Raw genomic sequence first — 50029 nt, 5'->3', positions numbered from 1 at the left:
GCGCCCTTGGCCGCCGCACACGCTCGCCAGGCCTTGCTCAGCCGCACAAACGGCCCTCACACCGCTCCCGCTGCGCATCGGCTCCCGCCTCCTCGCGCCACTGCGGCAATCAGCAGCCACGCGCTCCCCACGGTCGATCGGCGGTTCGTTCACGGCTTGTCAGCCCTCGTCGGCCAGCGTCCGCAGCACGTCGGCCAGCACGCGTGCGCCGTGGGCCAGATCGGCCGGCGCGGTGTGCTCGCGCGGGTTGTGGCTGAGGCCGGCCGCGCTCGGCACGAAGATCATGGCCGCCGGTGCGATGCGGGCGATCATCTGCGCGTCGTGGCCGGCGCCCGAGGTCATGCGGCACACCGACAGGCCGCGCGCCCGCGCCCGGTCCTCGATCAGCTCGACCAGCCGGGCGTCGAAGCGCACCGGCGGGCTGTCGGCCAGCGCGCGGCAGCCGATGCGCAGGCCGTGCCCGGCGGCCAGGGCCTGCAGCCAGGCGTCCAGCTCGGCCAGGGCGCTGTCCAGCACGGCGGCGTCGGTGTGGCGCAGATCGACCGTCAGCGTCGCGCGGCCGGGCACCACGTTGACCAGGCCCGGATGCAGCGCCAGCTGGCCGACGGTGGCCACCATGCCGCCGCCGGTGCGCTCGGCCAGCGCGTGCAGCCAGACGGTCAGGCGCGCCGCGGCCAGGCCGGCGTCGCGGCGCAGGTCCAGCGGCGTGGTGCCGGCATGGTTGGACTGGCCCTCGATCGTCACCTCGCGCCAGGCGATGCCCTGCAGGTCCTGCACGGCACCGATGGTCACGCCCTCGGCCTCCAGCCGCGGGCCCTGCTCGATGTGCAGCTCGACATAGGCGGACGGCCGGATCGTGCCCACCGGCAGCGCGCCGTCGGCGCCGATGCGCCGCAGTTCGTCGCCCAGGCGCAGGCCGTCGCGGTCGCGGGCGTCGAGCGCCTGCTGAAGCGGCAGATCACCGGCATGCACCAGCGAGCCCATCATGTCGGGCTGCCAGCGCACGCCTTCCTCGTTGGTGAAGGCGGCCAGCGTGATCGGGCGCCGGGTGCGGATGCCGTGGGCGTCCATCCAGCGCAGCACCTCCAGGCCGGCGATCACGCCATAACTGCCGTCATAGCGGCCCCCGGTGGCCACGCTGTCGATGTGCGAGCCGGTCATCACCGGTGCGGCATCGGCCCCGTCCGCGCTGGCGGTGCCGGCGCGGGTGCCGAAGAGGTTGCCGATGGCGTCGACCTGCACTGTCAGGCCGGCTTCGCGCATCCAGGCCATCAGCTGGGCGCGGGCGTCGCGGTCGGCATCGGTCAGGGCCAGGCGGCAGACGCCGCCCTCGGGCGTGGCGCCGATGGCCGCCAGGTCCTGCAGGCGCTGCATCAGCGCGGCCTCGGTCGGGCCGTGGGCGGCCAGCCAGGTGGCCTGGGCGGCGTGCACGTCGGCGGCGCGGCGGCCTGCCAGTTCATCCCACAGCGCGGGCGCGGTGGCGCCTTCGGTGCCGATCAGCAGCACGTGCGCGTCGGCGTCCAGGCCGAGTGCGGCGCGGCCGGCCGCGTCACCCGCCAGGCGCTGCAGCGCGGCCAGGCCGGCGACGCCGGATTCGCCGATGACCAGCGGCACGTCGCCGTGCGGTGCCTCGGCCAGCGTGCGCAGGGCCTGCACGGCCGCGTCGTCGTCGAGGGTCATGAAGGCGTCGATGGCCGGCTGCAGCACACGCCAGGCCAGGGGCGAGGTCTCGCCGCAGGCCAGGCCGGCCATCACCGAATCCACGCTGCCGGTGGCGCGTGCCGGCGCACCGCGGAGCGCGCTCTGCAGCAGGCAGTCGGCCTGCGCCGGCTCGACGACGATGAGCTTGGGCCGCTGCGCGCCATAACGGTCCCACAACGGGGCCGCGATGCCGGCGGCCATGCCGCCGACGCCACCCTGCAGGATGACGTGGGTCCACGGGCAGGGGCCGTCGGCCGGTGCCAGTGCGAGCAGCTCGTCGACGATCACGCCGTAGCCCTCCATCACGTCGCCGGGCACGGCCTCGTAGCCGGGCCAGGAGGTGTCGGAGATGACCTGCCAGCCGTGGGCCTCGGCCAGGCGCGCGGCCTCGGCCACCGAGGCGTCGTAGTCGCCGCGGATGCGGAGGATGGTCGCGCCGTGGGCGGCGATGGCCGCCTCGCGCTCGGCGCTGACCTCGGCATGCAGCACGATCTCGCAGCGGCAGCCGATGCTGGCGGCGGCGGCGGCCAGCGCGCGGCCGTGGTTGCCGTCGGTGGCGCTGATGACGGTCCAGCCGGCGAGCTCGGCCTGGTGCTGGCCGGCGAACAGGCTGTGGCCGGTCCAGCCGCGGTCCGGCCAGCGGCGCAGGATCTCCTTGACCAGCGCGTTGGGTGCGCCCAGCGCCTTGAAGCTGCCGAGCGGGCTGCGCCGCGATTCATCCTTCAGCGTCAGCGCGCCCAGGCCGAGGGCGTGCGCCAGGCCGGGCAGCGACCAGGACGGCGTGGGCGCCGGGGCGATGCCGTGCCAGCCCGACAGGCGGGCGCGGGCGGTGCGCGCGCGGTCCAGGCTCAGCACGTCGCGCAGCGCGTCGGGGTAGGCGCCGGGGCGCACGTGGGGGTTCAGCAGCAGGGTCATGGTGGGGGCTCCGTGCGGGGGCAGGGCGGGTGCAGGCGGGTGCAGGTGGGTGCAGGTGGGTGTGTGGGGCGCCGGACGGTCACGGACCGTCCGTCAGGACAGGGGCCGGACGGCGGGGGCGGGGGCCGTGGTGGCCGGCCCGGTGGCGGGTCGGCCGATGCGGATACGGGGCTCAGCGTTCAGCCGCCCGCGAGCCGACCCGCGGGCAGCCGCAGCCGCGCCAGCTCGGCGAACCAGCGTGCGCCCAGCGGCACGATGGCGTCGTTGAAGTCGTAGCCGGGGTTGTGCAGCGGCACGCTGCCCGGGCCGCCACCGTCGCCGTTGCCGATGAAGACGAAGGCGCCCGGCACCACCTGCAGGAAGCGGCCGAAGTCCTCCGAGATCATCATCGGCGGCGTGTCGGCCTCGACCGCCGCCGCGCCGGCCACCGCCTGCGCGGCGCGCACCGCCCAGGCGGTGCAGTCGCGGTCGTTGACGGTGGGCGCGAAGTCGTGCGTGTAGTCGACCGTGCAGCGCGCGCCGTGGGCGGCGCCGATGCCGGCGGCGATCTCGCGGATGCGGCGCTCCAGCAGGGCCTGCACCACCGGATCGTCGCTGCGGGTGTCGCCCTCGATCACGGCGCGGCCGGCGATCGCGTTGCGGATGCCGTCGGTGTGGAACCGGGTGCAGGAGACCACCGCGGCCGCCCGCGGATCGACGCTGCGCGCCACCACCGTCTGCAGCGCCAGCACGATCTCGGCGCCGATCAGCAGCGCGTCGACCGTCTGCTGCGGCCGCGCGGCATGGCCGCCGCGGCCCTCGACGGTGATGCGGAAGTTGTCCTCGCTGGCCATCAGGCCGCCGACGCGGGTGGCGATGTGGCCGGTGGGCAGGCCGGGGATGTTGTGCGCGCCGTAGATCTCGTCGATCGGAAAGCGCGCCAGCAGGCCGTCGGCCAGCATGGCGGCCGCGCCGCGGCCGTGTTCCTCGGCCGGCTGGAAGATCAGGCGCACCGTGCCGTCGAAATCGCGCCGCCGGGCCAGCAACTCGGCCGCGCCCAGCAGCATGGCCATGTGGCCGTCGTGGCCGCAGGCGTGCATGCAGCCGTCGTGGGCCGAGGCCCAGGCGCGGCCCGGGGCCTGCTCCTGCATCGCCAGCGCGTCCATGTCGGCGCGCAGGCCGAGGGTGCGCGGGCTCGTGCCCACCGTCAGGCTGGCCACCACGCCGGTGCCGCCGATGCCCTCGGCCACCGTCCAGCCCAGCGCCTGCAGCAGGCCCGAGACGCGCGCGGCCGTGCGCTGCTCGGCGAAACCGGTCTCGGGGAAGCGGTGGAACTCGTGGCGCCAGCGCACCCAGCCGTCGTGCAGGGCCTGCTCGGTCCGGGCGTCGGTTTCGGTGGGATCGGCGGGCTGGGCGCCCGGGGCCTGGGTGGTGTCCATGGGCTGGATTCTTGGCCCCGGTCGGCGGGTGGATTCATCACGAAGCCGTGCATTCATGAGCTGAAAACCCGCCGATCGGCCGCATCATGGCGCATCCCGCACCCGATCGCTCCTGTCATGACCGCCGAACTCGATGCCCTCGACGCCCTGGACCGGGCCCTGCTCGACCGCCTGCAGCGCGACGCCGCGCAACCGATCCGCGCGCTGGCCGACCAGCTCGGCAGCTCGCCGACCACCTGCCAGCGCCGCATCGCCGCGCTGCGCGAGCGCGGCCTGCTGCAGCGCCAGGTGGCGCTGGTCGACCGCGTGCGGCTGGGCCGGCCGCTGACGGTCTTCGTCTCGGTCGAGCTGGCGCAGCAGAACGCCGCGCTGCTGACCCAGTTCGAGCAGCGCATGGCCGCCGAGGAGGCGGTGATGGCCTGCTACGAGGTCTCGGGCGAGTTCGATTTCCTGCTCATCGTCCATGCCGCGTCGATGGCGGATTACCACGCGTTCACGCGCGAGGTCTTCGCCTCCCACCTGAACATCCGCAACTTCAAGAGCATGTTCGCGATGAACTGTTCGAAGTTCGAGACCCGCATCCCGCTGCCGCCGGCACCCGCCGCGGCCGGCGCGGCCGACGCAAGCGCGCCGCCGGGCGCAGAGCCTTCCGCGGCCGCCCGTCGGCGCCGATCCCGCTGAAGATGAATTTGGCTATCGGTTGTATTTGATGGATTGATTGGATTGATGCGGGGCCGATTCCTAGACTGCCTGCACGTTCCCACCCCCCCTTCCGGAGACCGACCGCATGACCACCGAAGCCCGCTGCCCCTTCCCCCACGGCGCCACCCCGATCAAGGCCCGCGCCGGTGTGCGCGGCAACCGCGACTGGTGGCCGCAGCAGCTGGATCTCGGCGTGCTGCACCAGCGCGCGCCGGCCTCCGACCCGATGGGGCCGGACTTCGACTACGCGGCCGCCTTCGCCACGCTGGACCTCGACGCCGTGCAGCGCGACCTGCACGCGCTGATGACCGATTCCCAGGACTGGTGGCCGGCCGACTACGGCCACTACGGCCCGCTGTTCATCCGCATGGCCTGGCATTCGGCCGGCACCTACCGCGTGGCCGATGGCCGCGGCGGCGCGGGCAACGGCACGCAGCGCTTCGCACCGCTCAACAGCTGGCCCGACAACGGCAACCTGGACAAGGCCCGCCGCCTGCTGTGGCCGGTCAAGCGCACATATGGCCGCGCCCTGTCCTGGGCCGACCTGATGATCCTGGCCGGCAACGTCGCGCTCGAATCGATGGGCTTCAGGACCTTCGGCTTCGCCGGTGGCCGCGTCGATGTCTGGGAGCCCGAGGCCGACATCCACTGGGGCGACGAGGCGCAGTGGCTGGCCACCAGCGACCAGCCCGGCAGCCGCTACAGCGGCGAGCGCGAGCTGGCCCATCCGCTGGCCGCCGTGCAGATGGGCCTGATCTACGTGAACCCGGAAGGCCCGGACGGCCGGCCCGATCCGCTGGCCTCGGCGCGCGACATCCGCGAGACCTTCGCCCGCATGGCGATGGACGACGAGGAGACGGTGGCCCTGATCGCCGGCGGCCACACCTTCGGCAAGGCCCACGGCGCCGGCCCGGCCCACCATGTCGGGCCCGAGCCCGAAGCCGCGCCGATCGAGGCCCAGGGCCTGGGCTGGGCCAGCCGCCACGGCAGCGGTGTCGGCGCCCACGCCATCACCAGCGGCATCGAGGGCGCCTGGAAGCCCCATCCCACGCGCTGGGACATGGGCTATCTGCAGACCCTGTTCGGCCACGAATGGGAACTGACGAAGAGCCCGGCCGGCGCCCACCAGTGGAAGCCGGTCGGCGAGGCCGGCGCCGGCAGCGTGGTCGATGCCCACGACCCGACCCGCTTCCATCAGCCGATGATGACCACCGCCGACCTGGCGCTGCGCGCCGATCCGGCCTACGAGGCGATCGCCCGTCGCTTCCTGGCCGAGCCCGAGCGCTTCGCCGATGCCTTCGCCCGCGCCTGGTTCAAGCTGACCCACCGCGACATGGGCCCGCGCGCCCGCTACCTCGGCCCGCAGGTGCCGGCCGAGACCCTGCTGTGGCAGGACCCGCTGCCGGCGGTCGACCACCCGCTGGTGTCGGAGGCCGACATCGCCGCGCTCAAGTCGCGCCTGCTGGCCTGCGGGCTGAGCCCGGCGCAGCTGGTGCGCGCGGCCTGGGCCTCGGCCTCGACCTTCCGTGGCAGCGACCGCCGCGGCGGCGCCAACGGCGCGCGCATCCGGTTGGCGCCGCAGCGCGACTGGGCGGTCAACGATCCGGCCGAGCTGGCCTCGGTGCTGGCCACGCTCGAAGGCATCCAGGCCCGCTTCAACGCGACGGCCAGCGGCGGCGTGCGCATCTCGCTGGCCGACCTGATCGTGCTGGCCGGTGGCGCCGGCATCGAGGCGGCGGCGCGCGCCGGTGGCCAGACGGTGGTCGTGCCCTTCACCCCGGGGCGCACCGATGCCACGGCCGAGCAGACCGACGCCGCTTCCTTCGCCGTGCTGGAGCCGGCGGCCGACGGCTTCCGCAACTGGGCGCGGCCCGAGCTGCGCGCCCAGGCCGGCGCCACGCTGCTGGCCGAGATGCTGGTCGACAAGGCGCAGCTGCTGGGCCTGTCGGCGCCCGAGATGACGGTGCTGGTCGGCGGCCTGCGGGTCATCGGCGCGAACACCGGCGGCGCCACGCACGGCCAGTTCACCGAGCGCCCGGGCGTGCTCGGCCACGACTTCTTCGTCCACCTGCTGGACATGGCCACCACCTGGGCCCGCTCGCCGGCCCTGCCCGGCGTGCTGGAGGGCCGCGACCGCCGCAGTGGCGCGCTGCGGTGGACGGCCACGCCGGTGGACCTGGTCTTCGGCTCCAACGCCCAGCTGCGCGCGATCGCCGAGGTCTATGCCAGCGACGACGCCCGGGCGACCTTCGTGCAGGACTTCGTCGCCGCCTGGGTCAAGGTGATGGAGGCCGACCGCTTCGACCTGCGCTGACGGCGGGCCCGGGGGCATCCCCCCGGGGAATCCCTGATCCTGGCCGATGATCGGATGACCATGTCCGATCATCGGACAGGGGAACGGCGTCAGCCGTTCCCGGCCCCGGGCGGGCTGCCTACAGTCCGCCCCATGCCGATTGCTCTCCGATCCACCGCTGCCGCCACCGCCCACCATCCGATCACCGGCCGGACCCGTGTCTTCATGGTCGTCGGTGATCCGGTGGTCCAGGTCCAGGCGCCGCAGATCTTCAACCGCGTGTTCCAGCGCCATGGCGTGGACGCGGTGCTGGTGCCGGTGCAGGTGGCCGTGGCCGATCTGCCGGCCTTCGCGCGGGCCGTGCTGCGGGCCGGCGAGGCCTGCGGCGACGGCCTGGATGGGCGTGCGGACGCACGGTCGGCCGGCCCGCTGGGCGCCCCGGTCGGCGGCCTGTGGCTGACCATTCCGCACAAGACCACGCTGGTGCCGCAGCTCGCCGGCATGGATGCCGCGGCGCGTCTGGCGCAGTCGGTCAACGCGGTGCGGCGTGCGGCGGACGGCGGCCTGCACGGCGGCCTGTTCGATGGCAGCGGTCTCGTCGGCGCGCTGCACCACTTCGGCATCGACACCCGCGGCGCGCGGGTGCTGCTGGTGGGCACCGGCGGCGCCGGCGCGGCCATCGCCGCCGCGCTGCGGGCCGAGCCCCTGGCCGAGCTCGCGCTGCACGATCTGGGCTGCCGCGCCGCCGATCTGGCCCGGCGGCTGGACGACCCGCGCGTGCGCACCCCCGGCACGGCCGATCCGGCCGGCTTCGACCTCGTCATCCATGCCACGCCGCTGGGCCTGCGCGCCGACGATCCGCTGCCCTTCGATGTCGCGCGCCTGTCGCCGCATGCCCGTGTCGTCGACATCCTGATGAAGCGTGAGCCCACACCGCTGCTGCGCGCCTGTGCCCGGCGCGGCATCACCGCCCATCCCGGCTTCGAGATGCTGGTCCATCAGGTACCCGATTACCTGAGGTTCTTCGGCCTCGACGAGGTGGCCGCCGCCGTGCGCGACGACCTGCAGGACGTGCGCGAGCACCTGCTCCGCTGCTGATCCATTCCGGGCTGGCCGGCCCGATCCACCGTGCCGTTTCTTCATCCATCCACCCCCACAGAGGAGACTTGTCCATGAACATCCTGCGTCGCACCTTCCAGCTCGGCGCGCTGGCCGCCGCCCTCGGCACCTGCGGCCTGGCCGCGGCCAACGACATCGAGACGCGCACCATCAAGTTCCCGTCGGCCAGCAACAAGGGCCATCCGCAGGTCGTCGGCGTCGAGAAGTTCGCCGAGCTGGTCGCGCAGAAGACCGGCGGCAAGATCACCGTCAAGCCCTTTCCGGGCGGCACGCTGGGCCCGGACCTGCAGACCGTCTCCGCGATGCAGGGCGGCACCGTCGAGATGACGGTGATGAACGCCAGCCTGCTGGCCGGCAACGTCAAGGAGATGGCGGTCTTCGACTTCCCCTTCCTCTTCAACAACACCCGTGAGGCCGACGCCGTGGCCGACGGTCCGGTCGGCCGCAAGCTGCTGGACAAGCTGCAGGAGCGCGGTCTGGTCGGTCTGGCCTACTGGGATCTGGGCTTCCGCCAGGTGCACACCGCGAAGAAGCCGATCGCCAAGGCCGATGACTTCCAGGGCCTGAAGATGCGCGTCATCCCGACGCCGCTGTACGTGGATTTCATGAAGTCGCTCGGCGCCTCGCCGGTGCCCATGCCCTTCACCGAGACCTACACCGCGCTGGAGCAGGGGGCCATCGACGGCATGACCAATCCGCTGCTCAACATCCTCGACGGCAAGTACAACGAGGTCAGCAGGCACCTGACGATCACCAACCACATGTACACGCCGCAGGCGGTCATCGTCAGCAAGAAGTTCTGGGACAAGCTCGGCCCGGTCGAGCAGAAGATCCTGCGCGATGCGGCCCAGGAAACGGCGGTGTTCCAGCGCAAGGTCGCGCGCGACGAGGCGGCCCGCGAGCTGGCCGACATCCGCAAGAAGGGCATGACCGTGCACGAGCTGCCGCCCGAGGAGATCGCCAAGCTGCGCGAGCGCTCGAAGCCGGTGGCCGAGAAGTACACCAAGGAGCTCGGCCCGATCGTCGGCGAGATGATGGCCGCCGTCGAGAAGGCGCGCGCCGCCAAGTGACGCGGCCCTGAAGCGGCCGCGATGTGGCCACGACGATGACCGTTGGCGCGGTGCGCACGCATGCCGAGCATGCGCACCGCCGCCTCTGCAGGAGACGGACGATGACCCGGTGGTTGGATGGCTGGTGCCGTCTGCTGGAAAGACTGATGGTGGCGATGCTGGCGGCGATGGTGCTGCTGGTGGCCGCCAATGTGCTGATGCGCTATGCGTTCAACTCGGGCATCACCGTGTCCGAGGAGCTGGCGCGCTGGCTGTTCGTGTGGTTGACCTTCCTGGGGGCCGCGGTCGCGGTGCACCGCCAGGCCCATCTGGGCACCGACATGCTGACCTCCCGCCTGGGGCCCGGCGGCCGTCGGGTGTGCCGGGTGGTGGGCCAGTTGCTGATGCTGTGGGCGACCGTGCTGCTGCTGCGCGGCGCCTGGCAGCAGGCGGTGATCAACCTGGATGTTGCCGCACCGGTCACCGGCCTGCCGGTGGCGGTGTTCTATGCCGCGGGCGTGGTGTTCGCGGCCACCACCGGCGTGATGCTGGCCCATGACCTGTGGCGCACGCTCAGCGGCCGCCTCGGTGACGACGCGCTGGCCATGGTGCAGGAATCCGAGGATCTGGCCCAGATCCACGAGCTGCAGCTCGACCGCAGCCAGACCTTCAAACCGCACGGATGAGGCCCTGACCATGACCGTCATCGTCTTCCTCGGCTCGCTGCTGGCCGTGATGGCCCTCGGCGTGCCGATCGCCTATGCGCTGCTGCTGTCGGGCGTCGCCCTGATGGCCCAGCTGGACATGACCGATGCGCAGATCCTGGCGCAGAACGTCATCAACGGCGCCGACAGCTTTCCGCTGCTGGCGATTCCCTTCTTCATGCTGGCCGGCGAGATCATGAACGTCGGCGGCCTGAGCCGGCGCATCGTGCATCTGGCCCTGACCCTGGTCGGCCATGTGAGGGGCGGGCTCGGCTTCGTCGCCATCGTCGCGGCCTGCCTGCTGGCCGCGCTGTCGGGCTCGGCCGTGGCCGACACGGCCGCGCTCGCCGCGCTGCTGCTGCCGATGATGAAGCGCGCCGGCCACGACCCGGCCAAGTCAGCCGGCCTGATCGCCTCGGCCGGCATCATCGCGCCGGTGATCCCGCCGTCGATCGGCTTCGTGATCTTCGGCGTGGCGGCCAATCTGTCGATCAGCAAGCTGTTCCTGGCCGGCATCGTGCCGGGTCTGCTGATGGGCGTGTCCATCGCCATCGCCTGGTGGTGGGTGGCCAAGAGGGAGGCCATCACCCCGCCGCCCAAGGCCAGCCTGGCCGAGCGCTTGAGGGCCCTGCGCGAGGCCGGCTGGGCGCTGGTGCTGCCGGTCATCGTCATCGTGGGCCTGAAGATGGGTGTTTTCACGCCGACCGAGGCGGCGGTGGTGGCCGCCGTCTACGCGCTGCTGGTCTCCACGCTGGTCTACCGCGAACTGGGCTGGCACCAGCTGCATGAGGTGTTCCTGAGCGCGGCGCGCACCACGGCCGTCATCATGTTCCTGGTGGCCGCGGCCATGGTCAGCGCCTGGCTGATCACGGTGGCCGACATCCCCGGCCAGATGATCGCCTTGCTGGAGCCCTTCATGGGCAACCAGACCCTGCTGCTGATCGCCATCATGCTGCTGGTGATGGCGGTGGGCACGGCGATGGACATGACGCCGACCATCCTGATCATGACGCCCGTCCTGATGCCGGTGGTCAAGGCGGCCGGCATCGATCCGATCTACTTCGGCGTGCTGTTCATCATCAACAACGCGATCGGCCTGATCACGCCGCCGGTGGGCACCGTGCTCAACGTGGTGGCCGGCGTCGGCAAGATGAAGATGGACCAGGTCACCCGCGGTGTGCTGCCCTTCATGACGGCGCAGTTCATCGTCATGTTCCTGATGGTGATCTTTCCGCAGATCGTCACCGTGCCGGCGCAGTGGTTCGCCACGCGCTGAACGCGCCGGATCTGCAGCCGGGCCGGGATCGCCTGCACGAGGGCACGCGGCCGCGGCGTGCCGTCGCCGCCGGCGCTGGCCACAATCGGCCGATGACCCACCCCATCGAACAGGCCAGCGCTGCGCTGCTGGACGCCCGCCGCCATCGCCGTACCGTCGCCGTCACCGCGGCCCTGGCCGACGAGGCCGCGGCCTATGCCGTCCAGGATCAGGTGCTGCACGGCCTGGCCGGCGCGGCCGTCACCCATTGGAAGTCCGGCGGCCGCAGCGTCGCCGAGCAGACCCATGCGCCGCTGCCGGCCGCCGGCGTACGCGCGGCACCGGCCGATCTGCGCGACTTTCCCTTCCTGAGCTTCCGCGGCATCGAGGCCGAGGTCGCGCTGCGCCTGGCGCGCGACGTCACGCCCGAGGAGGCTGCCGCACTGACCGTCGACGCCGCCCGCGCGCTGGTCGACGCCATGGCCGTCACCATCGAGGTCTGCGACAGCCGCTGGACCGAGGCGCGCGAGGCCGCCGCGCTGGCCAAGCTGGCCGATCTGCAGTCGCATGGCGCACTGGTCGTCGGCGCCTGGCAGCCGTTCGACGCCGGGCGTGACTGGTCATCGCAACGCTGCAGCGTGTGCATCGGCGCTCAGGACGAGCGCGTGTTCACCGGCACCCACACGCTGGCCGATCCGGTGGCCGTGCTGCCGCGCTGGCTGCAGCACCTGAGCCGTGACGGCCGCACCGTGCCGGCCGGCACCGTCGTCACCACCGGCTCCTGGTGCGGCATGCTGCCGGCGGCCGCAGGCGACCGCGTGCAGGTGCGCTTCGACGCTCTGGGTGAGGTGACGGTGCAGCTCTGAGGCCGTCACTGAGGCCGTCAACGGCGTCGGCCCCCATCCACGCTCAAGCGCCTGCCGCGTCCGCATCACGCCAGGCCTGCAGCCGCTGCTGCCAGGCGCGCAGCGCCGGCGGCGGATGGGCCTCGGCGATGGCGGCCAGCCGCTCCAGCAGCGCCTGCTGCTCGGCATCCAGCGTCGGTGCGAACACCGGCGTGACCGTGACGACCAGATCGCCTCGGGCCGCGTCGGCGCCGCGCGCCTGCGGCAGCCCCTGGCCCGGCAGGCGGTAGACCAGGCGCCCGCGGCGCAGCCGCATCTGCAGCGCCCCGGTGGGTGAGGGCACCTCGACCCAGCGCTCGGCCAGCCAGGCGCAGCCGTCGACCGGCAGCTCGCTGCGCAGCAGGCCCTCGGCATCGACGCGCAGCAGCGGGTGCGGCGTCCAGCGCACCTCGAGGGCCAGCCGGCCATCGAAACCGCCGCGGTGCCCGCCACCGCCGTCGGCGCTCAGCCGGTCGCCGTCGCGCAGGCCGGGCGGCAGGCGGACCGTGCAGCGGTAGTGCCGCGTCAGGGCGCCCGCGCCTTCGCAGACCGGGCAGGGCTGCTGCCGCAGGCCGGTGCCGCCACAGTCCTCGCAGGGCGTGGACCTGGGCGGCCAGGCCACCCACCAGTCCGAGCGGCGCTGGCCGCTGCCCCGGCAGCTGGCGCAGCCCAGGGGCTCGCCGGCGTGGCCACTGCCGGCACAGGCGCCGCACTGCTCGCGCAGCCGGCCGCGCAGGCTGCGCGTCGCGCCCCGCACGGCCTCTTCGAGCGACAGGCGCACCCGGCGCCGGACGACACGCGGCGGGCCGTCGGCATCGGCATCGGCGCTGCCAGCGCCACCCGCTTCACCCGATTCACCCGCGCCTCCCGCGCCCGTGCCGGACGCCGCCCGGGGACCGGCACCGCCGCCGGCCGCCCCGGCGTGGGCCTCGCGGGCCTGCGGGCGCGCGCCGGAGGCCGGCTCACGCGGCGCGTCGCCGCCCGGCGGGCCGTCGTCTGCGCCGGCCTCGCGCACCGTGGCCAGCCGGATGCGGTCGTAGGCGGCGTTGATGCGCTGCATCAGGGCCGCGGCCTCGGCCGCCGGGTTGCGGTCCGGGTGCCAGTGCGAGACCAGCCGGCGCCAGGCGGCCTTGACCGCGGCGGCGCTGGCGCCCGGCCGCAGCCCGAGTTCGGAGTAGGCGTCGTCGATGTCCAAACCGGTTCCCGTTGACGGCGATGGCGTCGATTGTGGCTGCAGGCCGGCGGCCGGCGTGCGCTGGCGGCCGCATCCCGACGCCCGGCTTCGCGGGATGGACCTGCCGTCTCGGCGGGGCCGCGGCCCGGAGCGGCCCGCTTCAGTCCATGCGCTCGAGGCTGCTGCGCGGGCCCGCGGCGGCACCGCGCTGGATCCGGGGCATGCGGGCCCCGGCTGGCCGCAGGGGCCGGCATGACGTAGGCTGTCGCCCGCCGATGCGCACGAGGGGTGCGTCGCCGGCCGGAGACCTCGCGGCGTGCGCCACCTCGACCTTCATCTGCTCCACACCTTCAACACCATCGTCGAGTGCAACAGCCTGTCGCTGGCGGCGCGGCGGCTCCACAAGACGCAGGCGGCGGTCAGCATCCAGCTCAAGAAGCTGGAGGAACTGGTCGGCCGGCGTCTGCTCGACCGGGGTCACCAGGGCGCCGCCTTGACGCCGGATGGCGAGCGTCTGCTGCAGTACGCCCGCCGGCTGCTGGCCGTCAGTGAGGAGGCGCTGGGCCTGTTCCGCAGCGAGGAGCTCGGCGGCGTGGTGCGTTTCGGCATCCCGGACGACTACGCCAGCGCCTTCCTGAGGCCCGTTCTGCAGCGTTTCCGCGAACGTCACCCGGCCGTGCAACTGCGCATCCGCAACGACATCAGCCACCATCTGTTCACCGCCCTCGACGAGGGTGAACTCGACCTTGCGCTGCTCACCCAACGGAATGGCGAGGCTGGTGCCGAGCTGCTGCGCGGCGAGCCCCTGCACTGGGTGGCCGCGCCTGGCTTCACGTTGCCGGGATCGGGCCCGCTGCCGCTGGCTCTGTATCCCCATGGTTGCAGTTATCGCCAGCAGATGCTGCAGGCGCTCACGCTGGCGCAGCGCGACTACGAGATCGCCTGCGAGTGCACCGGTGTGACCGGTGTGAACCTGGCCGTCGACAGTGGCCTGGCGCTGACGGCGACCATCGAGTGCCTGATCGATCCGGCCTGGCGCCGGCTCGATGCCCAGGCCTGCGGCCTGCCGCCGCTGGGCCTGGTGATGATCGAGCTGCGGCGGGCCCGGCACGCTGTCTCACCCGCGGTCGAGGGCTTCGCGGATGAGCTGCGACGGGTCGTCCGTCAGCGGTAGCGCCAACGGTTGACCACCGGGGCATGGATGTCCCAGCGCCCGGTCGCACCGGGCTCGATGGTCACGCAGTCGCCAGTGCGTACGGTCACCGGGGTGTGCTCGCCGAGGTGGATCTCGGCCTCGCCCTGCTGGACGATGAACTGCACGCCGCGGTCATAGACGTGCTCGTAATGGGCGGCCGTGCCGGTGTCCCACAGGTCCCAGTCGGCACATGACGACTGTTCCTGCGGGGTGGCGGGGCGGACGGTGATCGATGACATGGTGGTGTTCCTTGTGAGCGGTCGGATGCGGCGCCTCAGGCGCGCAGGCGGCGGTCGGCGTGACGGGGGCTGTCGGCATGGCGCGGGCTGTGGCGGTTCGCGCCACAGCCGCCCTGTTCATGCCAGGGCAGAGGCTCGGGTGGCAGCGGCGGCTGGCCGAGCACCAGGTCGCAGGCCTTTTCGGCCAGCATGATGGTCGCGGCGTTGATGTTGGCGCTGGGCACCGAAGGGAAGACCGAGGCGTCGATGACCCGCAGGCCGTCGATGCCGCGGACCCTCAGGTCCGGGCCCACCACGGCCATCGGATCGTGCGCCGGTCCCATGCGGCAGGTGCCGCAGGGGTGGTAGGCGCTGGCTGCATCCTCACGGATGAAGTCGTCGAGTGCCCGGCCCTGGCGGATCTGCGGCCCGGGCGTGTCCTCGCGGTGCAGGAATCGCCGCAGCGCTGGCTGGTGCGCGACGTCCAGACCCAGACGCAGGGCTTCGCGCATCACGCGCCAGTCCTCGTCCGTGGCCATGTAGTTCGGATCGATGCGCAGCGCGTCGGTGACGTCGCGACTGCGCAGGCGCACCCGGCCGCGGCTGGTCGGCCGCATCGGTCCCACCCCGATTCGGTAGCCGTAGGTGGTGGGCACCGGGATCCACTGCTTGTCGAAGAAGACCGGGAAGAAATGGAACTGGATGTCGGGATGGGCGATGTCCGGCGCGCTGTTGAGAAAGGCGCCGACATGGCACTGGTTGACCGCCGCCACACCCTTCTTGAAGCCGAACCACTGGATGCCGGCCCACAGCATGCGGTGGGGCTGCAGTTCGCGGTTGAGCGAGACCGGCTCCCGCGTCTCGATCTGGATGTGGCATTCCAGATGATCCTGCAGGTTCTCGCCGACGCCGGGCAGATCGGCCTGGCAGGGGATGCCGTGCTCGCGCAGATGGGTGGCGGGACCGATGCCCGAGAGCATCAGCAGCTGCGGCGAGCCGAAGACGCCGCAGGCCAGGATCATCTCGCGCCTGGCCCGCACCTCCACCATCCGGCCCTTGTGGCGCACCTGCAGGCCGGTGGCGCGGCCGCCTTGCAGCCGGATCCGTTGCACCTCGCAGTGCAACCAGATCGTCAGTTGTGCGTCGCGCGGACGGTCGTGCAGATAGCCGTAGGCGCTGCTGTTGCGCACGCCGTCGCGCACGCTCATCTCGAAGCGCGAGACACCTTCCTGCCGCAGGCCGTTGACGTCGTCGGTCAGCGCGAAGCCAGCCTGCTGGCCGGCCTCCAGGAAGGCCGCGTTGAGCACGCCCAGCGTCTCCTGCCGCTGGGCATGGATGGGCCCGTGCGCACCGCGGTGGCGGCTGTCGATGCGTCGGGTCTCGATCTTCTTGAAGTAGGGCGCGCAGTCGGCCCAGCCCCAGCCGGTGGCCCCCTCGGCTTCCCAGCGTTCGTAGTCCAGCGCATGGCCACGCAGCCAGGTCATGCCGTTGATCGAGGAAGAGCCACCGAGCACCCGTCCGCGCGGCTGCTGGATGCGGCGCCCGCCCAGGTGGGCCTGCGGCTCGGTCTCGAACCACCAGTTGTACCTGGAGGTCGGCTTGAAGGCCGAACGCAGCCCGGCCGGCATGCGGATGATCCACGAACGGTCCGATCCACCTACTTCCAGCAGCAGCACCGCATGTCCGGCGTCAGCCAGGCGGCGTGCGAGCACGCAGCCGGCTGAGCCGGCCCCGGCGATCACGTAGTCGAATTCTGTGTCCAAGACAGGCTCCGCGCAGCAGTCCGTGGTCGTGGCGTCAGCGCAGCCATGCGTCGACCGTCGTGCGATTGGCGTCGATCCAGGCACGGGCGCCCTTGGCTGGCGTGGACTGACCCTGGGCGATGATCTCGGCCATCAGGCTGCCGAGCGAGGCATCGTCCATGCGGAAGTTGCGCAGCCAACGGTCGACCTCGGCATGTTCACCGCGGAAGGTCTTCGACGAGATCGCGTGGATGGCGTCGGTCTTGCCGTACAGGCCCTTCGGATCCTTCAGGTAGCGCAGCTTGTACCTGGACCACACCCAGTGCGGCTTCCACAGCGTCACCACGATGGGCTGCTTGCGCTGGATGGCCCGTTCCAGCGTGATCAGCATGCCGGACTCGGAGGAGGCCAGCACGTTGAACTCCAGACCGTACTGCACCTTGGCCTTGTCCGTCGCACCCATCAGGCTGCTGCCGGCCTCGATGCCGTAGACCGTGGGCGTGCCGCCGCCTGTGAACTCGGTCTTGCGGGCATTGAGCTGATCGATGCTGTCGACGGTGACGTAGTCGGGCACGGCCAGACCCATGTTCGCTTCCAGGAACCAGGGGCCGATCAGCTCGACGTTGTCGCGCACCTTGGAGAAGGCGGGTTCGTCCAGGTGGGGCAGCCAGACTTCGAAGGTGAGGTCGATCTGGCCCTTGGCGACGCCGCCGTAGAGCATGGCCTTGTCCGCGTTCTGCAGCTTGACCTGGCGGCCCTTGCCTTCAAGCAGCAGTTTCCAGAGGTTGGCCACCGCGATGTTCTCGGCCCAGTTGTTGACGCCGATGGTGATGGCCTTCTCGGCCGCGCTCGATGCGCCGCCGGCCAGCAGGGCCAGCGACAGGGTCGCGGCCTTCAGGAGACTTCTCAGGAGTTTCATGTCCTCACTCGCGTGATGTCGATGGGGTGGGAATCAGGGCCGGCCGGCGAGGGCAGTATGGGTCGGCCGACCGGTCTGCGGGTGGTCTGGCGGGCATTGAAGTTTTGCAAGCCCTCCATAAACGATCGTCATGCGTGCTCAGGCCAGCAGCGCGTCCTCGAAAGGAAAACGGGACAGCAGCCGGGTGCCGGTGTCGGTGACCAGCAACTGCTGTTCGAGCTTCACGCCCTCGCGGCCACCGGCCTCGCCGATGTAGCTTTCCACGCACAGCGTCATGCCCGGGCGGATCTCGCCGTCGTAGCCTGAAGCCGGGAAGTCCGCGTGGTGGTACAGATAGGGGTACTCACCGGTCATGCCGCAGCCGTGGGCCGACAGGTAGTAGCGGTTCGCGTGGTAGCGCGCCGGGATGTTCCAGGCCCGCTCGCTGTACTCGCGGAAGGACAAGCCTGGCCGGATGACGTCCATGTTGTGGTGCACCTGCTCGTGGGCCAGCTGGTAGAGCGTGCGTTGCGCGGCTGTCGGGCGGTTCGGCCCGGCATGGAAGGTGCGCGAGAAGTCCGAGTAGTAGCCGTGGCAGCCGACCACGTCGGTGTCCAGCGCGATCAGCTCGTCGGCCTCGATCACGCGGCTGGATGTCTCCTGAAACCAGGGGTTGGCACGCGGCCCCGAGCTGAGCAGGCGGGTCTCCACATAATCGCCATCCTGGGCGATCACCGACTGGTGCAGGATCGACCACAGCGCGTTCTCGGTGATGCCCGGGCGGATGGCCTCACGCAGGCGACCGACGGCCCGCTCGGTGGCCCGCAGCGAGGCCTCGATGCATTGCACCTCCGCGGCCGACTTGATGGCCCGGGCCATCTCGATGGGCTCCTGCGCATCGACGATGCGCAGACCACAGCCCGACAGGGCGATCGCCACCCCGGCATTCAGCCGCTCCAGGCCCAGGCAGGCCTGCGGCCCGACACGCTCGCGCACGGTGTCGGCCATCTCGGCCGCCCAGGCCCGCTCGCGCTGCACGATCTGCGGACCCGCGGCGACGAAGCTGGCCGTGCTCGACGCGCGCACCTCGCTGATCGTTTCCAGCCCGGCGGCCAGGTGCTCGCAGCCGGTGAACTCGTGGAGGATGGATTCGGTCGGCGTCAGCAGCAGATAGCGCGAGGGTGCGTTGCGCGCGCAGAAGATCTGCATGTTCCGCGCGCCCGTCGCATACCGGATGTTGACCGGATCGCTGATCAGCAGGGCGTCGATGCCGCGCGTCTGCATCTCGGCGCGCACGCGCGCCAGCCGGTAGCGGCGGACGGCCGCCAGATCGATGTCGGGCGGCGGGGACACCTCGGTGCCGTCCCGCCCCCAACCGGCAGGATCAGTGTCGTCGGCCTGGGCGCCGTGCCAGTCCAGGATCGTCATGGAAGTGCTCCTCGGGTTTTGAATCCGGATTCACTTTACGAATGCCCTTCTGGCGTGTACACAGCTGGATATTCATCGTCATCGATAACCTGAAGTCATGAAGAGCCTGCGCCACCGGTTGCCTTCGCTGACCAGCCTGGTGGTCTTCGAGGCCGCGGCCCGCACCCTGAACTTCACCCGTGCGGCGGCGGAGCTGCATGTCTCGCAGGCGGCCGTCAGCAAGCAGATCCGTCTGCTGGAGGACTTCGTCGGCGCCCAGCTGTTCGAGCGTGAAGGCCGGCGCGTTCGTCTGTCGGCGCGTGGTCAGCAGCTGCAGGCCAAGGCCAGCGCCTCCTTCCACTTCCTGGCCGAGGCGGTGGAGGAGATTCGCGGGCAGCCGACCACGACGACCATCACGGTGGCCGCCAACACCGCGGTCTCGCACGGCTGGCTGGGCGAGGTGATGCGGCATTTCCGTGAGCGCCATCCCGGCTTTGCCGGCTGCATCCGTACCGTCACCTCCGATCGCACGCAGGACCTGTTCGACGAGGCGGTCGATATCGCGCTGGCCTACGACGTGCCGGCGCGCGCGGGTTGGACGGCTCGCCCGTTGTTCGAGGAGGAGCTGTTTCCGGTGGCCAGCCCCGACTACATCCGCCGCCATCCGCAGCCCTGCGACAGCCCGCAGGCGCTGCTCTCGCACGTGTTGCTGGACTACGAGCGGCTGGAGCCCAACTGGATCAACTGGGCGGCCTGGTTCGGGGCGCTGGGCGTCGAGGCTGCGCGCCTGCGGCCGATGGAGTACGGCAACAGCCACGGCGTGCAGCTCGATGCGGCGCGGCGCGGCCGTGGCGTGACGCTGGGCACCCGTCATCTCGTCGACGAGGACCTGGCCAACGGGAGGCTGCAGCGGCTGTCGCCGTTCAGCGTGCGCTCGGGGCGCTCGTATCACCTGCTGGTCAATGGCACCCGGTCGTCTCGCCCGCAGCTCGGCGAGCTGGTCGACTGGCTCTCCCGGCATGGCGAGGCGGCGCGGCTGGCCACGGCTGGCTGAACGCTGCTGGAAGAGCGCGGCTGGCGCTGCCTTGCCAAGCCGCGTCGCTCCCGTTCAAGTCCTCGCAGGTCCGGCCTGCCAGAGTCCGCGCCAGGACCACCCGCGAGACGGCGGTGGGGTGGTCTCCTGTCGCCCGCCGCGGGCGGCCGACGGTCAACCTACCGCCGCGAGACCCACAAGAGGAGACTGCCATGTCAAGCAACCGGGGCGTGGTCTATCTGGGCCAGGGCCATGTCGAGGTCCAGTCCATCGCCTTTCCCGAGCTGGTCAATCCGTCCGGGCGCGTCGCCCAGCACGGCGTGATCCTGAAGGTGCTGACGACCAACATCTGCGGCTCGGACCAGCACATGGTGCGCGGCCGCACCACCGCGCCGGCCGGCCTGGTGCTGGGCCACGAGATCACCGGCGAAGTGCTGGAGGCCGGCCGTGACGTCGAGACGCTGCGCAAGGGCGACATCGTCTCGGTGCCGTTCAACGTGGCCTGCGGCCGGTGCCGCACCTGCAAGGAGCAGCACACCGGCGTGTGCCTGAGCGTCAACCCGTCGCGTGCCGGCGGCGCCTATGGCTATGTCGACATGGGCGGCTGGATCGGCGGCCAGGCCGAGTACGTGATGGTGCCGTACGCCGACTTCAACCTGCTGAAGTTCCCCGACCGGGCACAGGCGATCGAGAAGATCCGCGACCTGACCTGCCTGTCCGACATCCTGCCCACCGGCTACCACGGCGCGGTGACGGCCGGGGTGGGCACCGGCAGCACGGTCTACGTGGCGGGGGCCGGGCCGGTGGGGCTCGCGGCCGCCGCCTCAGCCCGACTGTTGGGTGCCGCGGTGGTCATCATCGGCGACATCAACCCGGCGCGGCTGGTCCATGCACGGGCCGTCGGCTTCGAGACGGTGGACCTGTCGCAGGACGCCAGCCTGGGCGAGCAGATCGCGCAGATCCTGGGCACGAACGAGGTCGATTGCGCGATCGACGCCGTGGGCTTCGAGGCGCGCGGCCACGGCCACGCCGGCTCGCAGCAGGAGGCGCCGGCGGCCGTGCTCAACTCGCTGATGGAGATCACGCGCGCGGCCGGCAAGATCGGCATCCCCGGCCTGTACGTGACCGAGGATCCGGGCGCCACCGACAAGGCCGCCAAGCAGGGCTCGCTGAGCCTGCGTCTGGGTCTGGGCTGGGCCAAGTCGCACAGCCTGCATACCGGCCAGACACCGGTGATGAAGTACAACCGTGGTCTGATGCAGGCCATCCTCTGGGACCGCATCCGCATCGCCGACATCGTCGGCGTGCAGCTGATCGGCCTCGACGAAGCGCCCGAGGCCTATGCCGCATTCGACGCGGGTGCACCGAAGAAGTTCGTCATCGATCCGCACGCGCAGATCGCGCGGCAGGCCGTGGCGGCCTGAGCGCCGCCCCGCCTGAGGCCTGCGGCCTCAGGCCGCCGGGCGGGCGTCCGACCGGGCCTCCGGGCCGTCGTCGGTCGACAGCGCCTGCGGGCAGTGCCAGGGCGTCACCAGACGCCCGGCGTCATCGGCCAGTGCCTCGATCGTGATGCGCGGGGGCTGGCTGATGACGCCGCCGAAGATGGTGGCGAAGGCCACGTCGGCCGCGTCGCGTCCGGTGCCCAGGCGCACGAAGCCCATCGGGATCGCCGTGCCCGAGGGGTCGAACAGGTACCAGCGTCCGCCCAGATAGACCTCCACGTAGGCATGGAAGTCGGTCGGGCCCAGGGCCGGATCGGCGCCGTAGTCGATGCCGGTGGCGAAGCGCGCCGGGATGCTCAGGGCCCGGCACAGCGTGATCATCAGGTGCGCGAAGTCGCGGCAGACGCCGACCGTCGACAGCAGCGTGTCGAGTGCCGAGGTGCTGCTGTCCGACGCGTTGTTCTGGAAGGTGATGCGCCCGTGCACCCAGTCGCGCACCGCCTGCACGCGGGCATGGCCCGGGGCCATCGCGCCGAACTCGCGCAGGGCCAGCTTCATCAGCCGGTCCGACGGGCAGTAGCGGCTGGGGTAGATGTACTGCAGCACCGCGGTGGGCAGCTGCGAGACCGGCACCTCGGCCAGCGACGAGGGCGCGGCCATGTGGTGGATCAGGTCCACCGTGGACGTGTAGGACACGTGCAAGGGGCCGGCGGCCGCGTGCACCCGAAGCAGGCGGTTGTGGCTGACCGGTTCGGTGTCGATGCGGGTGACCGGTGAGGGGCTGACCGCCAGCTGTTCGTGCAGCAGCCGCTGGCGCGCGGTGCGCGCCGCGTGGATGTTGAAGACGAAGTCCGCGTGCGGCGAGGTGACGAGGTAGTCGAGGTCGAGCGAGAGTCGCAGACGGGTCACGCGCAGGACCCCGCACGGGCACGGCAATGGGGCGGACGAAGGGACGACATGGTGCATGCCGGACCGGCCGGCGGTCCGTGGGAACGACGATGACCGAGTACAGCACGGATCGGGCCATGCGGGGGCCCTGCGCCGGCCAGCGTGCCCTCGCATGGCGCGTTGGACGGCCTGAAGTGTCCGCTCTCGCCCCGGACACGGGATGCGTCGATCCGGTGCGCTGTCTATCCTCGGATGAAGCCACTTTCGACATCCGGAGGATTCTTGTTCACGCATCCCATCGTCGGCCTGCTCAGCGCACTGGCCGCACTGTCCATCGGCACCGCACACGCCACCACGATCTACACGCAGGCCACCGGCACCGGTGCCATCGCGTCGCCCGGCAGCTTCGAGGTCCAGTTCGCCGGCAACGGGGCCACCACGGCCACGCTGGCCTTCACGCTCGAGGGCTATGGGTCGCTGGACGGCAACCACAGCGTCTACGGTGACGTCTTCCACCTCACCATCAACGGCACCGAGGTCTACACCGGCAGCTTCGCCATGGGCGGGCTGGGTGCCAATGCCGTCTCTCTCGATCTGCTGGGGGCCACCGTCGACACAAGCGCGACGGGCGGCGGGCTGAACTGGTCGGGTGGCCATGTCGGCTTCTCGGTCGACTTCGCGCTGCAGTCGGGCATCAACACCGTGACCTTCGGCTACACCGGCTTCGGCCAGACCGTGGGTGACGAGGCCTGGGGCATCCGTGATGGGGTCGTCAACGCGGTGTCCACCGCGTCCACGGTGCCGGAGCCGGCGTCGCTCGCGCTGATGCTGGCCGGCCTGGGCGTGGTCGGCGCCGGGGCCGGAGCTGGTGCTGGCCGACGCCGGACCTGAGGAGACGGCCCGGCCGTGCGGCCGGGCCACGGAGCGGTCGACAATGGGCGCGGACCGCGACCGGATCGCGCCGGCACCTCCGGCCGGCCGGGCGGTGCATCAACCGCCACCGGATGCCGACCCGATGACCGCTCCTCCTGTTGCCGCAGCCCCTGCATCCGCCGTCCCTGCATCCGCCGTCCCGATGGCGCGTCAGGATCTCACCGGTCTGATCCTGGCCGGCGGCCGCGGCAGCCGCATGGGTGGTGTCGACAAGGGCCTGCAGCCGCACCGTGGCCAGCCGCTGGCCTGGCACGCGCTGCAGCGCCTGCGGCCACAGGTCGGCGCGCTGATGATCAATGCCAACCGCAATCTGGACCGTTATGCGGCACTCGGTGAGCCGGTCTGGCCCGATGTGCTGCCCGATCAGCCGGGCCCGCTGGCCGGCTTCCTGGCCGGGCTGGCCCATTGCACGACGCCGTGGCTGCTGACCGTGCCTTGCGACACGCCGTTCTTCCCCCTGGATCTGGCGGCCCGCCTGATCGCCGCGGTGCAGGCCGAGGGTGCCGAGCTGGCGATCGCCGCCACCCGCGAGCTGCCGGACGAGGGCGCGCGCGCCGCCGGCCGGCGGCCTGAGGCCGATGGCCGTGTGCTGCAGCCGCAGCCGGTGTTCTGCCTGCTGCCGCTGACCTTGCGCGACAGCCTGACCGACTTCGTCGCCAGCGGCCGCCGCAGCATCGACCGCTGGACGGCGCAGCACCGCTGCGCCACCGTGGTCTTCGACGATGCCGCGGCCTTCGCCAATGCCAACACGCCCGAGGAGCTGGCGCGCTTGCAGGGCTGAGGCGGGCGGGCGGAGGGATGGACGGGTGCCGGCGCTGTGCCTGCACCGCGCTTCAGATGCACTTCAGGTTCGCGGCCTTCAATGCATCCGTCGGTCAACACCGGCCGATGACCACCTCCTGAGGATGCCCATGATGAAGACGACCGTTGCCGCCATCGCCCTGACCGTCACCGCCGGTACCGCCTTCGCCGGCCCCGCCTGCAACGTGCCCGAGGCCCAGTGGCTGAAGCAGGACGATGCCAAGGCCAAGCTGACGGCCCAGGGCTACGAGATCAAGACCTTCAAGGTCAGCAAGGGCAAGTGCTACGAGATCTACGGCAAGGACAAGGCCGGCAAGAAGGTCGAGATCTATTTCGACCCGGCCACGCTGGCCATCGTCAAGCAGGAATCCTGAGCGGCCTCGGCGTCGGAGCCCGCGCATGACGTCCACCGACAAGCCCGCTGTCGCCATCCGGGTCTGGGACCCGTTCGTGCGCATCTTCCACTGGACGCTGGTGGCCTGCGTGCTCCTCAACTTCGGTGTCGTCGAGGAGGGCGAGGACCTGCACCAGTGGCTGGGTTGGCTGGCCTCGGGCCTGGTCGCCGCGCGGGTGGTCTGGGGCTTCGTCGGCACGCGCCATGCGCGCTTTGCCGACTTCTTCCCGACGCCGCAGCGCATCCGTCTGCACCTGCAGGCGATGCGGCGGCGTGAGCCCGACGCCCATCCCGGCCACAACCCGCTGGGCGCCCTCATGATGCTCGTGCTGATGGCCCTGGTGGCCGCGCTCGGCCTGACCGGCTGGATGCAGACCACCGACCGCTGGTTCGGCGAGGAATGGCTGATGGAGCTGCACGAGGCGCTGGCCAACGGCCTGATGGTGCTGGCCGGCGTGCATGCGGCCGCGGCCATCGTGATGGGCCGGCTGCAGCGGGTGAATCTGGTCAAGGCCATGATCACCGGCGTCAAGCGCTGGTCTTGAGGCGCGATGCCCGGCCGGTCCGGCCGGGCCGCCCTTCAGCCCCGCGGCTGCCAGACGATGATCGCCATGCCGGCCAGCGCCACCGCGGCGCCGGCCAGATCCCAGGGCGTGGGCCGGATGCCGTCGACCGCCCACAGCCACACCAGCGCCACGCCGATGTAGACCCCGCCATAGGCCGCATAGACCCGGCCCGAGGCGCCCGGGTGCAGCGTCAGCAGCCAGGCGAACAGTGCCAGGCTGGCGGCGGCCGGCAGCAGCAGCCAGGCCGGCCGGCCCTGCTTCAGCCAGAGCCAGGGCAGCCAGCAGCCGACGATCTCGGCCAGGGCGGTGAGGGCATACAAGAGCAGGGTGCGCATCTGCGGGATTCTGCTCAGGGTCGGGCCCGGTGGGCTCCTGTGCAGGCCTTAGCATCGCGCCCATGTCGCTGTCGATCCATGAAAGCCCGCTGCTGCCGGTGGCCCGGCCCTGGCGCCTGGCCGCGCGCGGCCTGTTCGCCGCGCTGCTGGGCGTGATCAGCTTCCTTGCGCTGTATCCGGACCCGCCGCGGATGGCCGATACCGGCTGGGACAAGGCCAACCACGCGCTGGCCTTCGCGGCGCTGGCGGCCGTCTGGCTGGCGGCCTGGGCCGTCAGCCGGCGGCGGCTGTGGCAGCCGGTGGCGGCGCTGATGGGCTATGGCCTGCTGATCGAACTGCTGCAGGCCGGCATTCCCGGGCGCAGCGCCGATGGGGCGGATCTGGTCGGCGATGCGACCGGGCTGGCGCTGGGGCTGGCCTTCGCGGCCGGTGTCGGCGGGTGGCTGCGCCGCCGGCAGGCGCGGCGCGTGCGCGCGGCCGTGCTCAGCGCAGCAGCCAGTCGTTGAAGGCGCGGGCCGCGTCGCTGGCCTGCTCCATCGGCGCCATGTGACCGGCGCGTGGCACCACCACCAGGCGGCCGACGCCCTCGGGCATCAGCAGGCGCATCGCCTCGTGCGGGGCCGGCGGTGACCAGCCATCTTCCTCGCCCGACAGCAGCAGCGTCGGTGCGGTGATGGTGGGCAGCACCGGGCGGGCGTCCGGCCGGTTCAGCAGCGCGTGCTGCTGGCATTCGAAATGGGCCGGCGTCTTGCGCGCCAGCATCGCGACGATGCGCTCGACCAGCGCCGGATCGCCATGCAGCCGGGCCGGCGCCACCATCGCCTGCACCCACTGGCGGGCCATCACCGCCACGCCCTCGGTCTGGGCGATGGCCAGCAGGCCCAGTCGCTGGGTGCGTTCGCGCTCGCCGGCCTCGCCGTGGGCCAGGGGCACGGCGCCGGTGTTCAGCAGCGCCAGGTGGCTGATGCGGTCGGGTGCCAGGCGCCAGACCTCCAGCGCCACCCGTCCACCCATCGAATGGCCGGCGAGCGCGAAGCGCGGCGGCGCATCGGCCAGGATCTGCTCGGCCATGCCGGCCAGGGTGTCGGCCATGCCGTGGTCGATCACCCGCACCTGGCGGGTCTGGCCCAGCGGGTCCAGCGTCCGCAGGGCCTGGCGCAGGTCGGCCCAGCAGTCGTCATCACACATCAGGCCGGGGACCAGCAGCAGCGGGGTGGGTGTCATGCGCGCGATTGTGGGTCGGTCGCCGTGCGCTGCCCATCGGGATAGCGCAGGGGTGACGCGGCCGCGCGGAGCGTTGGACAGGGTCATCCATGCAATGAGAACGATTCTCATTTAATATGAGGGCATGTGTGATCTGCTGCGCAAGACCGAGGCTGGCGGTCCGTCCTCCTACCAGCCCTTCCGCCCGGTGCCGGGCCTCTGTCGCCATGCCGTGGCGCAGGCCATCGGATCGGTGCTGGGTGCGGTGCCACCGGCCTGGTCGGCCGATGCGCCGGAGCCGGTCGGCCAGCCCGGGTCCGGGTCCGGGCCTGCCGGCTTGCCCGAGCGCGCGGGGATCGGGCCCGCATCCGGCACGCCGGCCCTCGCCCCGATGGCCGTGGCGGCGCCCGCCCGTCCGCCCAGCCAGGCCCGGCGGCGGCTGTGGCAGCTGGGTGCCCATGCCGGCTGCCCCGTCATCGGCGTGTGCCTGCCGCTCGACGCCGCGCGGGCGCTGGCCCGCCGGGTGCTGATGCTCGACGCCAGCGACGACGACTACACGATCCACAACCAGCTCGTCGGCCACTGTCGGCCGCGCGGCCCCGTGGCCGAGGCCCTGCAGGACGCGCTGGATGCGCGCTATGCCGCTGAGGTCCAGACCGCCCGCGCCATCAAGACCCGCGTCGCGCTGCGCGAGGCCTGGCAGGCCGCCCTGCATGGCGACGGCGTGGCCGGTGCCCTGTGGTCCACGCTGACCCATCCCGCCTGCGACAGCTCGCTCGAAGACGAGGTGCTGCGCGATGTCCATCTGCTGCAGCACCAGTGGGGCGCCAGCGAGCGGGCGGACCGCCGTGCGCTGCGCCAGCTGCGCGAGACCCACGCCGAGCTGCAGCAGCAACTGCTCGACCAGCAGTCCCGCGCACGCCTGCAGGCCGCCGAGCAGACCCGCCGCATCGAGCAGCAACAGGCCGAGCTGGTGCGCCTGCGGGCCGAGCTGATCCAGCGCGACACCCGCCTGGCCCATCTGCAGCAGGATCTGGAGGACGTGCGCGCCGGACTGCCCGATCTGCCCGCCCGCCAGCGCCTGCAGCAGCAGGTGCACGCGATGCAGCAGCGCATGCAGGGCATGGCGCTGGCGCTGCGCCAGGTGCGCGCTTCGCTGCACCGCACCGAGTCGGCGGCGGCCGGCGCGGCCGGCAGTGCCGGTCTGCTGCCGGTCGACGGTGAGCTTGCCCCGTCCACCGCCGGTGTGCGGGCGGGCGGCCGGGCGGCCCAGGCCTCGCCGCCGTTGCCGTCTGATCCGGTGCCGGCCGATGACACGATCTGCGCGCCGGCGGCGGCGCCGCGCGCCGTGCTGTGCGTGGGCGGCCTGTCCGGCGCGGTGCCGGTCTACCGCGACGTGGTGGAGCATGCCGGCAGCCGCTTCCTGCACCACGACGGCGGCCTGGAGCACCATGCCAGCCTGCTGGAGGCCAGCCTGGCCGCCGCCGATCTGGTGATCTGCCAGACCGGCTGCATCAGCCATGACGCCTACTGGCGGGTGAAGGCGCACTGCAAGCGCACCGGCACACCCTGCGTCTTCGTCGACAAGCCCAGCCGCAGCAGCCTGGAGCGGGCGCTGGCCGGCTGGCAGCCGCTGCGGTTCAGCCGCCAGCCGGCCTGAGGGGCCACCTCCGGCCGGCGGCCGCGTCAGTCGGTCGGCAGCAAGGTCGTCCAGGCCAGCACCGCCGAGGCCTCGGGCGTGCCGTCGCCGTTGGTGTCGATGTCACGCCGCGCCTGGGTCGCGTTCAGCGCGGTGATCGTCATCCGCCCGCCGTTGGCGCCAGTCAGCTGGATCTGGCCGGAAGACGGGTAGTCCTCGGTCGACAGCGAGCGCAGCGTCACCGGCGTGGTCAGCATCACGGTGCGGCCGCCGAGCAGATCCGAGCTGATCAGGCTCGACAGGTCCGAGGTCGACGTGCCGACGCTGTTGGTGGCCATCGTCCAGTTCAGCTGCTCGAAGCTGCGCGAACTGTTCGTGACGCCGTTGACCCGCAGCACGGCCGAGAAGCTGGAGGCCGAGACCGTGTCCTCCCCCGCCGTCGACGAGGTGTAGCGTGAGACGACCTTCAGGTCACCGTTCAGCTCGACGGCCCGGGCGGACGACAGCTCGGTGACCGTCAGCTGCGTGAAGCGGCTGGTGGCATCCATCGAGAAGGCGCCGGTGCTGGCGTTGTGGGTGGTCGTGCCGTTGTAGCTCACCACCAGGGTGCCGTTCACACGCGTGTCCGCGCTGATGTTGCAGGTATTGAAGGTGATCGTCGCGCTGTCGCCGCCATCGACGACCAGGTTGTTGTTCTGGTCGGCGAAGTTGACCGTGATGCTGCCACCCCAGCCGCAGGCCGCGGTGGATGTGGAGGTGGCCGCGATGCGGCGCGATGCACGGGCGACGCGCTTGACCTGAGGGTCCTTCAGCCAGACCTGCAAGGCCGAGACGCGGCCGTGGTGCCCTGCGCTGGTCGCATCGACATCGGCGATGGTCGTGGCCATGTCGAAGCCCAGCGAGTAGGCCGCGTCCATCACGTCGATGCTGGCGCCCAGATCGTTGGTCAGCGTGGTGGCCGAGGCCGTGGTGATGGCGTAGCTGCCTGAGCTCGGCAGTGCATCGCCGCTGTCCGAGCCGCCGCCGCCGCAGGCGCTCAGTGCGGCGGTGGTGATGGCCAGCAGCGCGGTGCGCAGCGGACCGGTCATGTCGTTCTTCATCATGTGCATCCCTGAAACCGGTGGAATCACCGGGCGGCGGGAATGCTAGGGCCGTCTTTACGTTGCGGAAACATGCGGCACCCCTGAAACATGGGGGGGCGCCGCGGCGCGGCCGGTCGGCCCGTACCGCGCACGGGGCCGGCCTCAGGCGTCCGGAATCCGCGCCCAGTCCGCCAGCCACACCGCCGATTCGCCGTCGCCCGGCGCACGCCAGTCGCCGCGCGGCGACAGCGAGCCACCGGAACCCACCTTCGGCCCGTTGGGCACGCAGCTGCGCTTCCACTGGCTGGTCTGGAAGAAGCGCCAGAGGAAGGTGCGCAGGTGGCGCTTGATCACCGGCAGCTCGCGCCCGGGCACGCCGTCGAAGGCGTGGCGCGTCAGGAAGGCCACCTTGGCCGGGCTGAAACCCGAGCGGATCGTGTGGTACAGGCTGAAATCGTGCAGTTCGTAGGGGCCGAGCGTGTCCTCGGTGCTCTGCGCGGGGGCGTTGCCGCCGGCGCCATCGGTGGCGGGCACCAGCTCGGGGCTGATCTCGGTGGCGGCGATGTCGAACAGCACCTGGGCCAGCGCGCGGCCGGCCGCGTCGTCGGCCTGTTGGGTGCCGACCCAGTGCACCAGGTGGCGGATCAGCGTCTTGGGCACGCTGGCGTTCACGTTGTAGTGCGACATGTGGTCGCCCACGCCGTAGGTGCACCAGCCCAGCGCCAGCTCGCTCAGATCCCCCGTGCCCAGCACGAAGCCGTTGCGGTGGTTGGCCAGACGGAACAGGTGGCTGGTGCGCTCGCCCGCCTGCACGTTCTCGAAGGTGATGTCGTACTGTGGCGTGCCGTCGGCCGCCGGGTGGCCGATGTCGGCCAGCATCTGGCGGCAGGACGGGCGGATGTCGATCTCCATCGCCGTGCAGCCCACGGCCGTCATCAGGCGCCGCGCCTGGTCCAGCGTGCGGCTGGAGGTGGCGAAGCCGGGCATGGTGACGGCCAGGATGTCGCTGCGCGGGCGGCCCAGACGGTCCATCGCACGGGCGGCCACCAGCAGGGCCTGGGTGCTGTCCAGCCCGCCGGAGATGCCGATGACGATGCAGCCGATGCCGCTGGCGGTCAGCCGTTGCGCCAGGCCCTGTACCTGGATGTCGTAGACCTCGTGGCAGCGGGCGTCGCGCTCGGGGCCGTCGGCCGGCACGTAGGGGTGGCGGGCGATCGGGCGCTGCAGCGGCAGCGCGCCGTCGGGCAGATCCAGCGTGAAGACGATGCGGCGGAAGCGGCCGGTCTCGGCGCGGTGGCGCGCGGCGCACTGGGCGAAGCTGGTCTGGCGCATGCGCTCGTGCTGCAGGCGCTCCAGGTCGATGTCGGCCTGGATCCAGTGCGAGTCGGCGCGGAACCGTGCCGATTCGGCGACCAGGCCGCCGTTCTCGTAGGCCAGGGCCTGGCCGTCCCAGGCCAGATCGGTGGTCGATTCACCGAAGCCGGCCGAGGCGTACAGATAGGCCGCCACGCAACGCGCCGACTGCGCGGCCGCCAGGTCGTGGCGGTAGGCGGACTTGCCCACGGTGATGTTGGAGGCCGACAGGTTCAGCAGCACCGTGGCGCCGGCCATCGCGGCGAAGGACGAGGGCGGCACCGGCGTCCACACGTCCTCGCAGATCTCGGCATGCAGCACCAGGGCCGGCAGGTTCAGCGCCTGGAACAGCAGGTCGGTGCCGAAGGGCACGCGGCCGAAGCCGTCGAGCTCGATGTGGTCGACCAGCGCATCGCCGGCCGGGTGGAACTGGCGGGCCTCGTAGAACTCACCGTAGTTCGGCAGGTAGGACTTGGGCAGCACGCCCAGCAGGCGGCCGCCGTGCGCCACCGCAGCCACGTTGTACAGCGCGCCGTCGACCCGCAGCGGCAGGCCGACGACGGCCAGCGCCGGGCAGTCGGCCGTGGCCTGCACCACCTGCGCCAGCGCGGCCTCGGCGGCGTCCAGCAGCGCGTGCTGGTGGAACAGGTCCTCGCAGCTGTAGGCGCTCAGGCCCAGCTCGGGGAAGACCACCACCCGGGCGCCACCGGCCGCCGCCTCGCGCAGCAGCGCGATCGTGGCGGCCGCGTTGTGGGCCGGATCGGCCACCTTGCAGCGCGGCACCACCACGGCCGTGCGCACGAAGCCGTGGCGGTAGAGGTTGTCGAAGGGGAGGTGGGCGGGTCGGGTCACGCGCGGTTCCGGGCTGGCTGGACGGGGGGCGCCGGGGTCCCGGCCGGGGGACTCGCGGGGGACTCGAGGGGAGACGGCGGACGGACCCGGGCGCTGGCGGATTCTAGGCAGCGGGCCGGCCGCCGCTGCGCAGCCGGCGCCAGGCCGCCAGCATCGGCCGCAGGTCGTCGCACAGCGCCTGCGCCTCGTCCAGCGGCAGGCTGTCGGGCAGGCGCAGGCGGCCGGGCGCATGGCGGTTGAACGCGCGGCCGCGCCAGGCGAAGGCGATGCGGTTGCTCTCGTCCACGCCATCGACCCACAGCAGCCCGCCGTCCTCGGCGCAGGCATGGCCGAAGGCGCGCGCCAGCCGGTCCATCACCTGCGGCAGCGTGGGCTCGTCCAGCGGCAGGTTCATCGCCAGCACGCCGCCATCGGCCAGCGCGGCGGCCGCATCGTCGAAGAAGGCCTGGGCGCCGAGCGCCGGCGGCAGGCCCTCGGGGTCGAAGCCGTCGACCAGCAGCACGTCGGTGTCCTCGGGCAGGGTGCGCACCCAGGCGGTGGCGTCGGCCAGATCGACCTGCAGGCGTGCGTCATCGGGTGGCACGTGGAAGGTCTCGCGCAGGGCCAGCACATGCGGATTGATCTCGGCCACCGAGAGCCTGGCCGGCGCCAGATGCCGGTGGCAGAACTTCACCAGCGTGCCGCCGCCCAGGCCCACCATCGCGATGCGGCGCGGCTGCGGCACGCACAACAGCACGCCCATCATCGTGCGCGTGTAGGCCAGCGCCAGCGCATCCGGCGCGTCCAGCCGCATCACGCTCTGCACCGCGTCGTGGCTGGTGTGCAGCGCGCGCAGGCCGAGGGCTTCGACGATCCAGGGGCGGACGTGGGGGGCGTCGTCGCCGGTCGGGCCGGCGGGACCGGAGGGTGACGGCGCGGCGGTGCCGGTGGGCATCGTCGGAGGCGTGGACGGGGACATGGGGCGGCCGCAGCGGTGGGTGAGGTCGGCGGCTTCAGCGGTGGGTGGGACCGTCCGCGACCGAGGCCGGCGGGGGCGGTGGGCCGCATTCTGTCCTGCGTCCGGGCGACGATGCCGGCTGACGGGACGGCGCCGATGCGCCGGTGTGCCGATGTGCCGGTGCCGGTGCCGGTGCCGGTGCCGGTGCGCCGGCCGCACGGGACACATGCCCCACGCGCCGGATTGCCGCTAACCTCGGACGCCATGTCGTCTTCGCCCCCGACCCTGCCGCCGCCGCTGCCGTCCTCCGCACCGGCGCGCCCACCCGCCCGCCGCACCCCGCTCAAGCCCCACCCCACGCGCGAGGAGATCGACGCCCTGCCGGCCTGGGAGCCGCTGCCCCGCGCGCGCATCCATCTCGTGGAAACGCCGGCCCAGGCCGCGGCCGCGCTGGCCGCCATCACCGCCGCCGGCGTGGTCGGGCTGGACACCGAGAGCCGCCCCGTCTTCCGCAAGGACGAGGTGTCCGACGGCCCGCACCTGGTGCAGCTGGCCACGCCCGACGAGGTCTTCCTGGTGCCGGTCGGCGCGCAGCCGCCGGTCGACTTCCTGCGCACCGTGCTGGAGGCGCCGGAGCTGCCCAAGGTGGGCTTCGGCCTGCGCTCGGACCAGTCGCCGCTGCAGCGCAAGCTGGGCATCGCGCTGCAGGGCGCGGTGGATCTGGCGCCGCTGGTGCGCCGCCTCGGCTACCGGCAGGACGTGGGGCTGAAGGCCGCGGTGGCCATCGTGCTGGGCCTGCGGCTGGCCAAGAGCAAGAAGGCGTCGACGTCCAACTGGGCGCAGTGGCCGCTCAGCGAGGGCCAGATCCGCTATGCCGCCGATGATGCCCACGCGGGGCTGGCGGTGTATCTGGCGATGGGGTGTCCGCAGGCGGGGGATGGCAAGGCCAACCCTCGTCCGCGCCCCTCACGTCGAGGCTGAGGCGCCCGCGGGAGGCGGCGCGCGGAGGTGCGCGCGCTTGCCTCTAGACTCGACCGGGAACGGTGTCCTCCCATGACCGGCCCCCTCTACAACCTCGCCCGCTTCGACTTCGTCTCGATCCGCCTGGCCGTCGACTGCGCCCGCACCGGCAGCTTGACGGCTGCGGCCCAGGCCTCGAATCTGGTCCTGCCAGCGGCCAGTCGCCGCCTCAAGGAGCTGGAGCGTGCGCTCGACACGCCGCTGTTCGAGCGGCATTCGCGGGGGCTGACGCCCACGGCCGCGGGGCGGGTGTTCCTCGCGCGCGGCCTGTCGCTGCTGCGCGAGCTGGATCTGCTGGTCGAGGAGCTGGCCGACGCCCAGGAGGGCGTGGTGCGCCATGTGCACCTGTGCGCCAGCTCGGCGGCCATCACGCAGTTCCTGTCGCCGCTGCTGGCGGCCTACGCGGCGCTGCACCCGGAGGTTCAGGTGGATCTGGAGGAGCAGATGTCCGAGCAGGTTGTCGCCGCGCTGCGGGAGGGGCGTGCCGAGGTCGCCGTCTTCGTCGCCGGCCCGGACCTGCGCGGCCTGGACGTGCGCGGCTTCCGGCGCGACGAGCTGGTGCTGGTGGTGCCGAAAGGGCATCGACTGGCCGGGCGCACGCCCATCGCCTTCGCCGACACGCTGGACGAACCGTGGATCAGCCTGAACGCCGGTGCCGCCGTGCTGCAGGCCCAGCAGCAGGCGGCCTTGGCCGCCGGCCGGCGCTTCCGCCTGCGCACCCAGGTGCGCAGCTTCGACGCGATGGCCCACATGGTGGCCTCGGGCCTCGGCATCGCGGCGATGCCCAAGGGCACGGCCCGGCCGCTGCTGGCGTCGATGGGGCTGCAGTGCCGGCCACTGGCCGATGACTGGGCCCGCCGCGAGATCCAGGTGGCCATCCGTACGGATGCCGACGCCACGGCCACCGCGCTGCGGGATTTCCTGGTGTCGACTTCACGGAACGCGAAGTCAGGCGACGCGAGCTTCAAATAGACGGACCGTTCCACGGGGCTGGACACTGGCCTCATGGACACGCCTCTTCCGACCTCCACGGCCGCCCTGGCCGGACTGAAGGTGCTCGAACTCGGCCAGCTGATCGCCGGCCCTTTTGCCGCCAAGACCCTCGCCGACTTCGGTGCCGACGTCATCAAGATCGAGGCGCCACACAGCGGCGATCCGCTGCGCAAGTGGCGGCTGCTGAAGGACGGCACCTCGATCTGGTGGCAGGTGCAATCGCGCAACAAACGCTCCGTCGCGCTGGATCTGCGCCAGCCCGAAGGCCAGGCCATCGTGCGACAGCTGGCGACCGAAGCCGACGTGCTGATCGAGAACTTCCGCCCCGGGGCGATGGAGGGCTGGGGGCTGGACCCCGATCAGTTGCTGACGCTCAATCCCAGGCTCATCGTCCTGCGGATCAGCGGCTATGGACAGACCGGCCCGTACCGCGGCCGTCCCGGCTTCGGCGTCGTGGCCGAAGCCATGGGCGGGCTGCGCCACCTGACGGCCGAGCCCGGTCGCGTGCCGGTGCGTGTGGGCGTGAGCCTGGGCGACACGCTGGCTGCCCTGCACGGCGTGATCGGCATCCTGCTGGCGCTGCAGCACCGCCAGGCCAGCGGCCAGGGCCAGGTGATCGACGTGGCCTTGTACGAGGCGGTCTTCAACTGCATGGAAAGCCTGCTGCCGGAGTACAGCGCCTTCGGCGCGGTGCGCGGGCCGGCCGGCAGCGCTCTGCCAGGCATCGCGCCGACCAATGCCTACCTCTGTCGCGACGGGGGCTACGCGCTCATCGCCGGCAACGGCGACAGCATCTTCCGCCGGCTGATGCTGCTGATCGGGCGGCCCGACCTGGCGGCCGACCCGAACCTGGCCGACAACGCCGGGCGCGTGGCGCGGGTCGCCGAGCTGGACGAGGCCATCGGCGTGTGGACGGCCGAGCGCAGCGTCGACGAGGTCCTGGCCGCGCTGGAGGACGTGTCGGTGCCGGCCGGCCGCATCTACACCGTGGCCGACATCGCGGCCGATCCGCACTACGCGGCACGCGGGATGCTGCAGCAGATGGTGCTGGACGACGGCAGCACCCTCACCGTGCCCGGCATCTGCCCGAAGCTCTCGGTCACCCCGGGTGGCCATCGGCGCAACGCGCCTGTTCTCGGACAGGACACCGAGCTCGTGCTGCAGGAGATCGGCCTGACGGCCGCTCAGATCGAGGCCCTCAAGGCCCGCGGCATCGTTCACTGAAGCCCTCACCCAGGACCCCCATGCAACGCATCCATTTCAACGAGGTCGTCACCCGCGACGGCTTCCAGAACGAAGCGGCCTTCATCCCCACCGATGCCAAGGTCGCCCTGATCGACGCGCTGAGCCAGTGTGGTTACGCCAAGATCGAGGTGACGTCGTTCACGTCGCCCAAGGCCATCCCGATGCTGCGCGATGCCGAGGCCGTGATGGGCCGCATCCAGCGGGTGCCGGGTGTCGAGTACACGGTGCTGGTGCCCAACCAGCGTGGCGCCGAACGCGCGCTGGAGGCCCGCGCCGACGAGCTCAATCTGGTGATGTCGACCTCGGAGACGCACAACCTGGCCAATCTGCGCATGCCGCGTGAGCAGAGCTTCGCCGGCCTGGCCGCGGTGATCGACCAGGTGGCTGGCAGCGTCCCGGTCAACGTGTCGCTGTCCACCTGCTTCGGCTGCCCGATGGAGGGCGAGGTGGCGCAGGACGAGGTACTGCGCTGGGCGGACCGCTTCGCCAGCCGCGGCGTGCGCGGCCTGACCGTCTGCGACACCACCGGCATGGCCCATCCGGTGCAGGTGGAGCGCCTGTGCCGCGCGCTGCGCGAGCGCTTCGACGGCGTGCAGCTCACGCTGCACTTCCACAACACCCGCGGCATGGGGCTGGCCAACGTGCTGGCGGCGGCCCGGGTCGGCATCGACCGCTTCGATGGATCGTTGGGTGGCCTGGGTGGCTGCCCCTACGCGCCCGGTGCCAGCGGCAACATCAGCAGCGAGGACGCCCTCCACATGCTGCAGGCCATGGGCCACGAGACGGGCATCGACCTCGACCGCGTGCTGGCGGCCGCGCGCGCCCTGCCGCAGATCGTCGGTCACGACGTGCCCGGTCAGCTGGCCAAGGCCGGTCGCATCACCGATCTGCACCCGGCCCCCGCCACCGTGGCCCGTCTGCGGGAGGCGCTCGCATGATCGACCACCTGGACCATCTGGTGCTGACCACCGCCCGCCGCGAGGCCTGCATCGATTTCTACACCCGCGTGCTGGGCATGCGGCTCGAGACCTTCGTCGGCGGCACGCCGCCGGTCGAGCGTCAAGCCTTCATCTTCGGTCGGCAGAAGATCAATCTGCACGTCCAGGGCGCCGAGTTCGAGCCCAAGGCCCACCTGCCGGTCCCCGGTTCCCTGGACCTGTGCTTCATCGCGTCCATCCCGCTGCAGGCGGTGATCGCCCGTCTGGCCGACTGCGGCTGGCCCGTCATCGAGGGCCCCGTGCTGCGGACCGGGGCCACCGGAAAGATCCGCTCGGTCTACGTGCGTGATCCGGACCACAACCTGATCGAACTCTCAGAACCGGCCTGAAGCCGTCCATCCTCGTCGCCGGCGCCTGACGGCTGGCGCCCGTGCTGTCGAGAACGTGAGGACAAGGTCGGTGGCGTGCGGACCACTGACACGCGGGCGCATTCCGCCGGTGAAGGGCGCCATCGCGCGTCAGCCCCATGCACGTCAGTCGACCACACCCCCGCCCAGCACCTTGTACAGCGTCACCCGGTTGCCGAGGGCCGTCAGCCGGGCCGACACCAGTGTCTGCTGGGACGCGTACAAGGTGCGTTGGGCGGTCAGGGCGGCCAGGAAAGTGTCGACGCCGTTCTCGTAGCGGCGCATCGACAGCGTGGCGCTGTCCTGCGCGGCCTCGACGCGGGCGCGGTCGGCGGCCAGCTCGTCGGTCATCGTCGCGCGGCGGGCCAGCGCGTCGGCCGTTTCCTGGAAGGCGGTCTGCAGCGTGGCCTCGTAGGACGCGACCAGGCCGTCGCGGGTGGCCTGCGCGGCCTCCAGCGCGGAGCGCTTGGCGTCGCCGTCGGCCAGCGTGATGCCGACGGCCGGTGCCAGTGACCACACGGTGCTGGCGCCGCCGCTCAGGAGCGAGGTCAGGGCGCTGCTGGCCAGCCCCGCGCTGCCGGTCAGCGTCAGCTTGGGGAAGTGGTCGGCGCGGGCGGCCGTGACGCTGAAATCCGCGGATTTCAGCGCGTGCTCGGCCTGCAGAACGTCGGGCCGGCGCAGCAGCACGGCCGACGACAGGCCGGCCTGTACCTGGGCCAGGCCGGCGTCGTCGGCCGGCAGGCCGTCGGGCAGCAGCGCATCGGCGACGGGCCCGCCGGCCAGCAGCTCCAGCGCGTGGCGGTCCTGGGCGGCGGCGGTGGTGGCGCTGGCCACGTCGGCCCGGGCCTGGTGCAGCACCGTCTCGGCATCGCGCACGTCCACGCGTGAGGCCACGCCCGCGGCCAGCCGCTTGCGCGTGATCGCCACCGAGCGCTCGGCCGAGGCCTCCGTCTGCTGCGCCAGCGCCAGCCGCTGGCGGTCGGCGGCCAGCTGCAGCCAGGCGGTGGCGGTGCTGGCGATCAGCGTGATGCGGGTGCTGCGTGCGCCCTCGGCGCTGGCCTGCCAGGTCTGCAGCGCCGCATCGCTGAGCGCACCGACGCGGCCGAACAGGTCCACCTCCCAGGCGCTGACGGACACGCCGGCGCTGGCGCCGTGGCTGGTGACGGTGGTGTCGCCGGAGCGGCTGCGGGCGTTCGTGCTGCCGAGGCTGCCGCCGACGGTGGGCAGGCGTGCGGCATCCTGCTGGCCGTACTGGGCGCGGGCGGCCGCCACGTCCTGCACCGTCTTGCGCAGGGAGCGGTTGCCGTCTAGTGCCTGCTGCACCACCCGGCGCAGACGTTCATCGAGGATGAAGTGCGACCAGGGCAGCTCGGGTGCCGGGGCGGCGTCCGTGACCGGGCCGGACGAGCCCGCGGTGCCCGCCAGAGCGGCCGGCCAGGCCGCCGGCACCGCGCTGGCCGAGGCTTGCGGGGCGTCAGCGCGGGCCGGTGGCGGGGTCAGCGTGCCGCAGGCGCTCAAGGCCAGCGCGGCAGCCAGAGCGAGGGGAAGGGCCATCAGGTGACGGGTCATCTCAGGAGGCCTCCGCCGGGGTGGGGGTGTGCAGCCGTGCAGCGCGGTCACCGGACAGGCGCCGCACGAGGACGAAGAACAGGGGCACCAGGAAGACGGCCAGCACCGTGCCCGTCAGCGTGCCGCCGACGATGCCGGTGCCGATCGACACCCGGCTGTTGGCGCCCGCACCGGTGGACAGCGCCAGCGGCATCACCCCGGCGATGAAGGCCAGCGAGGTCATCAGGATCGGGCGCAGCCGCAGGCGGGCACCTTCGACGGCCGCCTCGACCAGGCCCTGGCCCTGCTTGAGCGCGGCGTCGGCGAACTCCACGATCAGGATCGCGTTCTTCGACGACAGGCCGATGGTGGTCAACAGCGCGACCTGGAAGTACACGTCGTTCTCCAGCCCGCGCAGCGTGGCCGCCAGCGCGGCGCCGACGATGCCCAGCGGGATCACCATCAGCACCGAGAACGGAATCGACCAGCTCTCGTACAGCGCCGCCAGGCACAGGAAGACGACCATGATCGACACCGCGTACAAGGTGGCCGTCTGGCCGCTGGCCAGGCGCTCCTGGTAGGACTGGCCGCTCCAGGCGTGGGTGGTGCCGGCCGGCAGTGCGGCCGCCAGCGTGTCCATGCGGTCCATTGCCGTGCCCGAGCTGACGCCATCGGCGGCCGCGCCCTGGATCGCATAGGACGCCAGGCCGTTGTAGCGCGACAGGCTCTCCGGTCCGTAGGTCCAGCGCGTGGTGGCGAAGGCCGAGAACGGCGTCATCACGGTGTTGCCCGCGCTGTCGCTGCCGCGCACCTGCCACAGGCCCAGGTCCTCGGGCCGTGAGCGGAAGGCCGCGTCGCCCTGCATGTAGACCTTCTTGACGCGGTCGCGGTCGATGAAGTCGTTGACGTAGGCGCCGGCCCAGGCCGCGCTCAGCGTGTCCTCCACGTCCGACAGCGACAGGCCGAGCGACAGCGCCTTGGCCTGGTCGATGTCGATCTTGAGCTGCGGCTGGTCGCCCAGCGAGCCCGAGCGCACGGCGGCCAGCTGGCCGTCCTGGCCGGCGGCGGCCAGCAGGCTGTCGCGGCGCTCCTTCAGGGCGGCGCGGTCGGTGCCGGCGGTGGCCTGCAACTGGAACTCGAAGCCGCTGGACTGGCCCAGGCCCGAGATCGAGGGCGGCGTCAGCGCGAAGATCTGCGCATCGCGCACCGACTGCAGCGCGCCGGTGGCGCGGCCCGCGAGGGTGTCGGAGCGGTTGGCCACGCCCTCGCGCTGACTCCAGTCCTTGAGGTTGACGAAGGCCAGGCCCGCGTTCTGCCCGCTGCCGGCGAAGCTGAAGCCGGCGATGGTGAACATGGCCTCGACGTTGTCCTTCTCGTCGACCAGGAAGTGCTTCTCGACGGCCTTGGCCACCTCCAGCGTGCGGCTGGTGGTGGCGCCGGCGGGCAGCGTGTACTGCACCATCGCCTCGCCGGTGTCCTCGGCCGGCAGGAAGCCGGTGGGCAGGCGCATCATCAGCAGGCCCATCGCGGCCACGATCAGGCCGTAGACCAGCATCCAGCGCACCGGGCCGCGGATGATGCGGCCCACGCCGCCCTCGTAGCGGGCGGTCAGGCGATCGAAGTGGCGGTTGAACCAGGCCCCCGCGCCACGCGGTTCGGTGCCCTCATGTCCGACGTCATGGGCCTTCAGCAGCGTGGCACACAGCGCCGGTGTCAGCGTCAGCGCCACCACCACCGACAGGATCATCGACGCGCAGATCGTGATCGAGAACTGGCGGTAGATCACGCCGGTGGAGCCGCTGAAGAAGGCCATCGGCAGGAACACGGCCGTCAGCACGGTGGCGATGCCCACCAGCGCACCGGTGATCTCGCCCATCGACTTGACGGTGGCGTCGTGCGGCGACAGGCCTTCTTCACGCATCACGCGCTCGACGTTCTCCACCACCACGATCGCGTCATCGACCAGCAGGCCGATGGCCAGCACCATGCCGAACATCGTGAGGGTGTTGATCGAGTAGCCGAAGAGCTCCAGCACGCCGAAGGTGCCCAGCAGCACCACCGGCACCGCGATCGCCGGGATCAGCGTCGCGCGCCAGTTCTGCAGGAAGACGAACATCACCACCACCACCAGCGCGATGGCCTCGACCAGCGTCTTGACCACCTCCTCGATGGCGATCTTGACGAAGCGCGTCGAATCCTTCGGGTAGGCGACCTGGTAGCCCTCGGGCATGCCGGACTTCAGCGATTCGACCAGCGTGCGCACGCGGGTGGCGGTGCTCAGCGCATTGGCGCCCGGCGCCAGCTGCACGGCAATGCCGGAGGCCGGATGGCCGTTCAGGCGGGCCACGGCGTCATAGCTCTCGGCCCCCATCTCGACGCGGGCCACGTCCGACAGCCGCACCACGGCCCCGCTGGCCGCGCGCTTGACGATGATGGCGCGGAACTGCTCGGGCGTCTGCAGCTTGGACTGGGCGGTGACGGTGGCCGTCAGCTGCTGGCCGGCCGGCGCGGGCAGCGCGCCGATCTTGCCGGCCGACAGCTGCGCGTTCTGCGCCGTCAGCGCCGACTGAACGTCCGAGGGCATCAGCTGATAGGCGGCCAGCTTCTGCGGGTCCAGCCAGATGCGCATCGCGTACTGCGCACCGAAGACGTTGACGCCGCCCACGCCTTCCACGCGCGAGATCGCGTCCTGCAGATTGCTGGCCAGGTAGTCGGCCACGTCGTCGTTGGCGGCCTTGTCCGTCGCGTCGTAGACGGCCACGATCATCAGGAAGTCGCTCTGCGACTTGGTGACCGTCACGCCCTGGCTCTGCACCGCCTGCGGCAGCCGCGTCAACGCCTGCTGCACCTTGTTCTGCACCTGAACCTGGGCGGTATCGGCATCGGTGCCCTGCTGGAACACCACGCTGATGCTGGCTCGGCCCGACGAACTGCTGGACGACGAGAAGTACATCAGCCCGTCCAGCCCGGTCAGCTGCTGCTCCAGGATCTGGGTGACGCTGTTCTCCACCGTCTGCGCCGAGGCGCCGGTGTAGGTGGCCGAGATGTTGACCGTCGGCGGCGCGACGTCGGGGTACTGGGCCACGGGCAGGGCGGTGATCGACGCCGCGCCGGCCAGCATGATGACGATGGCGATGACCCAGGCGAAGATGGGCCGGTCGACGAAGAAGCGGGCCAGCATCTCAGCGCTCCGATGCGGGGGTGGCCGCCGCGGCGGCGCGGGCCTCGGAGGCGGCCGTGCGGGCCGCGCTCGCGGCGCTGGCAGCGGTGCCCGCCGCCACGGTGGTCGGGCTCACGTCCACGACCTTCACCGCATCGCCCGCGCGCACCTTGGACGTGCCCTGCACGATCAGGCGGTCGCCGGCGGCCAGGCCGCTGGCGATCAGCCACTGGTCGCCGAGCGCGCGCGTGGTGGTGACATCGCGCTGCGCGACCTTGCCGTCGGTACCCACCACCAGCGCGGTGGCCTTGCCCTTCGGATCGCGCGTGATGCCCTGCTGCGGCGCCAGGATGGCCGCGCGGGCCACCGCCTGGTCCAGCGTGGCACGCACGTACATGCCCGGCAGCAGCACACTTTCCGGGTTGGGAAACTGTGCCCGCAGCGTGACCGAGCCGGTGGCCTCGTCCACCGCCACCTCGGCGAACTTCAGCCGGCCCTTGAGCGGATAGCGGCTGCCATCCTCCAGCGTCAGGCTGACCTCGGCGCTGCCCGACTGCAGACCGCCTGCGGCCATCGCGCGGCGCAACTGCAGCAGATCGGCGCTCGACTGCGTCAGATCGACATGGATCGGATCGAGCGCGCGGATGGTGGCCAGCGCGGTGGACTGGCTGGCCGTCACCAGCGCCCCTGGCGTCACCGACGAGGTGCCGATGCGCCCCGTGATCGGCGCCCGCACCTGCGTGTAGCCCAGGTTGATGCGCGCCGTCTCCAGCGCGGCCTTCTGCTGCTCGACCGCGGCCACCGCCTGCAGCCAGGCGGCGTGGGCATCATCGGCATCCTGCCGGGCCACCCCTTCGTCGGCGGCCAGCGCCGCATAGCGCTGGTCCTTCAGCTTCGTCGAGTGGACGGTGGCCTGCGCGTTCAGCAGTGCGGCCTTGGCCTGGTCGAGCGCGGCCCGGTAGGGCGCCGCATCGATCTCGTAGAGCACCTGGCCGACCTGCACCCGCGCGCCCTCCTCGAAGCGCCGCGCCTGGATGAGGCCGCTGACCTGTGGCCTCACTTCGGACGCCAGGGCGGCCGACGTGCGACCGGCCAACTCGGTGGGCAGCGCCACGTCCTGCGTCTTCAGCGTGACGGTGCCGACCTCCACCGGGCCGCGGGCGGGCGGCGCGCTCTTCTCGGAGCAGGCGCCGAGGGTGAGGGCGGCGGCCAGCACCAGTGCGCTGAGTGCAAGGGCGGGCGGGCGCGAGGCGGGCCGTGCGGCCGTGGATGCGCGGGACGAGGCAGGATGGGGCATGGACGCAGCGGCGATGGGTCGGTACGGCAGGCGCCGGTACGACCGCAGCCGCCCGACGTCCCAGGATGGACCCATGGTCGCCGGGGCGACGGTTCAGCGCGCGCAGCGGGCGTCAAGCTGGGTAAAGGTGGGGGGCTTGGGGAAGCAGCCGCTCTTGCCGGGAGGGCCTGGCCCCTGGCGAAATACGAAGGCGTGCTGTTGCTCGGGCGTTGGTTGATGCGCAGGCCGCGTGCGGGTGCTGGGCCAGTGGTTCCAGCGCGAGGGATGGCCGTTTCAGGCTGGGTGCGGTCTCTCGGGTTCGTCGGTTGAGCGACTGCTCCGGCTGAAAGCGGACTCTGCCGGCTCGGTACAGCGATGACCGTTCGGCATGGGTCAGCGGCCAGCTGATCGATGATGCGGGAGTAGTGGCGACCGAACGACCGATCTCGCCCGCGACGAACTGGCATTCACGACCCTAAACCGACTCGACACCCTCGATATCGTCGCCCTGAAGCCGCCGGTCAGCCCAAAGCGACACACCCGCAGGCGGTCCAGCGGCCGAGGGCACGCATCGGTCGGCGATCCCCAGGGTGATTGTTGCGAGGAGCACGGCTTGACACCGTGCAGAAAAAAGCCGCCTGGGATCGAAACCACAGGCGGCAGACGCGACATCAATCAAAGCAAGTGGCCGTCTTTCCGAGCTGTCAGACATGGCCGTCAGGCCATGGATTCGATGGCTTGCCTCGTAGACAAGGCGCGGTTCCAGTAGGAAGTTCGCTTGTTCAGGTACGTGCGCTCCTCAGTCTGAGTAAGGTGCTTTCCCTTTGCCGCAGCCTTCACTCGGTAGGCCTGGAGCTTTGATGCAGCGTAGGTCTCTGCCTGAGGGAGGGTCGGCATCAAGGCCAGTGCTTGAGTTTCACCATTCGCCCCGCTCGGATGCGGAAACTCGACCACCTTGCCGGCCAGGTTCAGGACACGGTCCGCCGGCAGATCGCCAGTGTCAACCAAGGTCTGGATCACGGAGGCCACCTTGTCTCCCAGGGGGAGCACAAGTGCCTTGGGAACCGACAGCAGCTCTTCTCGGAGGTCGCCAAGGGCCGCGCGGAACCCTGCGTAGGTACTCAGGGTCGGGGAGCCACCGGTGTAGTTGTCCTCTTTGCCCTTCTTGGTACAGAAGACGGGGTTGCGCAGTGCCGAGGTGAAATGAACCATGTGGTTGGCGTCACCCCAGAGTTCGCGGCAACTGTGGATGCCCAGCCGAGTGTTGAAGCCGTAGTGATCCAGCATTTCAATCAGCTTCTCCCGCATGGGACCGCTGAATGAAGCCGCCTGCTTAGCGTGTGCAATGACCTGCGAATCATCGAGGCCTCGGATCATGGCCAGCCTTGCGGCGCGCAGAGCGTTGTTCATCTGTTCACGCCCAGGAGTGATGCCCACCAGGACCAGTCGCGCTTCGGTGTTCACATGGTCGAACGGGGCGTAGTAGGTCCGCACCAGGCGGTCAGATCGATGGGGAATCAGCAACGCTTGATGAGACGGGGAATCGGACTGCAGATGCTCCGGGGCAAGCTTGGCCATGACGTCTTTGAATTGGGCGAATGTGGTCATGTCAGGTACCTTGTCTTGAATGGTGTTCGGGCGGCCATCACAGGGCAGAGAGTTCTTCAGCGAAGAACACCCGCATGACGCACTGAATGAGCTTTTTTCGATCAATCAGGTAGAGGTCGGCGATCGGAAACACGGCATCAAGCGGCAAGGAGAACACCCCAGCTTCAAGCTTCTGAAGGGCCTGGTTGGTCAACATCGAGTGAAGGTGTGTGCCTTCGCCAGATGCCGAAAAGTTCTGCCCGAGGCGGCTGCGCTGCTCAGCGAGGAAGGCGCCGAACTGCGCGGGAGTTGTCAGGTCGTCCAGGCTCAGTTGGTCTTGGTCGGGGTAGACCGTGGGCTTGTATCCGCGTCGCCCTTGCAGCCACCGACGTGCCGAAGCGTTGTCGATGAACAGGTCCTTCTCGAACGGGTCATCTCGCTTGAAAGAAGCCAACTCACCCGCGCTGATCGCGTTCTTGACTGTGCGCACGTCCACGTTGGCGAGCAGGGCCAACTTGCGCACGGAGATGGACTCACCCGTGTCGATCGCGAAACGACCATCACCCATGGCAATGATGTCGTCCCACACCTCTGCAGGTTTGAAGTCTTCACTGGTGGCCAACAGCAGAACTTCATTGCCATTGATCACGATGGCATCAGCATCGGCGTGAGAGGGCAGGATGCCATTGACCGCATAGTCGAATGCTTCGGACAACGTCTTCCAAGCCGCGGAGCACTGAAAGTAGGACTTGTCTTCGTGGTCGGGGCCAAAGATCTGGTCGAGTACGCCGGTGATGTCGTACCGCGATTCAAGCGCCGAGAAGGTGTTGTATGCGCAGTGAAAGAAGTCCTCGAACAGGCGTTCTTCGATCTTGATGGAGTGCTTATTAGTTGCCATGTTGAGTGGTGCGTTTTTCCGGGAAATCGTCATAACGAAGGCGAGTGTGCCAAGCATGTCTTGCGCTGTCAACTTGAAAGTGATGTTTTCCCGGAAAAACACGTATCACTGGGCTCAACTTGGACTTGCGCGCTCGGCGATCTCTGGCACAGCTTTGATGGCGGCTGACCCGACTGCTTCGGGCGCCATGCTCCGGCGTCAGCTTCTTGACGACTCCTACTACCGCCTTGGGTCGGATCCTGCTGGCTGCCGGCTGCCGGCGGCGGAAGCAGTCATCCGAGGAGCGAGAGTGCGCTCGGACCTGACATCAAGGTCGGCTGATCGTCGCTGTGCTGACGGTGGGCACTCGTCGGCTACCACTGCGAACGTCAGCTTCTAGACGAACAGCGGGAGTTCGCTTCCGGGTGACGACAGGCGGCACTCGCTGCCGAGCTGCCACTCCTTCAACACCTGCTCCCAACTCAACCCTGAACCGCTGGTCCGGATCAACACCGCCCAGCCTCACCGCACCGGCAACCTCACCCTCATCATCAACCCACCCCCCTCACGCCCCAACGCCTCGATCGTGCCGCCGCACACGGCCAGCGCCCGCCGCGCGATGGCCAGCCCCAGGCCGAAGCCGCGCACCGCGGCCGCCTCGTCCAGCCGCATGAAGGGCTCGAACATGCGGGCGCGCAGTTCGGGCGCCACGCCCGGGCCGCGGTCGGCGATGGTGATGATCAGCCAGTCGGTGGGGCGGCCGGCGGCGGGCTCGGCGCTCTCGGCCCCGACGCTGGTGCCGGCGCCCGTGCCCGTGCCGTTGCCATTGCCTGCCGCAGTGCCGGTCACCGCCGTGGCCGGCGTCCGCTCCGCCACGATGTCCACCGTGGTGCCCGGCGCCGTGTACTTGACCGCGTTGCGCACCACGTTGTCCAGCGCCCGGCACAGCAGCTCGCCCGGCACGTCGCTGACGAAGCTGCCCGGTGCCTCGATGCGCACGTCACGCTCGACGGCCCGTGCCTCGAAGGCCGCGTCGGCGGCCACCGTGTGCAGCAGGTCCAGCACGTCGACCCGCGCGCTGGCCCAGGCGCCGGGGGCATCCTCCAGCCGGTGCAGCGTCAGCAGCTCCTCGATCAGCGCGTCCATGCGCATCGCCTCGCGCTCGATGCGGCCCAGCATGTCAGCCGTCTGGGACGGATCCTGGCGCAGCAGGCCGATGGCCGCCTGCAGCCGTGTCAGAGGGGATCGCAGCTCGTGCGAGATGTCGTGCAGCAGCAGGCGGCGGGCGTCGGTCAGCCGCTGCAGTTCGGCGGCGGTGCGGTCGAAATCCAGCGCCAGGTCGGCGATCTCGTCGCGCCGCCAGGCCAGATCCCGGCCCATGCGCACGTCGAAGCGGCCCTCGGCCAGCCGGTGCAGCGCCGTGCGCACCCGGTTCAGCGGCCGCGACAGGTGCCAGGCCAGGCCCACGCTCACCAGCAGCATCACCACGCAGCCGATGACCAGCGGTGCCACCGGCAGCAGGTTGAGCACCGGCGGCCGGTCACTCGGCCCGATCACGCCCTGCCAACGCAGGAACTGAGCGGTCATCGCCACCGAGGCCGCCATCGCCAGCCACAGCGCGATCAGCAGCTTCCAGAACAGGCCACCGGGCGTGCGCATCGCGGTGCTCCTCAGTCCTGCAGCAACTGATAGCCCAGGCCGCGCACGCTCTGGATCCAGGGCTGGCCGTCGGGCCGCTGGCCCAGCTTCTGGCGGATGCTGCTCAGGTGCACGTCGATGCGCCGGTCATACGGCGCCAGTGGCCGGCCGAAGGCCTGCTGCGAGATCTCGTTGCGGCTGATCAGCTGGCCCGGCTGGCGCATCAGCACCTCCAGCAGCGTGAACTCCATGCCCGTCAGCTCCAGCGGCTGGCCGCGCCAGGTGGCGCGCCGGCTGCCCGGCCACACCATCAGCTCGCCCACCTGCAGCAGCTTGGCCGGCACGCCGCCGGGCTGACCGGGCGTGCCGGCCGGGGACGCGTCCTGCCCCTCGGTGCGCCGCAGGATGGCGCGGATGCGCGCCACCAGCTCACCCGGCGTGCAGGGCTTGGGCACGTAGTCGTCGGCGCCCATGTCCAGGCCGACGATGCGGTCCAGGTTGTCACCGCGCGCCGTCAGCATCAGCACCGGCACCCGGCTGGTCGCCCGGATGCGCCGCAGCGCCTCGATGCCCGACAGGCGCGGCAGCATCACGTCCAGCACCACCAGCGCGCAGTCCCCATCGAGCGCCGCGGCCACGCCGGCCTCGCCGTCGTGCACGACGCGCACGTCGAAGCCCTCGCGCAGCAGGTACTGCTCGAGCATGGCGGAGAGTTCGAGGTCGTCGTCGACCAGCAGGATGGGGCGCGGGCGCATGGTTGGGGCGCGAGTATGGGGCGATGCGCCGGGCTGCAGGGCGCGGGAGGGGGGACTTTTACCGTGCTTGACGGTGGGGGGATGCCGCGCACCGGATGACCGGCAGGCTGACAGTCGGCTGTTTCGGAAAGACGGAAATTTCTGTGGATGGCGAAGGCGGGTAGCACGAATTTCTGTTATTCCGAAATTTTCTGCCGAAACCTGCCCGAAGCCCGTATGATTTCGGAGTAGCAGAAACAACGGTGGCCGGCGCGCTCTACCCGCCGCCCCACTGGAACGCCGACATGACCGATCCCGCCATCCGTCGCCCGACCGTCCTGCAGTCCGCGCCCGAGCTGGGCCCGCTGGTGCGGGCGCGCCGCAAGTCGCAGTCCCTGCGCATCGATGATGCGGCCAGCTTGCTGGGGGTCTCGGTCGACCTCATGTCGCGGCTGGAGAACGGCCAGGGCACGGTGCGGTTGGACAAGGCCCTGGCCGTGCTGGACGGCCTGGGCCTGACGCTGATGGTGCTGCCCAAGGAGCACCCGTGGGTGCGGGAGGCGGCCAGTGGGGGCGGCCCGGCCGGCGTGGGTGCGGCAGCTGCCCAACGGCAGGAATGAACGGTGGTCGACTCGGAGGGCAGTTGGAATGACCCATGCACTGCACGTCTGGGCCGGCGAGGCCCGCGTCGCCACCATTGAACACGAGGCCCGCGACGACCACTGGGGCCTGCGCTACGAATCCAGTCGAACGCAGATCACGCTGCGAAAGTCGCTGACGAGATCACAAGTGTGAAGGCGGCAGCGCATGCGTCAACGGTGGCAGCGTTCACGTCCATGCTTGGGTCTGCGTCGTCAACTAGACGCGCCTGTTGCCTGCCGCTCGGTGGGCAGGCGAGGCACCAAGTCAAGCACGCGAGCGAGAACACGCGCCTCGCCACCGAGGCGTCGCTGCGCCTCATCCGCCTTCGCCTGAAGGAGCTCCTGCAGGCCAAACCGATCGATTCTTTTTTTTGTCTCGGGGTGTTGCCAGTACTTGTCCGGTTTGGCCACCGATACGAGCAGGCAGCCCGTACGTGCATCCCGATGAGCCATGTACTTCTTGACTAACTGGTTGTCGATCGTGTCGCATAGCTCTCGCGCGGATCTTGCCTTCTCGCCAACCTTCAGTTCGATGGTCGCCTGATACCCCGAGACAGCTCTCAGACGAATGTCGGTCTCTTTGCCATCAGTGGTCACAGCTTCTTGGTCAACTGTATAGGCCTCCCTAGACGCAATCTCCAGTTCACGAGCGATCAAGGGTCGCAGCGTGTTCTCATCTTCGATCAACGCCCAGCCTGCCCGCGGTCCTGTGTCCCGGAGCAACAGTTCCTGAAGATCGTCCAACCGATCGACCAGCAACTGGGCCATGTCGGTCGTGGTCTTGGGCGGTAGTTCCTTGCGCGACAGAAGTGTGGCCACTTCCGTCGGAGCCCAAGCGCACGAATCCAACTCCTCTGCAAGGCGCTCTTGAGCCAAGGTCGCGATGCGATCTCGCAAGTGCTCAAAGAGCGGATCGGCCGCGAGACTGAACTTCGCGGCAAGAGCTTCCGGTCCGCTCGCCTTCATCAACGCATTGAATATGTACCGCCGCCCATTCTCGGCAAGGTCTCGCGCACCGGGTGAGTAGACGGTGTCGTGTACGAGGTCATCTTCCGACCTCACATGCCGATGAAATTCAAGCGTCAGTTGGAGCAAATGCGCAGGTTCCAGCTTCGAGGTCCATTCGGTCGATCCAGAGCCAGTTCGCTCATTGAACAGTGATCCGATAATGTGAACAGCTGTTCCATCGGCCTCCACGGGAAGTTCCGATAGAACGGAGAGCAAGTTCGCCACACCGCGCAGCGGCGCGAGGGTGAACAGGATTGGCAGCCAGAAGTCAAAGTACGGGCCGGCGCCGGCCGCTCGAACCTGAGCCGCGGTCAGTTCCTCCAAAGCTCCATGGACCTCTGGGCCGCCGTGCACCAGCAGTACGCCCACCACATGCGAAAGCTTTTGTTCGTTCACCGGCGAATGCGGAAGCTGCATCAACGTCGAACCTGAGGACGCCAACCAATCCTCAAGACGAGGAAGCATCAGCCTTGCCGTTTCTTGCGCGCTGTTTCGCAGTGACTGCAGCACTCCGGAGTGCCAACCCGAGTCGCTGCCTGCATCGAGCAGATCATCGAACAGTTCGATGCCAATGACGGCTTCCACCTGAGTAGGGTGCGCCTTCGCGAGGCTGCCAAGCCAACTGGGCAAGCCGTTCAGTTCTAGCAAGGCATAGCGGGCGGCCAGTTCGGCTTCGCTGGGTTTCAACTTGGTCGCCCAGTGGGGATCGGCGGTGTCAACCTTGAAGTGCAACACCTTGAGTTTGCCGTTGCCCCCGTTTGAGCAACTCCGCCTCGACGATTTCCATATAGACCTCGCGCGGGGTCCGGAAGTCGAGGATCTTGC

The 50029-nt window shown here is 70.8% G+C and carries 43 protein-coding genes and 2 pseudogenes; 23 read left to right on the top strand and 22 right to left on the bottom strand.

Annotated elements, in window-relative coordinates; all coding sequences use genetic code 11:
- Window positions 1-159: 159 nt before the first annotated feature.
- From AACH11_RS22975 to AACH11_RS22965, 3 genes and pseudogenes are all read right to left on the bottom strand, one after another.
- A pseudogene (locus AACH11_RS22975) lies at window positions 160-1368 on the bottom strand (M20 family metallo-hydrolase); the annotation flags it as partial.
- A 45-nt stretch (window positions 1369-1413) separates the two neighbouring features.
- Window positions 1414-2616, bottom strand: a pseudogene (locus AACH11_RS22970) (diaminopropionate ammonia-lyase); the annotation flags it as partial.
- A 179-nt stretch (window positions 2617-2795) separates the two neighbouring features.
- A complete protein-coding gene (locus AACH11_RS22965; protein ID WP_341376619.1) occupies window positions 2796-4034 on the bottom strand; it encodes an amidohydrolase in 1239 nt (412 codons plus the stop codon).
- A 117-nt stretch (window positions 4035-4151) separates the two neighbouring features.
- Between AACH11_RS22965 and AACH11_RS22960 the strand changes: the two genes are divergently transcribed.
- From AACH11_RS22960 to AACH11_RS22930, 7 genes are all read left to right on the top strand, one after another.
- Window positions 4152-4715 carry an Lrp/AsnC family transcriptional regulator gene (locus AACH11_RS22960; RefSeq protein ID WP_341376618.1) on the top strand — a complete coding sequence of 188 codons (564 nt, stop codon included), beginning with the start codon at window positions 4152-4154 and terminating at the stop codon, window positions 4713-4715.
- Between the two features lie 106 nt (window positions 4716-4821).
- Complete coding sequence (katG, locus tag AACH11_RS22955; RefSeq protein WP_341376617.1) at window positions 4822-7050, top strand: catalase/peroxidase HPI; 2229 nt, start codon at window positions 4822-4824, stop codon at window positions 7048-7050.
- A 132-nt stretch (window positions 7051-7182) separates the two neighbouring features.
- Window positions 7183-8127, top strand: a complete 945-nt coding sequence (locus AACH11_RS22950; protein WP_341376616.1) for a shikimate dehydrogenase family protein — start codon at window positions 7183-7185, stop codon at window positions 8125-8127.
- Window positions 8128-8201: 74 nt separating this feature from the next.
- Complete coding sequence (locus AACH11_RS22945) at window positions 8202-9218, top strand: TRAP transporter substrate-binding protein (RefSeq protein WP_341376615.1); 1017 nt, start codon at window positions 8202-8204, stop codon at window positions 9216-9218.
- A 101-nt stretch (window positions 9219-9319) separates the two neighbouring features.
- Window positions 9320-9883: a TRAP transporter small permease gene (locus tag AACH11_RS22940; protein ID WP_341376614.1), complete on the top strand. Its 564-nt coding sequence runs from the start codon at window positions 9320-9322 to the stop codon at window positions 9881-9883.
- A gap of 10 nt (window positions 9884-9893) precedes the next feature.
- Window positions 9894-11177, top strand: coding sequence for a TRAP transporter large permease subunit (locus tag AACH11_RS22935; RefSeq protein ID WP_341376613.1), 1284 nt, complete (start codon window positions 9894-9896; stop codon window positions 11175-11177).
- A gap of 92 nt (window positions 11178-11269) precedes the next feature.
- Window positions 11270-12022 (top strand): fumarylacetoacetate hydrolase family protein, encoded by a 753-nt coding sequence (locus AACH11_RS22930; RefSeq protein WP_341376612.1) that lies wholly within the window; start codon window positions 11270-11272, stop codon window positions 12020-12022.
- Between the two features lie 43 nt (window positions 12023-12065).
- Here the strand turns inward: AACH11_RS22930 and AACH11_RS22925 are convergent, their stop codons facing one another.
- Window positions 12066-13235: a DnaJ C-terminal domain-containing protein gene (locus tag AACH11_RS22925; RefSeq protein WP_341376611.1), complete on the bottom strand. Its 1170-nt coding sequence runs from the start codon at window positions 13233-13235 to the stop codon at window positions 12066-12068.
- A gap of 295 nt (window positions 13236-13530) precedes the next feature.
- On the opposite strand from AACH11_RS22925, the gene AACH11_RS22920 reads away from it, so the two are divergent.
- Window positions 13531-14388: a LysR family transcriptional regulator gene (locus AACH11_RS22920; protein ID WP_341376610.1), complete on the top strand. Its 858-nt coding sequence runs from the start codon at window positions 13531-13533 to the stop codon at window positions 14386-14388.
- On the opposite strand, the gene AACH11_RS22915 is transcribed toward AACH11_RS22920, so the two are convergent.
- The 4 genes from AACH11_RS22915 to AACH11_RS22900 form a co-directional block, all read right to left on the bottom strand.
- Window positions 14379-14648 carry a cupin domain-containing protein gene (locus tag AACH11_RS22915; protein WP_341376609.1) on the bottom strand — a complete coding sequence of 90 codons (270 nt, stop codon included), beginning with the start codon at window positions 14646-14648 and terminating at the stop codon, window positions 14379-14381. The genes AACH11_RS22920 and AACH11_RS22915 overlap by 10 nt on opposite strands.
- A 35-nt stretch (window positions 14649-14683) precedes the next feature.
- Window positions 14684-16390: a choline dehydrogenase gene (locus AACH11_RS22910; RefSeq protein ID WP_341376608.1), complete on the bottom strand. Its 1707-nt coding sequence runs from the start codon at window positions 16388-16390 to the stop codon at window positions 14684-14686.
- A 34-nt stretch (window positions 16391-16424) separates the two neighbouring features.
- On the bottom strand, window positions 16425-17288 hold the full coding sequence (locus AACH11_RS22905) for a glycine betaine ABC transporter substrate-binding protein (protein ID WP_341376607.1): 864 nt from the start codon (window positions 17286-17288) through the stop codon (window positions 16425-16427).
- Between the two features lie 138 nt (window positions 17289-17426).
- Entirely contained in the window at window positions 17427-18695 is a 1269-nt protein-coding gene (locus tag AACH11_RS22900) for a M24 family metallopeptidase (protein WP_341376606.1), read from the bottom strand.
- Between the two features lie 97 nt (window positions 18696-18792).
- Between AACH11_RS22900 and AACH11_RS22895 the strand changes: the two genes are divergently transcribed.
- The gene (locus AACH11_RS22895) at window positions 18793-19728 is read left to right on the top strand and encodes a LysR substrate-binding domain-containing protein (protein WP_341376605.1); all 936 of its coding nucleotides are present in this window, start codon (window positions 18793-18795) and stop codon (window positions 19726-19728) included.
- Window positions 19729-19919: 191 nt separating this feature from the next.
- On the top strand, window positions 19920-21131 hold the full coding sequence (fdhA, locus tag AACH11_RS22890) for a formaldehyde dehydrogenase, glutathione-independent (protein ID WP_341376604.1): 1212 nt from the start codon (window positions 19920-19922) through the stop codon (window positions 21129-21131).
- 27 nt (window positions 21132-21158) lie between these two features.
- Here fdhA and AACH11_RS22885 read toward each other — a convergent pair whose 3' ends face one another.
- Complete coding sequence (locus AACH11_RS22885; protein ID WP_341376603.1) at window positions 21159-22058, bottom strand: transglutaminase-like domain-containing protein; 900 nt, start codon at window positions 22056-22058, stop codon at window positions 21159-21161.
- 261 nt (window positions 22059-22319) lie between these two features.
- Between AACH11_RS22885 and AACH11_RS22880 the strand changes: the two genes are divergently transcribed.
- The 4 genes from AACH11_RS22880 (at window position 22320) to AACH11_RS22865 (ending at window position 24710) form a co-directional block, all read left to right on the top strand.
- Entirely contained in the window at window positions 22320-22928 is a 609-nt protein-coding gene (locus AACH11_RS22880) for a hypothetical protein (RefSeq protein WP_341376602.1), read from the top strand.
- 184 nt (window positions 22929-23112) lie between these two features.
- The gene (gene mobA, locus AACH11_RS22875; RefSeq protein ID WP_341376601.1) at window positions 23113-23751 is read left to right on the top strand and encodes a molybdenum cofactor guanylyltransferase MobA; all 639 of its coding nucleotides are present in this window, start codon (window positions 23113-23115) and stop codon (window positions 23749-23751) included.
- A gap of 133 nt (window positions 23752-23884) precedes the next feature.
- Window positions 23885-24145, top strand: coding sequence for a PepSY domain-containing protein (locus AACH11_RS22870; RefSeq protein WP_341376600.1), 261 nt, complete (start codon window positions 23885-23887; stop codon window positions 24143-24145).
- A gap of 25 nt (window positions 24146-24170) precedes the next feature.
- The gene (locus AACH11_RS22865; protein WP_341376599.1) at window positions 24171-24710 is read left to right on the top strand and encodes a cytochrome b/b6 domain-containing protein; all 540 of its coding nucleotides are present in this window, start codon (window positions 24171-24173) and stop codon (window positions 24708-24710) included.
- Between the two features lie 35 nt (window positions 24711-24745).
- Here the strand turns inward: AACH11_RS22865 and AACH11_RS22860 are convergent, their stop codons facing one another.
- A complete protein-coding gene (locus AACH11_RS22860; protein ID WP_423228802.1) occupies window positions 24746-25066 on the bottom strand; it encodes a YnfA family protein in 321 nt (106 codons plus the stop codon).
- 62 nt (window positions 25067-25128) lie between these two features.
- Between AACH11_RS22860 and AACH11_RS22855 the strand changes: the two genes are divergently transcribed.
- The gene (locus AACH11_RS22855) at window positions 25129-25572 is read left to right on the top strand and encodes a VanZ family protein (RefSeq protein WP_341376598.1); all 444 of its coding nucleotides are present in this window, start codon (window positions 25129-25131) and stop codon (window positions 25570-25572) included.
- Here AACH11_RS22855 and AACH11_RS22850 read toward each other — a convergent pair.
- A complete protein-coding gene (locus tag AACH11_RS22850; RefSeq protein ID WP_341376597.1) occupies window positions 25550-26290 on the bottom strand; it encodes an alpha/beta fold hydrolase in 741 nt (246 codons plus the stop codon). The two genes, AACH11_RS22855 and AACH11_RS22850, sit on opposite strands and share 23 nt — an antisense overlap.
- A 124-nt stretch (window positions 26291-26414) precedes the next feature.
- On the opposite strand from AACH11_RS22850, the gene AACH11_RS22845 reads away from it, so the two are divergent.
- Window positions 26415-27929: a DUF2325 domain-containing protein gene (locus AACH11_RS22845; RefSeq protein ID WP_341376596.1), complete on the top strand. Its 1515-nt coding sequence runs from the start codon at window positions 26415-26417 to the stop codon at window positions 27927-27929.
- A gap of 26 nt (window positions 27930-27955) precedes the next feature.
- On the opposite strand, the gene AACH11_RS22840 is transcribed toward AACH11_RS22845, so the two are convergent.
- From AACH11_RS22840 to AACH11_RS22830, 3 genes are all read right to left on the bottom strand, one after another.
- Complete coding sequence (locus AACH11_RS22840) at window positions 27956-29008, bottom strand: hypothetical protein (protein ID WP_341376595.1); 1053 nt, start codon at window positions 29006-29008, stop codon at window positions 27956-27958.
- 144 nt (window positions 29009-29152) lie between these two features.
- On the bottom strand, window positions 29153-31195 hold the full coding sequence (locus AACH11_RS22835; protein ID WP_341376594.1) for an NAD(+) synthase: 2043 nt from the start codon (window positions 31193-31195) through the stop codon (window positions 29153-29155).
- A 103-nt stretch (window positions 31196-31298) separates the two neighbouring features.
- On the bottom strand, window positions 31299-32129 hold the full coding sequence (locus AACH11_RS22830) for a spermine/spermidine synthase domain-containing protein (RefSeq protein WP_341376593.1): 831 nt from the start codon (window positions 32127-32129) through the stop codon (window positions 31299-31301).
- A 267-nt stretch (window positions 32130-32396) separates the two neighbouring features.
- On the opposite strand from AACH11_RS22830, the gene AACH11_RS22825 reads away from it, so the two are divergent.
- The 5 genes from AACH11_RS22825 (at window position 32397) to AACH11_RS22805 (ending at window position 36717) form a co-directional block, all read left to right on the top strand.
- On the top strand, window positions 32397-33113 hold the full coding sequence (locus tag AACH11_RS22825) for a 3'-5' exonuclease (RefSeq protein WP_341376592.1): 717 nt from the start codon (window positions 32397-32399) through the stop codon (window positions 33111-33113).
- Between the two features lie 72 nt (window positions 33114-33185).
- Window positions 33186-34124: a LysR family transcriptional regulator gene (locus tag AACH11_RS22820; protein ID WP_341376591.1), complete on the top strand. Its 939-nt coding sequence runs from the start codon at window positions 33186-33188 to the stop codon at window positions 34122-34124.
- A 33-nt stretch (window positions 34125-34157) separates the two neighbouring features.
- Entirely contained in the window at window positions 34158-35369 is a 1212-nt protein-coding gene (locus tag AACH11_RS22815; protein ID WP_341376590.1) for a CaiB/BaiF CoA transferase family protein, read from the top strand.
- A gap of 20 nt (window positions 35370-35389) precedes the next feature.
- Window positions 35390-36328 (top strand): hydroxymethylglutaryl-CoA lyase, encoded by a 939-nt coding sequence (locus AACH11_RS22810; protein ID WP_341376589.1) that lies wholly within the window; start codon window positions 35390-35392, stop codon window positions 36326-36328.
- Complete coding sequence (locus AACH11_RS22805; protein ID WP_341376588.1) at window positions 36325-36717, top strand: VOC family protein; 393 nt, start codon at window positions 36325-36327, stop codon at window positions 36715-36717. The genes AACH11_RS22810 and AACH11_RS22805 overlap by 4 nt, the downstream gene beginning before the upstream one ends.
- Window positions 36718-36861: 144 nt before the next feature.
- On the opposite strand, the gene AACH11_RS22800 is transcribed toward AACH11_RS22805, so the two are convergent.
- From AACH11_RS22800 to AACH11_RS22770, 7 genes are all read right to left on the bottom strand, one after another.
- Window positions 36862-38289, bottom strand: coding sequence for an efflux transporter outer membrane subunit (locus tag AACH11_RS22800; RefSeq protein WP_341376587.1), 1428 nt, complete (start codon window positions 38287-38289; stop codon window positions 36862-36864).
- Between the two features lie 16 nt (window positions 38290-38305).
- Window positions 38306-41461, bottom strand: coding sequence for an efflux RND transporter permease subunit (locus AACH11_RS22795; protein WP_423228803.1), 3156 nt, complete (start codon window positions 41459-41461; stop codon window positions 38306-38308).
- A 4-nt stretch (window positions 41462-41465) separates the two neighbouring features.
- Window positions 41466-42740, bottom strand: coding sequence for an efflux RND transporter periplasmic adaptor subunit (locus AACH11_RS22790; protein WP_341376585.1), 1275 nt, complete (start codon window positions 42738-42740; stop codon window positions 41466-41468).
- A 696-nt stretch (window positions 42741-43436) separates the two neighbouring features.
- A complete protein-coding gene (locus AACH11_RS22785) occupies window positions 43437-44327 on the bottom strand; it encodes a uracil-DNA glycosylase family protein (RefSeq protein ID WP_341376584.1) in 891 nt (296 codons plus the stop codon).
- A gap of 37 nt (window positions 44328-44364) precedes the next feature.
- Window positions 44365-45261 carry a hypothetical protein gene (locus tag AACH11_RS22780; protein ID WP_341376583.1) on the bottom strand — a complete coding sequence of 299 codons (897 nt, stop codon included), beginning with the start codon at window positions 45259-45261 and terminating at the stop codon, window positions 44365-44367.
- A gap of 444 nt (window positions 45262-45705) precedes the next feature.
- Window positions 45706-46842 (bottom strand): HAMP domain-containing sensor histidine kinase, encoded by a 1137-nt coding sequence (locus tag AACH11_RS22775; RefSeq protein WP_341376582.1) that lies wholly within the window; start codon window positions 46840-46842, stop codon window positions 45706-45708.
- 11 nt (window positions 46843-46853) lie between these two features.
- Window positions 46854-47576, bottom strand: coding sequence for a response regulator (locus tag AACH11_RS22770; RefSeq protein ID WP_341376581.1), 723 nt, complete (start codon window positions 47574-47576; stop codon window positions 46854-46856).
- A gap of 284 nt (window positions 47577-47860) precedes the next feature.
- Here AACH11_RS22770 and AACH11_RS22765 point away from each other — a divergent pair, with 284 nt between their 5' ends.
- Both AACH11_RS22765 and AACH11_RS22760 read left to right on the top strand, forming a co-directional pair.
- Entirely contained in the window at window positions 47861-48175 is a 315-nt protein-coding gene (locus tag AACH11_RS22765) for a helix-turn-helix domain-containing protein (protein ID WP_341376580.1), read from the top strand.
- A gap of 28 nt (window positions 48176-48203) precedes the next feature.
- Entirely contained in the window at window positions 48204-48350 is a 147-nt protein-coding gene (locus AACH11_RS22760) for a hypothetical protein (protein ID WP_341376579.1), read from the top strand.
- Window positions 48351-48409: 59 nt separating this feature from the next.
- Here the strand turns inward: AACH11_RS22760 and AACH11_RS22755 are convergent, their stop codons facing one another.
- The gene (locus AACH11_RS22755; protein WP_341376578.1) at window positions 48410-49939 is read right to left on the bottom strand and encodes a hypothetical protein; all 1530 of its coding nucleotides are present in this window, start codon (window positions 49937-49939) and stop codon (window positions 48410-48412) included.
- Window positions 49940-50029: the final 90 nt, after the last annotated feature.

The organism is Pseudaquabacterium rugosum (assembly GCF_038066575.1).
Lineage (GTDB): Bacteria > Pseudomonadota > Gammaproteobacteria > Burkholderiales > Burkholderiaceae_C > Pseudaquabacterium > Pseudaquabacterium rugosum.
Note: the sequence above shows the minus strand (reverse complement) of the source record. Positions and strands in the feature narration are given on the sequence as shown.

Excerpts from the sequence above, each read along its gene's own strand:
- AACH11_RS22965 (WP_341376619.1), bottom strand. The coding sequence starts at position 4,034 with ATGGACACCACCCAGGCCCCGGGCGCCCAGCCCGCCGATCCCACCGAA.
- AACH11_RS22960 (WP_341376618.1), top strand. The coding sequence starts at position 4,152 with ATGACCGCCGAACTCGATGCCCTCGACGCCCTGGACCGGGCCCTGCTC.
- katG (WP_341376617.1), top strand. The coding sequence starts at position 4,822 with ATGACCACCGAAGCCCGCTGCCCCTTCCCCCACGGCGCCACCCCGATC.
- AACH11_RS22950 (WP_341376616.1), top strand. The coding sequence starts at position 7,183 with ATGCCGATTGCTCTCCGATCCACCGCTGCCGCCACCGCCCACCATCCG.
- AACH11_RS22945 (WP_341376615.1), top strand. The coding sequence starts at position 8,202 with ATGAACATCCTGCGTCGCACCTTCCAGCTCGGCGCGCTGGCCGCCGCC.
- AACH11_RS22940 (WP_341376614.1), top strand. The coding sequence starts at position 9,320 with ATGACCCGGTGGTTGGATGGCTGGTGCCGTCTGCTGGAAAGACTGATG.
- AACH11_RS22935 (WP_341376613.1), top strand. The coding sequence starts at position 9,894 with ATGACCGTCATCGTCTTCCTCGGCTCGCTGCTGGCCGTGATGGCCCTC.
- AACH11_RS22930 (WP_341376612.1), top strand. The coding sequence starts at position 11,270 with ATGACCCACCCCATCGAACAGGCCAGCGCTGCGCTGCTGGACGCCCGC.
- AACH11_RS22915 (WP_341376609.1), bottom strand. The coding sequence starts at position 14,648 with ATGTCATCGATCACCGTCCGCCCCGCCACCCCGCAGGAACAGTCGTCA.
- AACH11_RS22905 (WP_341376607.1), bottom strand. The coding sequence starts at position 17,288 with ATGAAACTCCTGAGAAGTCTCCTGAAGGCCGCGACCCTGTCGCTGGCC.
- AACH11_RS22900 (WP_341376606.1), bottom strand. The coding sequence starts at position 18,695 with ATGACGATCCTGGACTGGCACGGCGCCCAGGCCGACGACACTGATCCT.
- AACH11_RS22895 (WP_341376605.1), top strand. The coding sequence starts at position 18,793 with ATGAAGAGCCTGCGCCACCGGTTGCCTTCGCTGACCAGCCTGGTGGTC.
- fdhA (WP_341376604.1), top strand. The coding sequence starts at position 19,920 with ATGTCAAGCAACCGGGGCGTGGTCTATCTGGGCCAGGGCCATGTCGAG.
- mobA (WP_341376601.1), top strand. The coding sequence starts at position 23,113 with ATGGCGCGTCAGGATCTCACCGGTCTGATCCTGGCCGGCGGCCGCGGC.
- AACH11_RS22870 (WP_341376600.1), top strand. The coding sequence starts at position 23,885 with ATGAAGACGACCGTTGCCGCCATCGCCCTGACCGTCACCGCCGGTACC.
- AACH11_RS22865 (WP_341376599.1), top strand. The coding sequence starts at position 24,171 with ATGACGTCCACCGACAAGCCCGCTGTCGCCATCCGGGTCTGGGACCCG.
- AACH11_RS22860 (WP_423228802.1), bottom strand. The coding sequence starts at position 25,066 with ATGCGCACCCTGCTCTTGTATGCCCTCACCGCCCTGGCCGAGATCGTC.
- AACH11_RS22855 (WP_341376598.1), top strand. The coding sequence starts at position 25,129 with ATGTCGCTGTCGATCCATGAAAGCCCGCTGCTGCCGGTGGCCCGGCCC.
- AACH11_RS22850 (WP_341376597.1), bottom strand. The coding sequence starts at position 26,290 with ATGACACCCACCCCGCTGCTGCTGGTCCCCGGCCTGATGTGTGATGAC.
- AACH11_RS22845 (WP_341376596.1), top strand. The coding sequence starts at position 26,415 with ATGTGTGATCTGCTGCGCAAGACCGAGGCTGGCGGTCCGTCCTCCTAC.
- AACH11_RS22840 (WP_341376595.1), bottom strand. The coding sequence starts at position 29,008 with ATGAAGAACGACATGACCGGTCCGCTGCGCACCGCGCTGCTGGCCATC.
- AACH11_RS22830 (WP_341376593.1), bottom strand. The coding sequence starts at position 32,129 with ATGCCCACCGGCACCGCCGCGCCGTCACCCTCCGGTCCCGCCGGCCCG.
- AACH11_RS22825 (WP_341376592.1), top strand. The coding sequence starts at position 32,397 with ATGTCGTCTTCGCCCCCGACCCTGCCGCCGCCGCTGCCGTCCTCCGCA.
- AACH11_RS22820 (WP_341376591.1), top strand. The coding sequence starts at position 33,186 with ATGACCGGCCCCCTCTACAACCTCGCCCGCTTCGACTTCGTCTCGATC.
- AACH11_RS22815 (WP_341376590.1), top strand. The coding sequence starts at position 34,158 with ATGGACACGCCTCTTCCGACCTCCACGGCCGCCCTGGCCGGACTGAAG.
- AACH11_RS22810 (WP_341376589.1), top strand. The coding sequence starts at position 35,390 with ATGCAACGCATCCATTTCAACGAGGTCGTCACCCGCGACGGCTTCCAG.
- AACH11_RS22805 (WP_341376588.1), top strand. The coding sequence starts at position 36,325 with ATGATCGACCACCTGGACCATCTGGTGCTGACCACCGCCCGCCGCGAG.
- AACH11_RS22800 (WP_341376587.1), bottom strand. The coding sequence starts at position 38,289 with ATGGCCCTTCCCCTCGCTCTGGCTGCCGCGCTGGCCTTGAGCGCCTGC.
- AACH11_RS22790 (WP_341376585.1), bottom strand. The coding sequence starts at position 42,740 with ATGCCCCATCCTGCCTCGTCCCGCGCATCCACGGCCGCACGGCCCGCC.
- AACH11_RS22785 (WP_341376584.1), bottom strand. The coding sequence starts at position 44,327 with ATGACCACATTCGCCCAATTCAAAGACGTCATGGCCAAGCTTGCCCCG.
- AACH11_RS22780 (WP_341376583.1), bottom strand. The coding sequence starts at position 45,261 with ATGCTTGGCACACTCGCCTTCGTTATGACGATTTCCCGGAAAAACGCA.
- AACH11_RS22775 (WP_341376582.1), bottom strand. The coding sequence starts at position 46,842 with ATGCGCACGCCCGGTGGCCTGTTCTGGAAGCTGCTGATCGCGCTGTGG.
- AACH11_RS22770 (WP_341376581.1), bottom strand. The coding sequence starts at position 47,576 with ATGCGCCCGCGCCCCATCCTGCTGGTCGACGACGACCTCGAACTCTCC.
- AACH11_RS22765 (WP_341376580.1), top strand. The coding sequence starts at position 47,861 with ATGACCGATCCCGCCATCCGTCGCCCGACCGTCCTGCAGTCCGCGCCC.
- AACH11_RS22760 (WP_341376579.1), top strand. The coding sequence starts at position 48,204 with ATGACCCATGCACTGCACGTCTGGGCCGGCGAGGCCCGCGTCGCCACC.